Origin of the sequence: Citrobacter sp. S-77 (genome assembly GCF_963864895.1) — a bacterium.
In the GTDB taxonomy this organism is placed as follows: domain Bacteria; phylum Pseudomonadota; class Gammaproteobacteria; order Enterobacterales; family Enterobacteriaceae; genus Citrobacter; species Citrobacter murliniae.
In genome coordinates, this window is the sequence record NZ_CAWLWU010000002.1 from 3,438,096 (window position 1) to 3,495,766 (window position 57,671).

Sequence of the window (57,671 nt, forward strand, 5' to 3'; positions counted from 1 at the left end):
CGCCAAGTCCGAGACCCGCAATGCACGGTCCATTTTTGACGAAGATGCTGGTATCAATGGCGTTAGCCATACGGTTCATATTGTCGATATTGCGTGAGTGCATCGCCGCCGTATGGTGACAACCACCTTCAAGCGTTACCGCCAGTTCAATGGCCTCATCGACGTTGGCAACCCGCACCACCGGCAGCACCGGCATCATCAGTTCAGTTACGGCAAACGGATGGGTGGCGGAGGTTTCGACGAATAACAAGCGGGTCTGGTCTGGTACATTCAGACCAATTGACGCTGCGATTTTTCCCGCATCACGTCCAACCCAGTCACGGCTAACCGTGCCTTTGCCGCGCTCGTCGACATTTTTCAGCAGCACTGGCTGAAGTTGCTCGGCCTGGGCCGCAGTGAGTTTTACCGCATGCTGGCTTTCCATCAGACGCATCAGTTCGTCGGCAACGCTATCCACCACGATCAGCACTTTTTCGTCGGCGCAGATAATGTTGTTATCAAACGATGCACCTTTGACGATGGACTGCGCGGCGCGTACCAGATCGGCGGTTTCATCAACCACCACCGGCGGGTTACCCGCACCAGCAGCAATCAGGCGTTTATTGGTGTGTTTACGCGCAGCGTCAACCACCGCTTCGCCACCGGTAACGACCAGCAGGCCAATGCCTGGGTACTTGAACAGACGCTGAGCGGTTTCGATATCCGGATTGGCAACGGTAACCAGCAGGTTTGCCGGGCCGCCAGCGGCAACAACCGCCTGGTTAAGCAGAGTTATCGCGCGCTGAGAAACGCCTTTTGCCGCCGGATGTGGCGCAAATACCACGCTGTTGCCTGCGGCAATCAGGCTGATGGCATTATTAATTACGGTTGCTGCCGGGTTGGTGGACGGTGTTACCGAAGCCACCACGCCCCACGGCGCGTTTTCAATCAGCGTTAAACCATTATCGCCGGTCAATACCTGTGGAGAGAGGCATTCCACGCCCGGCGTGCCGCGTGCCTGCGCTACGTTTTTGGCAAATTTATCTTCAACGCGTCCCATGCCGGTTTCAGTGACGGCAAGTTCCGCTAATTCTCTGGCGTGTTTTTCGCCTGCTTCACGAATGGCGTGAATAGCTAACTGGCGCATAGCGACGCTTTTTAACCCCTGCTGGGCCAGTTTTGCTGCCGCCACTGCGTCATCCAGGGAGGCAAAGACGCCCATTTCTTGAACCGCGCTGACGGGCTGACTGCTGTCTTTCATTTTCAGCAGTACCGCTTTCACGACCTGTTCAATATCCTGTTGATTCATGATTTTCTGCCTTATTTATGGAAGATCACCTGACCACCGGCCACCACTTCATCGACAATGCCAATAACACACAGATCGACAGGCGATGATTCGTTGCGGTGCGCCTGACGGGCTGAGCTTCCGCTGACCAACAGCACCCACTCTCCGGTTCCCGCCCCGATGCTGTCGATAGCAACAGCACACTGCCCGTCGGGATTTCCGCAGGCGTCAATCATTTCCACCATCAGCAATTTGTCGTGCGCTAGCCCCTGATGGCGTACGGTACAAACAATTTGTCCTGTGACGATTGCCAGTTTCATACCCGCCTCCGTGGCATATTTCAGGTAAAACCTCCCCCTACCCTCCGCAGAAGGTAATGTGAAAAGGAGAGAGGGTGACGCCAGCTTTTATCAATCATGCAGTGGCGTCACATGGGCTACTTACATGTCGTTGCTGTCGCCTTTAAAGCTGATCGGGAACACTTCTTCCAGATCGCCATGCGGACGCGGGATAACATGTACAGAAACCAGTTCACCAATGCGCTGGGCAGCGGCAGCACCGGCATCCGTTGCGGCTTTACAGGCCGCCACATCGCCACGTACCATTGCGGTAACCAGGCCACCGCCAATCTGCTTCACGCCAACCAGTTTCACGCGTGCCGCTTTAACCATTGCGTCAGAAGCCTCAATCAGTGCAACCAGGCCCCGGGTTTCAATCATTCCTAATGCTTCCATTGTGCTTTCCTCTTAGTAGAAGGGGTCCAGAACGGGACCTAAACAACCAGTGTTTGTGAGGCGCGTTCACGACTCACGTCAGTCTGGCGCGGCACTGCTGCCACCAACGCCAGTTCGATAATTTCCTGTACGCTGCAGCCGCGGGAGAGATCATGGAGCGGTGCGGCAAGCCCCTGAATCAGAGGCCCTACTGCTCGATACCCTCCCAGACGCTGGGCGATTTTGTAACCAATATTGCCTGCCTCAAGCGATGGAAAAACCATCACATTGGCATTGCCCTGCAACGGGCTGGCCGGTGCTTTTTGCGCCGCAACATCCGGTACAAAAGCGGCATCAAACTGCAATTCACCATCAACGGTAAGCTCTGGTGCACGTTCACGAACAATGTCCGTAGCCTGCTGCACGTTAGCAACGTTGGGATGACGGGCACTGCCATTACTTGAAAACGAGAGCATTGCGACGCGCGGCTCTTCGCCGGTAATCGCTTGCCAGGTCTGCGCGCTGGCGATGGCAATATCTGCCAACTGGGCTGCAGTGGGTTGCGGCACGACACTGCAATCAGCAAATCCTAATGACGGTCCGAGATACTGCGGCAGCATCAGGAAAATTGACGACAGCGTTTTACAACCCGGCTGTAATCCGATAATGCGTAACCCCGCACGCAGCACGTTCGCTGTTGACGAGAGGTTGCCCGCAATACAGACGTCGGCTTTACCCGCGCTAACCATTGCGGCAGCGAACATCAGCGGATCGTTGAGTTTCTCAAGCGCATCCGGCGGCGTTTTTTCACCAGCACGCGCCAGCCAGCGCAGCGCAAATTCTTCACGCATTTGCAGGTTGCTTTGCGGGTCGATTACCTGAATGCCATCCATTGCCACGCGGTGGCTGAGAGCAAACTGGCGCAACGCAAACGGACTGGCGACGAGAATGGGATGTGCCAGACCGTGCTGATGCAGGTAATTCGCAGCTTTCAGCACCCGAACATCCAGCGCATCCGGGAACACCACCCGCGCAGGTGAGCGCAAGGCGAGCTGGCGAGCACGTTCAATGATCATTGCTTCTCCCCCAGTCGCTGTTGGATTTGGCTGATACTCAGCGGATGCTTCGCCACGCTCAGGATCATCATCACGTAGACCGTGCTCGACAGGCGGTTCAACGCTTGCAGAATGTCCGGTCGCAGTACTTCAAAACTGCGGGTGATAAATACCTGGGCCGCCACTGTTTCTGTTTCACGGACTTTGGTTCGCAGCAAATTGAGCAGCGCAGCATCACGACCGTGGCTGGCTTCAGGCACCAGATGGTCGTGGTCGAGATAGCGCAGCGGCTGATGCGAAAGCCGGTGCAAATCTTCATCGCTTAAACCAACAATGGCTTGTGCTGCCAGCGGCTCATCCATGGCGTCTGCGCGCATAATGTTGCCCAGACGCGAGCGAATATCCGCCAGCCACGGCTGCCACTGTTCAGACAGTTCAATCTGTAACCACACCGCCAGGCCGATGGTGCTGTCCAGCGCCGCGCGAAATCCCAGGCGCGGGTCACTTTTGGCGACCATCTTGTCCGCCGTCAGATGCGTCAGCGTGTCAGGTTTCTTCGCCACCGGTTGATGACACAGTTCACAACTCGCCAGTGAGTGCGTATCACTGCTGGTTAAACCATGCACCGGTTGCAGTTGCTGTTCTTCGCCATCAATAAACAGGCTTCCCTGCTCGTCGATAAACTTAATCCGCAGATGTCGGCCTTCCAGCAATTCCCGGGCAGATGGCGTCAGGCGAGCGTCAGCGGGGAGATGAATTTCTGCCCCTTCGCTGAGCGTATGATTTGCTCTGAGCCATGCTTCGGTAATGAAATCCTTCATACATCCGCCTTAGCAGGACTGCCAGTTCGCAGGCCATGCCACATACAGGAATTTCACCGTTGATGGCGTACCGAACTCAATGCTGGAGCCTTTCGGAATAAACATCACATCCCCAGCCCTGGCAATCATGGTTTCGCCTTCATGACGAACGTGCAGTTCGCCTTCCAGAATCATGTCGATTTCGTCGTAGTTCAGCGTCCATGGGAAAAAAGCGTTATCCCACTGCATGAAGCCAGCGGCCATGCTGCTTCCGTCCTTGTCGGTCACTAAGTCGGTTAAGCCGACGCAATGCGGCTGTGCGCCATCAAAACGACCAAACTTCACGCTGCTGCCATCAATGACTTTTACGCCGCCTTTGCCAGTAACCGAGGTAAAACTTGGCTGCATTCCGCCCTGCTCCAGCGACTGTTTTTCCTTCATGACTTTGTCCATCAACTGCGCGACCAGGCTTTCGGTAAACTGCCCTTCCGGCAGTTGCGCAATGATGGTCTCGCGAATGCGCTGGCTTTCCGTTTTGCCATCATCCACCGAAGCGGGTGCAGGCGAGGCTGCCGGAGCGGATTCGTCGCATTCAGTGATTGTGACGCCCAGCAGCTCCGCGACTTCGCGAGCCTCTGGGGTGATGATGCTGGCGCGCAGAACAACCGACATTTCCTGTTCGCCGCGTGCGTGGGCCGCACGAATATCATTAGCTGTGATGAGTTTTTTCACCTGCCCTTTCCTCCTTTTGGCTGAGCTCAGTCAGATAATCCACCAGGTGCTGCACGCTGCGCGGGTCATGGCTATTGAGTTCGAAAATCGGCTCCTGGAACCCTATCCCGCGAAGTAGCTGTCGCGTTGCGGCGACGTCGGCATCCGGCATGTCCGTTTTACTGATAACGGCGATTTGTCGTTTACTGGCGCCGATATCCAACAGCCCGGCAGGTAAGCGACTTTCTTGATCATTTGCCGCGTGTATATAAATCAACGTATCAACATCCTGCAGCGTGGTAATTAAGGCGTGATACCAGCGCGGATGGCTAAAATATTCTCCCGGCGTATCGATATCGCCGTTTTCATTAAACTCAACGGCCTGCGTTTTCCTGGCGAGAGAATAATTTCCCTGTAGCGCATTGAAGAGCGTTGTTTTCCCCGCCCCAACCGTACCGACAAAAGCAATACGTTTCATTGCCGCCTCTGATTAACTTTTTGTCAGGTTGCACAAAGTGAAATTTAATAACCGACCCAGACCACTCACCGTCTGCAATAATGCCTCTTCCACCGCGCCTACCGAGCCGTAGATCACCAGTGCGCCGCTAAATCTATCGAGAAAACCGATGTGTACATCTGCGGCCTTCATGGCTAAATCACCGGCAATCATTGCCGTTTCGCCTGGCGTTAAGGTCATAATGCCGATAGCGCCCGCTTCGGGAACGCCGATCTTTTTCGCCAGTTCTTCGCCTGGGTGCGCAATCAGATGCGCCAGCGTGACCTGTTTCCCCGGCACAAATTCCTGAATGATGCGTTCTTTTTCCATTGCTCACCGCCTCTGCTGAAACTGTCCTCATCGTGGCAATTTTTCGTCAGAGTAAATAACAAAATTCGGCAAGGTGGTTTAAAAGGTGAAGTAGATCACTAAGAGAAGAGAAATAAAAATGCCCGTCATACTTCAAATTACAGGTTCGGTGGCTTTCTTACTCATACCAGCCACTTACTTTAGTAAGTTCATGGTATTCGCTGCATCGTCGCCTTTCTGGAATTCGAATTATTTAGAGTATGAAGGCGCGGGAGAAACCCGCGCCGAAAATAATTAAAGTGAAATTACAACGGTTGTGTTTGAGCTTCGACTACTGCCAGCGCCACCATATTAACGATACGACGAACAGAGGCGATTGGAGTTAAAACATGTACCGGTTTAGCTACACCCATCAGCACCGGTCCTACCGTCACGCCTTCAGAGCTGGAAACACGCAGTAAGTTGTAACTAATACGCGCGGCTTCCATATTCGGCATCACCAGAATATTAGCGGAGCCTTTCAGCGGGCTGTCCGGCATCCGGTCATTACGAATACTTTCCACCAGTGCAGCATCGCCGTGCATTTCACCGTCAATCATCAGATCGGGTGCGCGCGATTTAATAAGCTCGAGCGCTTCACGCATTTTGTTGGCCGACGGACAGTTTGACGAACCAAAGTTGGAGTGCGACAGCAGCGCCACTTTCGGTTCAATGCCAAACCGACGCACTGTTTCTGCCGCCATAACTGCAATTTCCGCCAGTTGCTCCGGCGTCGGGTCATCGTTGACGTACGTATCAGCGATAAAGGTGTTACCGCTTGGCAACAGCAGCGCGTTCATTGCACCTGCCGTATGAACACCTTCACGGTGACCAAACACCGCTTTCACCACGCTGAAATGCTCGTGATAGTCGCCGATTGTTCCGCAAATCATCGCATCCGCTTCACCGCGTTGCACCATGATCGCGCCGATCACCGTAGTGTTGGCGATCACCGCACGTTGCGCCTGCTCCTGAGTAATTCCACGACGCTTCATGATCTGGTAATACTCACTCCAGTACTCTTTAAAGCGCGGATCGGATTCATTATTGACGATCTCAAAATCGACACCCGCTTTGATCTGCAGTCCTAACTTCTGGATACGCATTTCGATCACGCTCGGACGACCGATCAGGATCGGCTTCGCCAGACCTAAAGTGATCAGTTCTTGCGTTGCATGCAGAACACGAGCCTCTTCCCCTTCGGTCAGCACAACGCGCTTCGGCGCTTTGCGTGCCAGAGAGAAAATCGGCTTCATAAACAGGTTGGTTTTGTAGACAAACTCGGTCAGCTTATCGATATAAGCGTCAAAGTCGGCAATCGGGCGCGTTGCGACACCAGAATCCATCGCCGCCTTCGCCACCGCCGGTGCGATCTTGACGATCAAACGCGGGTCGAACGGTTTAGGAATAATGTATTCCGGGCCAAAGCTCAAATCCTGATCGCCATAGGCGGAAGCCACCACTTCGCTCTGCTCGGCATGCGCCAGTTCAGCAATGGCATGTACAGCGGCCAGCTTCATCTCTTCGTTGATGGCGGTAGCCCCGACGTCCAGCGCACCGCGGAAGATGAACGGGAAGCACAGTACGTTGTTGACCTGGTTCGGGTAGTCGGAGCGACCGGTGCAAATGATGGCGTCGGAACGCACCTCTTTTGCCAGTGGTGGCAGAATTTCCGGTTCCGGGTTTGCCAGCGCAAGGATCATTGGCGCACGCGCCATCTTCTTGACCATCTCCTGCGTCAGCACTTTCGGGCCGGAGCATCCGAGGAAAATGTCTGCGCCGTCAATCACATCATCAAGAGTACGCTTACCGTCATCCACCACCGCGTAAGCTGCTTTGGTTTCCGCCATATTCGGTTCGCGATCTTTATAAATCACACCTTTGGAGTCGCAGACCACGATGTTGTGCTTCTGCATACCCAGCGCAACCAACAGGTTCATACAGGCAATCGCCGCGGCACCTGCGCCAGACACCACCATGCGCACATCAGAGATATTCTTTTCCACCACCCGCAGGCCGTTCAGGATGGCTGCAGTGCTGATGATCGCCGTTCCGTGCTGATCGTCATGGAACACCGGAATATTCATGCGTTCACGCAACTTTTGCTCAATGTAAAAACACTCTGGTGCTTTGATGTCTTCGAGGTTGATGCCGCCAAACGTCGGTTCAAGGGCTGCCACCACGTTGATAAATTTGTCCGGGTCGAGTTCATCGACTTCAATGTCGAACACGTCAATTCCGGCAAATTTCTTAAAGAGAACGCCTTTACCTTCCATCACTGGTTTGCCAGCCAGCGCACCAATATTGCCCAGCCCCAGTACCGCAGTACCGTTGGAGATAACCGCGACCAGGTTGCCGCGCGCGGTATATTTGTAGGCCGCTAGCGGATCCTTTTCAATCTCCAGACACGGAGCTGCAACACCTGGCGAGTAGGCCAGCGCAAGATCACGTTGGGTGGCAAGAGGTTTGGTCGGAGAAACCTGAATTTTACCTGGTACTGGAAATTGGTGGAAATCGAGGGCGCTTTGTTTTAACTGGTCATCCATCTTGTTGTTCCTTTCACGTATCGATCAAAAAAGTGGCGCAGGTAACCCTTCTATACCCTAAATAATTCGAGTTGCATGAAGGCGGCAAGGGAGTGAATCCCCAGGAGCATAGCGAACTATGTGACTGGGGTAAGCGAGCGTAGCCAACGCACATGCAACTTGAAGTATGACGGGTATATTGAGCCGCACATTATCGCCTCAGTCAGCGGCATAAACTTTGAAGGTCGCCAAACTCTCACTACTCAAAGAAAGAATTTGTTATCAATTTATAACAACCATGTTACCTGCTTAAACCAGCAATACCATGCTTGTCTGCTATGCTTTTTGCGTATTCGCCCGCAATTTTCCCAAAAGTGTGAATTAACACACGCATCTAACGCTTTACTTTTCAAGGAGTATTTCCTATGACCCGTAAAGAGCTTGCCAATGCCATTCGTGCGCTGAGTATGGATGCCGTCCAAAAAGCTAACTCTGGCCATCCCGGCGCGCCGATGGGTATGGCCGATATTGCCGAAGTACTGTGGAACGATTTTCTCCGACATAACCCAACCGATCCCACCTGGTACGATCGTGACCGATTTATCCTGTCGAATGGCCACGCCTCAATGCTGCTTTACAGCCTGCTGCATCTTTCCGGCTATGACCTGCCGTTAGAGGAGTTGAAAAACTTCCGACAACTGCACTCAAAGACACCAGGGCACCCGGAAATTGGCTATACGCCGGGCGTGGAAACGACCACCGGACCGTTGGGTCAGGGATTAGCAAACGCGGTCGGGATGGCGATAGCCGAGCGTACGCTGGCGGCACAGTTTAATCAGCCGGATCATGAGATTGTCAGCCACTTCACCTGGGTTTTTATGGGTGACGGTTGCCTGATGGAGGGGATTTCTCATGAGGTGTGTTCACTGGCGGGAACGCTGGGACTTGGCAAGCTGATTGGCTTTTACGATCACAACGGTATTTCTATTGATGGTGAAACCAAAGGTTGGTTTACCGATGATACTGCAAAGCGCTTCGAAGCATATCACTGGCATGTCATACACGAGATAGACGGTCACGATCCTGAGGCGGTGAAGAAAGCCATTCAGGAAGCACAAAGCGTAACCGATAAGCCGTCACTAATAATCTGTCGGACTATCATTGGCTTTGGCTCACCGAATAAGGCCGGAAAAGAAGAAGCACACGGCGCAGCACTGGGGGAAGAAGAAGTTGCGCTGACCCGTCAGAAGCTGGGCTGGCATCATCCTGCTTTTGAGATCCCTAAAGAGATTTACCGGGCCTGGGACGCGCGCGAAAAAGGTGAAAAAGCACAGCAGAGCTGGAACGAGAAATTCGCCGCCTATCAACAAGCCCACCCGGAACTGGCCGCAGAGTTTACCCGCCGGATGAGTGGCGGGCTGCCAAAAGAGTGGGAAAAAACCACTCAGAAATACATCGCGGAATTGCAGGCTAACCCGGCCAAAATCGCAACCCGGAAGGCGTCGCAAAATACCCTGAATACTTACGGCCCGATGTTGCCTGAACTGCTTGGCGGTTCAGCAGATCTGGCCCCCAGCAATTTGACCATCTGGAAAGGTTCGACATCCCTGAAAGACGATCCAGCCGGGAACTACATTCACTACGGCGTGCGCGAATTTGGTATGACCGCCATTGCCAACGGTATTGCCCACCACGGTGGTTTTGTCCCATATACCGCGACCTTCCTGATGTTCGTTGAATATGCCCGTAATGCGGCACGAATGGCTGCGCTGATGAAAGCGCGGCAAATCATGGTCTATACCCATGACTCCATTGGGCTGGGGGAAGATGGTCCCACCCATCAGGCCGTCGAGCAGCTTGCCAGTCTGCGCCTGACGCCTAATTTCAGCACCTGGCGTCCATGCGATCAGGTTGAGGCGGCAGTCGGCTGGAAACTGGCGGTAGAGCGCCATGATGGCCCAACGGCGCTAATCCTCTCCAGGCAGAATCTGGCACAGGTTGAACGTACCCCGGAACAGGTAAAAGAAATTGCCCGCGGTGGCTACATACTGAAAGACAGCGGCGGTAAACCGGATGTGATCCTGATTGCCACCGGTTCAGAAATGGAAATTACGCTACTGGCAGCAGAAAAACTGACGGGAGAAGGCCGTAACGTTCGTGTCGTCTCCCTTCCCTCAACAGATATTTTCGACGCCCAGGATGAGGCGTACCGGGAATCAGTCCTGCCTGCAAGCGTGAGCGCGCGCGTGGCGGTGGAAGCAGGAATTGCGGATTACTGGTACAAGTATGTCGGTCTGAAAGGTGCGATTGTCGGCATGAGCGGCTACGGAGAATCTGCGCCGGCGGACAAGTTATTCCCCTTCTTCGGCTTTACGGTCGATAACATTGTCGAAAAGGCGCACCGCGTACTTAACGTGTGATCCACAGCGTGGGCCAGGCATCAGGTCCATGCCAGTTATCACAGCTGGGCTCCTGCGCATAGCGCACCAGACGAAAACGCTGGCCGTCAAAACGCCAGCGCGTCTGGATCCCACAGTCCGACATTCCACGTCCCTTAGCGAGAGTGACCAGTTCGCGCGATTTTTCATCAAAAACAGCGTTCGTCAGCTCCATATCGTTACTTTCAGCGTCCGTCCTGAAAGGCAAATTCAGACGTACCGCGCGCGAACTCAGCGGCTTTGTACGCGAAACAATCCATGCCAGATCGATAGTGTTATATGCACCCGCTTCACAGCCGATCATCAGCAGAGCTTTGTCATCGGTTAATGCCGAAACCCGCACTTCACGGCGCATAGGGTCGAGCGAACAGCGGATACCGTTTATCCGCCAGTTCCCGTAATCCAGCAGTTCACTGCGCTCTTGTTGAGAAAGCGGTGTTGGTGTTGGGTTGACGACGGCTACCCCTTTCAGGGCCGGAGCTGGAGGTACGCTAAGCGGCGGCTCGTTACCCTTTTCGATCCAGGCAGTTTCACTTCCAACGCGTTTTTGCTGGGCGTCAATAAACAACAGCGCGGCTTTCAGCCCTGCCAGCGAAATGGTTTGCACGCCTTTTTGCAGAGTAATCGCCTGGGCGTTCTGAACTGTCTGTAAAAAGGCGCTAATGGTGGCAGGATCATCGGTCATGAGTTGCCAGGGGGAAATGCGCCAGTGTTCGCCAGTCAGCGGTAGCGGTTGGCCGTCCATCAGCAGGCGTGGCGCAATATCAGCTTCTTTGGCATCAGGGGTATCCAGACCGCCCAGCTCAATACGCAAAACCGCATCGGTATGCGCTCCGGCACTCCGACTGAGGGTCATCACCAGGCCATGATGTTCACCGGTGTTTCGCGCCACGCAAAAATTCTGGTTATTGCAGGTTACCTGCCAGTCGGAAAATACCTGCTGTGCAGGTGCCGCCCACAGAAAGTGGGCCGGTAGCAGACCAAGCAGAAAGATGAAAATAACGCGATAGCGCATGGACGGTACAACCCCGAAATCAAAACAGACAGCCTAATCGGTATCTTCCTTGCGCTACTGATGAGGCTCAATAAGAATCGTCGGATTGGACTGTTATTTTGTAAAGAAATATAAACCCCGTAACCTAATCCATCAGATGCGACGATTGCAGATAGTTAAGCAATAGCACCGTTTTGCCGTCACGGATCTCCCCGGTTGTGATCATCTCTAGCGCTCGGGTGAATGGTAGTTCCAGGACTTCGATATCCTCGTCTTCAACGCCCCCGCCCGCATTGGCACGCTGGTTGTCACTGTACTGCGCGATAAAAAAGTGGATCAATTCCGTCAAGCCGCCTGGCGACATGTAGAGCTCAAAGAGTTTACGCACCTCACCAACTTCATATCCGGTCTCTTCGATCGCTTCTTTGCGAATACAGGCTTCAGGTTCATCGTTATCCAGCAGCCCGGCGCAGGTTTCGATCAGTTGTCCGCTTTCGTTACCGTTCACCCAGGTGGCGACGCGAAACTGACGAATCAGCACGACGGTTTTTTTCTCCGGGTTATACAGCAGAATAGTGGCGCCATTACCGCGATCATAAACCTCGCGTTTGTGACGAATCACCTCGCCATTGCTGCGGGTCAGATCGTAAGTAATATTGCGCAGGATGAAGTAGTTATCAGAAAGGACTTTATCTTTGATGAGGGTAATTTGTTGCGACATACCGGCTCCACGGCGAGAAGTGAGAAATAATACTACGCCGTGAAACCGGGTTTGTCTTGACCCCAGGCTAGTGAGATTTGACTGATTTTATATCCGTCATACTTCAAGCGACGGGTTTGTTGGCTGTACTCAGAAACCCCGGTCACATAGCTCTCTATGCATCTGGGGATTTCTTCTTTTGCCGCCTTCCTGCAACTCGAATTATTTAGGGTATATGCCCAGCCAGTCGACGATCCCCTGCGCTGCATGTCGCCCTTCTGCCATTGCAGTGACCACCAGGTCCGCACCACGTACCGCATCACCACCAGCAAAGATCTTCGGATGAGTCGTTTGATAACGATAAGCGCTCTCGACATCAGCAGCAATCCGGCCCCAGTCATCAACCTTCACACCATGAGCCTCCAGCCACGGCATACCATGCGGATGGAAACCAAACGCCATAATGACTGCATCAGCGGGCATCACAAATTCACTTCCCGCGATCGGTACCGGGCGACGACGTCCCTGCGCATCAGGCTCGCCGAGCTGTGTGCGTAAGAAACGTACGCCACTGACGCCCCCATCGGCATTCAGCATCAGCTCAACGGGCTGGACGTTAAATTCAAAGTTCGCCCCCTCTTCGCGTGCGTTTTTTACCTCTTTTTTCGAGCCAGGCATGTTGGCTTCATCACGACGATAAGCACAAGTCACCTGGCTTGCACCGTGGCGTAGCGCGGTACGTACGCAATCCATCGCCGTATCACCGCCTCCCAGCACCACAACGTTCAGCCCGGCGGTATCAATAAACGGCTCCTCCGGTAGTTCATCCAGCCCCATCACCTGCTTGGTATTAGCAATCAGAAACGGCAACGCATCATAAACGCCCGGCGCGTCTTCGTTCGGCAGATCCGCTTTCATAGAACGATAGGTCCCTACGCCCACAAACACGGCGTCATAATCGTCCAGTAGTGATGCCAGCGTTACGTCCTTACCCACTTCACAGTTAAGCTGGAAATTAATCCCCATAGCGCTGAAAATTTCACGACGACGCACCAGTAACGATTTATCCAGTTTGAAGGCCGGAATACCAAACGTCAGTAAGCCACCAATTTCAGGATGGCGATCGTACACGGTGACGCTGACGCCGTTGCGCACTAACACATCCGCACAAGCCAGACCGGCAGGCCCTGCGCCAATAATAGCGACGCGCTTATCCACTTTTTGCACATCGCCTAAATCAGGCCGCCATCCTTTACTCAGCGCCCGGTCAGAGATGTAACGTTCAATATTCCCGATAGTGACCGCACCATGCTCGTTACGCACCGTACATGCCCCTTCACAGAGCCGGTCCTGAGGACATACCCGCCCGGTAATTTCCGGCAGACAGTTGGTCTGGTGAGAAAGCTCCACTGCTGCATCAATATTTCCTGCTTTCACCAGCTCAATCCACTGGGGAATATGATTGTGCAGTGGACACGTCCATTCGCAGATGCTGTGTTCACCACACTTCAGGCAACGGGAGGCTTCCCGCTCGGCCTGTGCCGTACGAAATGGCAAATAGATTTCATCAAAACTGGTTTTACGTGCCTCAATCGCCAGCTTATCTGGCTCGCCGCGCGGCGGAGTAGCCTGCATCTGCTCGCGTTTGGTGATCATGTGGGAGGTAAAATCGGTCGCCCTGGCATGCCAGGGCTGGCTCTCCAGACTGGCCGTGCGCAGTCGACGTGCTTTTGACAGACCAGTGAGCGAAGTTTGCGTCACCAACTGTAGCGCCTGCGCCGGACAGTTTTCCACGCAGGCCGGTCCCTCTTCACGTCCCTGACACAGATCGCATTTATGCGCTGTCGCTTTCACCTTTCCTTTCGCAACGGGAGTAAGTACGATCTGCATCGTGCCAAAGGGACAGGCAACGACGCAGGATTTACAGCCGATACACTTTTGCGAATTTACCTGAATGCTGTCATTGTCATGGCTGATTGCACCGTTTGGACAGCTTCTGGCGCAAGGTGCATCCTCACAGTGGTGGCAGGTCACCGCGCTGCGTTGATGCTGATGTTTAATGACCGTAATTCGGGGCTGAAAATGCCGTTGGCTCAGGACATGCTGCTCACCATTATGGGCCATGACACAGGCGACTTCGCAGGCATAGCATCCCAAGCACTGTTGGCTATTGACCATAATAAAACGATTCATGGCTTCCTTCTTTTTTGGTTGCAAAAACCTTATTCTTTATATGACTGTTGTTATTAACCGACCCTGAAGAGGGCGGCAATGTTCATTTGCCCAGGAAGCACAACTATTTATCCAGAACCTGTGGCAGATCAATTTATTTCATCGCATATGAAATTGCGTTTCAGTTACCATCCTGTTTCAGGCGATTTTATTAACATTTATCAAATACATTGAATCGTTTTAGCTGTATCAAAGCGCTACATGTATTGTGTGAGGATGCGCAAGTGACGGTAAAACGTCCGGTATCGGCCAGCCTGGCCAAGGCTTTTTTCTACATTGTGCTGCTGTCAATTCTCTCAACGGGCATTGCACTGCTCACACTGACCAGCAGCTTGCGAGATGCGGAAGCCATCAATATTGCCGGTTCATTACGCATGCAAAGCTATCGGCTGGGTTACGATCTACAAAGCAACAGCCCGCAACTCAGTTCACACCGTGAGTTGTTCCAGCAGGCGCTAAACTCTCCAGCATTACAAAATCTGAACGCCTGGTATGTGCCGCAAACGGTAAAAAGCCGCTATGGACATCTGCATGCAAACTGGCTGGAAATGAACTCCCGACTGATAAGTGGCGATTTGAAATGGTATCAAACCAATATCAACAACTATGTTGATCAAATTGACCTCTTCGTGTTGGCGTTACAGCATTATGCCGAGCGTAAAGTGAAACTGGTTTTTGGGATTTCACTGGCGGGCGGGATCGGAATATTTACTCTGGTGTTCTTTACCCTACGGCGTATTCGCCAGCAGGTAGTTCGTCCACTCAATAAGCTGGTGATGGCCAGCCAGCACATTGAACACGGTCAGTTTGATATCCCGTCGCTGGACACTGATTTGCCTAACGAACTGGGATTGCTGGCTAAGACCTTTAGCCAGATGTCGAGTGAGTTGCATAAGCTGTATCGTTCGCTGGAAGCCTCTGTGGCTGAGAAAACGCACGATCTCCACGAAGCAAACCGCCGCCTGGAAGTGTTGTACCAGTGTTCTCAGGCGCTGAATACCAGCCAAATCGATGTACACTGCTTCCGGCATATTTTACAAATTGTCCGCGAACACGACGCTGCGTATTTCCTGGAACTCACCGTCGGTGATAACTGGCGTATCAGTGAGGGGACGGAAAGCCACGACCTGCCAATGCAGATCCTGCCGGTCATGATGCAGGATACCGTTTACGGTGAACTTCACTGGCAAAGCCCCAATGTGCATGCCTCCACACCGCTGTTGAACAGCGTTTCGACCATGCTGGGGCGCGGGCTGTACTTTAATCAGGCGCAGAAACATTTTCAGCAGTTATTGTTAATGGAAGAGCGAGCGACCATCGCACGCGAACTCCACGACTCGCTGGCGCAGGTACTCTCCTATTTACGCATTCAGCTCACGCTGCTGAAACGCTCGATCCCGGAAGATAACGCCCCGGCGCAGAGTATCATGGCGGACTTTTCTCAGGCGTTGAACGATGCTTACCGCCAACTGCGCGAGCTGCTCACGACCTTCCGTCTGACCTTGCAGCAGGCCGATCTGCCCTCCGCCCTGCATGAAATGCTGGAAACCCTGCAAAACCAGACTTCGGCTAAACTGACTCTCGATTGCCGATTACCAACGCTGGCGCTGGATGCGCAAATGCAGGTGCATCTGTTGCAGATCGTGCGTGAAGCTGTGCTTAACGCCATTAAACATGCCAGTGCGACCGAAATTGCCGTCAGTTGCGTGACTGCACCGGATGATAACCACACTGTGTATATCCGGGATAACGGCATCGGAATTGGTGAGCCTCATGAGCCTACAGGACACTACGGTTTGAATATTATGCGTGAGCGGGCAGAAAGACTTGGCGGCACGTTGACCTTCTCCCAGCCCTCCGGAGGCGGAACGCTGGTGAGCATCAGCTTTCGATCGGCATAAAGGGAAAGACAACTCATGTAAACAACGATAAAACGCCGGATAGTCCAGGTGCAGGCCAGACGGCGTTGGCACAAAAGGTACGCTGTAAACGCGCATGATAATTTACATTATCTTCTTTTTTTCTCCACGTTTGGCCCGTACCTTGCCGCTACAGTGAAGCAAGTCATACCCATTATTATATGCAGAAACACGAGGTCCCCTTTTAATGGCGAATTTTTTTATCGATCGCCCCATTTTTGCCTGGGTGTTAGCTATCCTGTTGTGCCTGACAGGAACCCTGGCTATTTTTTCGCTGCCCGTTGAGCAATATCCCGATCTCGCTCCGCCAAACGTGCGCGTGACTGCGAATTATCCTGGTGCATCAGCACAAACTCTGGAAAACACCGTGACCCAGGTTATCGAGCAGAACATGACCGGCCTCGATAATCTGATGTATATGTCATCACAAAGCAGCGGGACGGGTCAGGCGACGGTAATGCTTAGCTTTGTAGCAGGAACCGATCCTGATGAAGCCGTGCAGCAGGTACAAAACCAGCTGCAATCGGCAATGCGTAAGTTGCCGCAGGCGGTACAGGATCAGGGGGTAACCGTGCGTAAAACCGGGGATACCAATATTCTGACCATCGCTTTTGTCTCTACTGACGGCTCAATGGACAAGCAGGACATTGCAGACTACGTCGCCAGTAATATTCAGGATCCGCTCAGCCGAATTAACGGCGTGGGAGATATTGACGCCTACGGGTCACAATACTCCATGCGTATCTGGCTCGACCCGGCCAAACTTAACAGCTTCCAGATGACCGCCAAAGATGTGACCGATGCTATTGAGTCACAGAATGCTCAAATTGCCGTTGGCCAACTTGGTGGTACACCTTCAGTGGACAAGCAGGCGCTGAATGCGACGATTAATGCTCAGTCATTGCTACAAACGCCACAACAATTCCGTGATATTACGCTGCGCGTCAATCAGAACGGTTCAGAGGTTAAACTGAGTGATGTGGCAACGGTCGAAATGGGGGCCGAGAAGTATGACTACCTCAGCCGGTTTAACGGAAATCCCGCATCTGGTCTTGGCGTTAAACTCGCCTCTGGCGCCAATGAAATGGCAACGGCCGATCTGGTTATCAATCGCCTCAATGAGCTGTCTCAGTACTTCCCTCATGGTCTGGAATACAAGGTGGCATATGAAACCACCTCTTTTGTAAAAGCTTCGATTATTGACGTGGTGAAAACGCTGCTGGAAGCCATTGCGCTGGTATTCCTGGTGATGTACCTGTTTTTGCAAAACTTCCGTGCGACGCTTATTCCCACGATTGCTGTCCCCGTCGTCTTAATGGGCACCTTCTCTGTGCTCTATGCCTTTGGCTACAGTGTTAACACATTAACGATGTTTGCAATGGTGCTGGCAATTGGCCTGCTGGTTGATGACGCCATTGTGGTAGTGGAAAACGTCGAGCGAATCATGAGCGAGGAAGGTCTCTCGCCGCGTGAAGCAACACGAAAATCGATGGGGCAGATTCAGGGGGCGTTGGTTGGTATCGCCATGGTGTTGTCGGCAGTGTTTATCCCGATGGCCTTCTTCGGCGGCACGACCGGGGCAATTTACCGTCAGTTCTCGATTACGATTGTCTCAGCGATGGTGCTCTCGGTACTGGTGGCGATGATCCTGACTCCTGCTCTGTGCGCCACGCTACTCAAGCCGCTGCATAAGGGCGAACACCACGGACAAACCGGATTCTTCGGCTGGTTTAACCGCATGTTTAACCACAACGCCGAACGCTACGAGAAAGGTGTCGCCAGAATCTTACATCGCAGCCTGCGCTGGATACTGATCTACGTGTTGCTGCTCGGCGGAATGGTGTTCCTGTTCCTGCGGCTGCCAACCTCTTTCCTGCCGCTGGAAGACAGGGGTATGTTCACCACTTCAGTACAGTTGCCCAGCGGCTCCACCCAGCAGCAGACGTTAAAAGTGGTGGAAGAAGTGGAGAAGTATTACTTCACCCATGAAAAAGACAACATTATGTCAGTCTTCTCCACGGTCGGTTCCGGCCCTGGCGGAAATGGACAAAACGTAGCGCGAATGTTCGTCCGCTTAAAAGACTGGGATGAGCGTGGTACCACTACCGGAACCTCATTTGCCATTATCGAGCGCGCCACAAAAGCCTTTAACCAGATTAAAGAGGCCCGCGTCTTCGCCAGTAGCCCTCCGGCCATTAGCGGCCTCGGTAGCTCTGCCGGTTTCGATATGGAATTACAGGATCATGCCGGTGCGGGTCATGATGCGTTAATGGCGGCGCGCGACAAGCTGATTGAGCTTGCAGCTAAAGACACCTCCCTGACCCGCGTACGCCATAATGGTCTGGACGACAGCCCGCAGTTGCAAATTGATATCGACCAGCGTAAAGCCCAGGCGCTGGGGGTTTCGATTGATGATATCAACGATACATTGCAGACGGCCTGGGGCTCCAGTTACGTCAATGACTTTATGGACAGGGGGCGCGTGAAGAAGGTTTATGTACAGGCGGCAGCAAAATATCGCATGCTTCCTGATGACATCAATCTCTGGTACGTGCGCAATAATAGCGGCGGCATGGTGCCCTTCTCAGCATTTGCCACCTCGCGCTGGGAGACAGGTTCGCCGCGCCTGGAACGCTATAACGGTTACTCTGCCGTCGAGATCGTAGGGGAAGCCGCGCCCGGCGTCAGTACCGGTACAGCAATGGACGTAATGGAATCCCTGGTCCATCAGTTGCCGACTGGATTCGGCCTCGAATGGACGGCAATGTCATATCAGGAACGACTTTCTGGTTCCCAGGCCCCTGCTCTGTATGCCATTTCACTGCTGGTGGTATTCCTGTGCCTCGCCGCGCTGTATGAAAGCTGGTCTGTTCCATTCTCCGTCATGCTGGTCGTACCGTTGGGGGTGATTGGCGCCCTGCTGGCAACCTGGGCGCGGGGTCTGGAAAACGATGTGTATTTCCAGGTCGGGTTATTAACAGTTATCGGGCTTTCGGCCAAAAACGCGATCTTGATTGTTGAATTCGCCAATGAGATGAATGAAAAAGGGCACGATTTGCTCGACGCCACGCTGCATGCGTGTCGCCAGCGCCTGCGTCCGATTTTGATGACCTCTCTGGCGTTTATATTCGGGGTGTTACCGATGACCATCAGCAGCGGTGCAGGCTCCGGCGGTCAACATGCGGTTGGTACCGGCGTGATGGGCGGGATGATTTCAGCCACGATTCTGGCTATTTACTTCGTCCCACTGTTCTTTGTACTGGTGCGCAGGCGCTTCCCTCTGAAGCCAAAACCGGAATAACACACAAAAAAGGCGACTTACAATAAGTCGCCTTTTTTTATCCTTTTCAGGGTTGTCTGCCAGAAATTTATTTACGAAGCATCACTTCGATAAAGTCTTTCCAGTTCCCCAGTTCACGTTCAATCATAACAACCTCTCTTATTATTATGGATATTCTACAAAATCATTCTCTTTCAAAGAAGATAATTTAATCGATAGTTGTGATTACATTCTCCAGTGCTGGGGGTCATGTCATCACTATGCGCCATACCCATAAATTTTATGTGACTTACTGCAATATTTTGAAATATTCATACATCATCTACTACTCTGGCAATTCTGATGGAAAAACAGTCTGATGCAAAGAGGTAAAATCTTAATTCCAGTTCAGTGAGAGTTTCGGAACTTTCAGGAATCATTATTCACTGTTGTTCAACAATGTTATATTTTTCTATAACGATTGAATGACAATATGTATTATCTGGGATCACAAAGCACAAGAATAAATATTCAAATTACGTTAATAAGGATTCAAATGATCACCCTCTACGGCATTAAGAATTGCGATACCATTAAAAAAGCCAGGCGCTGGCTGGAAGCTCACGGGATCGACTATCGTTTCCATGATTATCGCGTCGATGGTCTCGACAACGCGCTACTACAATCCTTTATCAGCGAGTTAGGCTGGGAGTCACTGCTCAATACGCGTGGGACCACATGGCGTAAACTCGATGAAGCAACGCGTAATCAAATTACCGATGCGGATGCCGCCGCCTCGTTGATGATTGAAATGCCAGCAATTATCAAACGCCCATTGCTCTGCGCGCCGGGTAAGCCTATGCTGCTGGGTTTCAGTGAATCCAGTTATATGCAGTTTTTTAATGAGGTGTAGTCTATGTCGTGCCCGGTTATTGAGCTGACACAGCAGCTTATTCGCCGTCCTTCCCTGAGCCCGGATGATGCCGGGTGCCAGGCGTTAATGATTGAACGCCTGCGCGCGGTAGGTTTTACCGTTGAGCGTATGGATTTTGGTGACACACAGAATTTTTGGGCATGGCGCGGACAAGGTGAGACGCTGGCATTTGCCGGTCACACTGACGTAGTGCCCGCTGGCGATGTTGATCGCTGGATTAATCCGCCATTTGAACCGACGATCCGCGACGGTCTGCTGTTCGGGCGTGGCGCTGCTGATATGAAAGGCTCGCTGGCGGCGATGGTTGTCGCAGCCGAGCGCTTCGTCGCCCAACACCCTAACCACAGAGGCCGTCTGGCGTTTTTAATCACTTCAGACGAAGAAGCCAGCGCCAAAAATGGCACCGTTAAGGTTGTTGAAGCGCTGATGGCGCGCAACGAGCGGCTGGACTATTGTCTGGTCGGCGAGCCGTCCAGTACGGAAATCGTCGGTGACGTGGTTAAAAATGGGCGTCGGGGTTCACTGACCTGCAACCTGACCATTCACGGCGTGCAGGGTCACGTAGCCTACCCGCATCTGGCCGATAACCCGGTTCACCGCGCAGCGCCAATGCTGAATGAACTGGTGGCGATCGAGTGGGATCAGGGCAATGAATTCTTCCCGGCAACGAGCATGCAAATTGCCAATATTCAGGCAGGAACCGGCAGCAACAATGTTATCCCTGGTGAACTGTTTATCCAGTTCAACTTCCGTTTCAGCACTGAGTTAAATGACGAGATGATCAAATCCCGGGTGCTGGAATTGCTGGATAAGCACCAGTTGCGTTACACCGTTGACTGGTGGCTCTCCGGCCAGCCATTCCTGACCGAGCGTGGCAAACTGGTGGATGCAGTGGTGAACGCCATTGAGCACTATAATGAAATTAAACCGCAGTTACTGACTACAGGCGGAACGTCCGACGGGCGTTTTATTGCCCGCATGGGGGCGCAGGTGGTTGAACTTGGTCCGGTCAATGCCACCATTCATAAAATAAATGAATGCGTTAATGCCGCCGACCTGCAACTGCTTGCCCGAATGTATCAACGTATCATGGAGCAACTCGTCGCCTGATGAGTGGCCCTGTAAGAGGAAATGAGCATGGACTGGCTGGCTAAATATTGGTGGATTTTAGTGCTGGTGTTTCTGGTAGGCGTATTGCTGAATGTAATTAAAGATCTCAAGCGCGTCGACCACAAAAAATTTCTCGCGAATAAACCGGAGCTTCCCCCGCATCGTGACTTTAACGATAAATGGGACGACGACGACGATTGGCCGAACAAAGACCAACCGAAAAAATAACCCGTAGGCCGAATTATACGCGTAGCGTTGCCATCCGGCACCCGCGCCTGATGGCGCTACGCTTATCTGGCCTACAGGGTTACATCATCTCAATGACATCATCATCGTTTGGTTTCCCCCCACTTAACGCTTCATCGAAATAGTGCTTCGGCACAGTAAAGCGCAAATGGTCGAGAGCAAACTGCATGCTGCGATCGTCAATGGCGTGACCCAGGTTTTCAACGATATCCAGCGTCACATCACCGCCCGCGCGAATTAACGCGTCCTGAGCCGCAACGGCGTGAGATAACTCAATCACCCGGTCTTCACCACCGTGAATCAAATGTACTGTCGTGGCAGTCGTTGCCACTTCCGGCAAACTGGCGTAACGACCATTAAAGGCAATCACCCGTGATGCCAGTCCAGGCTCGGCTTTGATGCTTTCAAGCGACATAATAGCCCCCTGCGAAAAGCCTATCAGTGCAGTTGCCCCAGGTGCGACGCCGCTCTGTTTTTGCCAGTAGCGAACGGTTTCGATAAATACCGGCATGATAGCGTCAACACGTTCCTGACGGTTCTCTTCCGTTACGCCCTGAACGGAAAACCATTGACGCCCGGAGGTTGAAGCATATGGCTCAGCACCGCCTATACTCACTATCAGCGCATCCGGAAACAAAGGTGCAAACCAGGATCCTATCTCTCCCATGGCAACAGGGTTATCGCCTACGCCATGAAACAACAGCAGCAACTGTTGCGCGGGTTTATCGGGGCTTTGAACAACAAAATGGTCATGTTTCATGGCGATCTCCTTAACTGATGAGCGTCATTCTACGCCGCTTAATCGCAATGACCATGCCAGGAAATTGAAGAAGTTAGTGAAAAAATTACCATTGCATAATGCGATTATGTAGCCGTTGTTCGCGTTTATTATCCAGTTGCGCTAACGCCTGCGCCGCCTCTGCACGCTGAAGCAGTAACAATGCTTTACGACCAGAAACGTTCAGTCGCTCGCACAGTTGTGCGTCAGTGCATTGCTCTTGTAAACGTCCTCGCAGCGCCGGGAGAGGAAGCGTACTGTTCTGAAGCAGGCGACTCAGACAACCCAATGAGGTAAGTAGTGGCCGATGTGCAAAGGCAAATCCCGCCAGTTCTTCCCAGTCATCATCATTAAGCGTAGTTTCTTTCAGTGGGGATACCGGAATGGCCTCGTCATTCCACTGAGCCAGAATCACAGCGTCACGACGCAAGCGCAGGTTCTCCCTCTCAGCGAGACGCCTCCCCGCCTCACTGATGGGCAGTAAAGCCATTGCGGTGTAGCACCCGCTGCTGGCTTCCCGGTGGTTCCCCATACGAACCAACACAAAGCCACAACGCTGCCAGAAACGCCATAGCTCTTGCGTATAACCAAAACTGACGGAGAGGTAATCACACTGCGTGGAATAGCGATGGGCCTGCATAATCAGCTGTTGCCCTATACCTTCCCGCTGGCGCGCAGGGTGAACCGCGATACGGCTGACCCGACGTCCAGTGAGCGTCGCCGCCAGCGGATAACATCCGTGGGCAGCCAGAGACTGAGCCACCAGATTCCCTCTTGGTCGACGGTGCCCGGCAAAGACAGCCTGACTTAATTCTGCGGATAATCCTCCTTCGTCCACCAGCCAGACGGCACCAGCCACCGAGTCCGAGGCCGATGCCTGAAGAAAATGCTGACCTGGCGCATCCATCATCCGGCGAAGATCCAGCGGTGAGGTGCGATAATGCGCCCCGGAAAGCAACTGATATACCGCCAGCGGCAGATTCGGCCTGGTGCGCCAGGCATTCGCTTCAAACGTGGAAAAACGGATCTCTCCCCGAGGCGAATGCATAAAAGTTTCGTCATCGAATACCAGTGCATCGCTGACGACTTTTTCCAACGGACACCCCTGCGCCCACCGGACGGGCTGCTGTAACTCATATCGGCGCAGCGCCGGGAAACGGGCGCAGAATTTTAACAAGAACCCTCTGCCGGTTCCCTCATAACCCTGAACCGTAGTCGTTAACAACGTGCGGGGAAAACGCGAAACCAGTTGATGCAGCAACGGTGCGGGAATGGCAGCGGCCTCATCAACAATAAGCCAGTCTGCGGTTTCAGTCCCGGCTAACAGCGCATCCGGGGCCATAAAGCGGTAACGCTCACCGGCAAAGCGTGCCAGCACATCGGTTGCCGCTTTAGCGGGCGCAGTAACAATTGCCGTTCCCTTCATGCGTGAAATCAACTGCCCTGCTAAGGCTGATTTACCCCGACCACGTGCTGCAGTCACTGTTACCACACCACAGGGCATAGCCAACAGATGTTGTAAAATCGCCGCCTGCTCAGGCTGAGGTTCCCCATTCGCGGCTTGCCAGTCAGCGCGTTCAGGGAAATGCGGGCATGAAAATAACTGATTCTGCTGCCAGTGCAGAGCTTGTCTGTCGCGAGTGATGACCCGTTTGAAGTGTTCGACAAAGTGTGGCGTTGGGATGGGTTGCGCGCAGTCACTCCAGCGCAGCGAATCTACATCCGGATGTGTCTGCCAGCTGTTCCAGGGGGGCGTCAGCAACACCAGCCAGCTCCCGGCATACAGCGTACCACTTAATGCGGCAAACGCTGCGGCGTCAAACCCAGACCGCGCATCAAAGACTGCATGACGAAATTCACGTCCCAGTAACGTTTGCAACGCCTGTGGCGTACAGCCCGGCTCTGAGGGAGGCTCTGCACCAACCCACAGCCAGTCGCCGGGTAATGTATCGCGCAGCGCTAACGCCTGCTCCTGACACCAGAGTCCCTCGCCACTGATAATCAGCAAACGGCGGATCCCTTCCCGGGTCATTTGTTCAGTTAGCGCACGCAGCGCGATGTAGTCAGACATCCCTGCCTCAATATCTTACATGCCTTTACCAAAGGTATTGCATTGCGCCGGATCGCCGCTATCAAAGCCACGCTTAAACCAGGTAAGACGCTGTTCAGAGCTCCCGTGCGTAAAGCTGTCCGGCACCACCCGTCCTTGCCCCTGCTGCTGCAGGCGATCGTCGCCAATGGCCTGTGCGGCGTTCAACGCTTCTTCCAGATCACCTGATTCCAGCACACCTTGCTGTTGCATACTGTGCCCCCAGACGCCGGCAAAGCAATCCGCCTGCAGTTCCATACGCACGGAAAGTCGATTCACTTCAGCCTGTGAGGCGTTCTGTTGCATCTGGCGAATCTTTGGCTCGATACCCAGCAGTTTCTGCACATGGTGACCCACTTCATGCGCAATGACATAGCCCTGAGCAAAATCACCATCAGCGCCCAGCTTATTTTTCATGTCGTCATAGAATGAGAGGTCGATATAAACAGTACCGTCAGCCGGGCAATAAAACGGTCCCATAATGGACTGACCCACTCCGCAACCGGTACGCATGGAACCACGATACATCACCAGCCTGGGTTGCTGATAGGTACGGCCCATTTTTTCAAACTGCTGCCCCCAGGTATCTTCCGTTGTCGCCAGAATCACCGAGGTAAATTTGGCTGCTTCATCATCGTTGGGACTGATGGAGCGCGTTGATTGTTCTTGTGAAACGGGTTGGCCTGTCATTAATCCGGTGAGATCCACGCCGTAATACCCTGCCACGAGCACCACAATCAGCAGGATGATGCCGCCTTTACCACTTGGCAAACGAAAACCTGGCCCGCCCATAGAAGGACCGCCACCAGAGCTATTACGTCTGTCTTCTACATTGTCACTTTCACGACGCCCTTGCCAGCGCATAATCACCTCAACTTTTTATTCATTATGATGATGATCGTAGGCGGTTCGGAACAGGATTACCATAAGAAACAGTAATCAAATAGGTATGATTGATGAGCCGGTGAGCGATCGCCGGCTCGAAGGAGGGATCAGTCTAACTTCACGCCCAGGCGATGCGCGACGGCTTCATAGGCTTCGATCAGGCCGCCCAGACTCTGGCGGAAGCGATCTTTATCCATTTTATCCAGGGTTTCTTTATCCCACAGGCGGCTACCATCCGGAGAGAATTCATCACCCAGAACGACTTCGCCTTTATACAAGCCAAACTCAAGTTTGAAGTCGACCAGAATCAGGCCTGCGTCATCAAACATTTTCTTCAGCACGTCATTGGCCTTGTAGGTCAGCTCTTTCATACGTGCCAGATTCTCTTTGCTCACCCAACCAAAAGTTTCGCAGTAAGAATCGTTAATCATCGGGTCGTGCATTGCATCATTTTTCAGGAACAGATCAAACAGAGGCGGATTCAGTTCAATACCTTCCTCAACGCCTAAACGCTTCACCAGAGAACCTGCCGCACGGTTACGCACCACGCACTCAACCGGTACCATCTCCAGTTTTTTCACCAGACATTCGGTATCAGAAAGCAGTCGCTCCATTTGGGTAGGAATACCCGCTTCTTCCAGCTTAGTCATAATGAAATGGTTGAATTTATTGTTCACCATACCTTTACGATCAAACTGTTCAATGCGCGCGCCATCCCCTGCTGACGTATCATTGCGGAATTCGAGCACCAACAGGTCCGGGTTTTCCGTGCTGTATACGGTCTTCGCTTTACCACGATACAACTCAGCTTGCTTTTGCATCTTTATTACTCCTGGGTGTGAATTAACGATAAATATTGCGCTTTTCTGCTGACGCACACGTTTGCGTATCATATCAGAAAAAAAGGCTGGATTACTCCAGCCCTTTATTTTTACTTACTGAAAGCTGCCTGGAAGACGGCAACCAGCGCGTCGTTCTGGCTTTGCGTCAGGGTGTGTCCCTTCGGATCGATAAACTGCATACTGCTGCGGTTGTCTAAATCACCGACCTGCAGTTTGTAGTCACCGGATACCAGACCCGGATCGGTTGCGCCCAGTTCCTGCCAACCGCTGTCAGACAGTGGTTTGTAGGTCACGGCGAAACTGCCCTGAGAACGGGTGCTGTCGGTCACTTTCATGCCCACTTTCTCAAGAGCCGCCGGCAGACGTTGCCACACCACGTTGAACGGTCCACGAACGACCAACATCGGTAAACCGGTGTCATCGGCAGCACTCTGAACATCCATAGTTGCTGCAGAGCGGTTCTGCGCGGCATTCGCAGCATCGGTGGCGTTCTTATCCAGACCCGCAGAGATGACGTTCATCATCTCAGCGCTATAGCGCTGCATTGACGCCGCATCTGCGACTGGCTTACCGGCCTGTTCGAGGTTAACCAGTTTCACCGTCACCGCTTGCTGATAGCCCTGCGGTTTAACCGAGATTTGATAACGTCCACGGTACTGTTCGTCTTCATCCAGACGGTTCCAGTCAACCCAATCGGTAGTCAGCGTCTGGCTGGCATCATCGCGTTTGGTGATAGTGTAATTTTTAGACTGAATCACGCTGACAACCTGCGGCCACAGAGTGTTGGCACGGCCATTTTCCACCAGCAATGTTGCCGTATCACCCGCAATCTGGGTACGTGCGCCACTGACTAATGCTAACGGCTGAGCCGGTGGGCGAATATCCAGCGCTTTACCTACGGCACCACTGCCGTTAGTAACCGGGATATTATAGTCACCTGCGGTTATCGGCAGAATCATCCCAGCTGGCGCGTGAAGCTCAGCAAGCGGTGCAGCCTCCAGATAGGATTCGTCACCGCTCACCTGGCGCTTATAGCGCGAATCAGAACTACAGGCCGCGAGCAACATAACAAGCGAAACACCCGCAACCTTGGCCAGGCGCGACTTTTGTACTGAGTAAGCCATCAAATCTCCCTAAACTTTACAGCAAACCGGCATGCTTAAGCGCCGCTTTGACGATATCACGAGCATTGTCCGTGATTGGCGTCATCGGCAGACGCAGTGTATCGGTCGCCACAAGTCCCAACTCCTTACATGCCCATTTCACCGGGATAGGATTGGGTTCGACAAATAGTTTGTTGTGTAACGGCATCAGACGCTGATTGATCACCCGCGCCTCGGCAAAGTGCCCTTCTGCCGCCAGTTTGCACATTTCAGCCATATCACGTGCAGCTACGTTAGACGTAACAGAAATCACGCCATGACCACCAAGCTGAATAAAGTCCAGCCCGGTCGCGTCATCACCGCTGAGCAGAATAAAATCGTCTGAAACCAGCTCTTTGATCTGGTGAACACGACTTAAGTTCCCTGTGGCCTCTTTGATAGCGACAATATTTTTTACTTTCGCCAGACGACCAACGGTTTCCGGCAGCATATCGCAGCCAGTACGGGACGGCACATTATACAGAATTTGCGGCAGGTCAGTATGTTCAGCGATGGCTTTGAAATGCTGGAACAGGCCTTCCTGGGTTGGGCGGTTGTAGTAAGGCGTCACCGTCAGGCAGCCGACAATACCACTGTCGTTGAAACGCTGCGTCAGACTAATGGCTTCTGCGGTCGCATTGGCGCCGGTTCCGGCAATCACCGGAATACGCCCGTCGGCCAGCTCCAGCGTCATCATTACCACGTCGCCATGCTCATCATGACTCAACGTGGCGGACTCACCGGTGGTGCCAACCGAAACGATCGCCGAGGTGCCGCTGGCGACATGATAATCAATCAGTTTTTTCAGGCTCGACCGGCAGACTTTACCTTTCTCATCCATCGGCGTAATAAGCGCGACAATACTTCCCGTGAACATGGGCCATCCTCTGTGCAAACAAGTGTCTCAATGGTACGTTTGGTACGACAATAAAAGCAAGCGACCATAGCCCTTCTGATTGTTGTATGCATGTTTTTTTTATGCTTTCCTTATGATTACCTCACCTCTCAAAGGAAGAACAGGTTTGACACCGTCATCGCAACACTATCTGGTCATTACTGCGCTGGGTGCTGATCGCCCGGGAATTGTGAACACCATCACTCGTCATGTCAGCAGTTGTGGCTGTAATATTGAAGACAGCCGACTGGCCATGCTGGGTGACGAGTTTACTTTTATTATGCTGTTATCCGGTACCTGGAATGCCATAACCCTGATTGAATCAACCTTGCCGTTGAAAGGTGCAGAGCTGGATTTATTGATTGTGATGAAGCGAACGACTGCTCGCCCCCGTCCGGCGATGCCCGCCACGGTATGGGTGCAGGTCGATGTCCCCGACTCTCCCCATCTGATAGAACGCTTTACCGCACTTTTTGACAGTCACCAAATGAATATCGCGGAACTGGTTTCTCGCACACAACCGGCTGAAAACGGAAAGTCTGCACAACTGTTTATCCAAATCACGGCACATAGTCCCGCGTCACACGATTCGGCAAATATTGAGGATGCCTTTAAAGCACTCTGTACAGAACTCAATGCGCAAGGCAGTATTAACGTCGTCAATTACTCACAGCATGATGAACAGGATGGAGTTAAGTAATGAACCCACTGAAAGCCGGTGATATCGCACCGAAATTTAGCTTGCCGGACCAAGACGGAGAACAAGTAAATTTAACCGACTTCCAGGGACAGCGTGTTCTGGTTTATTTCTACCCGAAAGCCATGACGCCGGGCTGTACCGTGCAAGCCTGCGGCTTACGCGATAACATGGATCAGTTAAAAAAAGCAGGTGTTGAAGTCCTGGGGATCAGCACCGATAAACCTGAAAAGCTTTCCCGATTTGCTGAAAAAGAAGTGCTTAACTTCACGCTCCTGTCCGATGAAGATCATCAGGTATGCGAGCAGTTCGGTGTCTGGGGTGAGAAATCGTTTATGGGAAAAACCTACGATGGCATCCATCGCATCAGCTTCCTGATTGATGCCGAGGGTAAAATCGAACACGTGTTTGATGATTTCAAAACCAGCAATCACCACGATGTGGTCATGAACTGGTTGAAAGAAAACGCCTGATGTACATTGTGCCGGATTAGGCTTTTACACCGCCATCCGGCACAACCGCTATCTACTCAAATGTACCTTTAACGCACGCTTTCTTCTCTCTCACTACCGCAACCCCCTTCGCCCAGAGGTGATAAACTTCCAGCTCGTCGTTTAGTACCAGAATATCCGCATCACATCCGACCGCCAGACGTCCTTTATGCTCAAACCCAAGGAACTCCGCTACTGTGCGTGTCAGCGGACGTAGCGCCAGCTCCAACGGTATGGCATGAACCTTCACCAATTGGCGCACCGTATCAGCAAGTGATTCGAATCCGGCTACACCAATCCCCGTCAGATTACCGTATTCATCAAATTCCGGCTGGCTGCCATTACCATCCGAACTCAGGGTAATACGCGACAGTGGAACTTCATGGCGCAGCGCGGTAGCAATAGCCATTGCCGGGGAGACAGGCTCATCAATACTGCTGGTGATGTCGATATAACCGCCTTTGCGGGCATACTCTAACGCGGCCTGAAACAGCGGCTCCGCACGGTTAACATGCGTTGGCAACAGCTTGGTGACAGGTACATCACTGCTGTTCAGAATGTCATACAACGGCTCCAGCATGCGCGGACTGTCACCCATATGGAATACGCTGATCCCTGGTTTTTGTCCCAGCAATCCGCCTACGCGCGACTGAGCCGCCATATTCGCCAGCACTGCTGTATTTGGGGCAGATGATCGATGGTCGGAAACTGCACATTTCACCCCAATCACTTTATCGATCAATGCCACATCGCGTTCAATACTGCCGGTAATAGTCGGCGAAGGTAAAGAGTAAGCGCCGGTTAGCATCCAGGCACTGATGCCTTCATACTCCAGAGCTCGGGTTTTAGCCAACAGCGACTCCGGGTGGCGGGTGATGCCGTCAGTTCCCAGTAATCCCACAACCGAAGTAATACCTGCTTCAACCAGGCGCGACAGACGCACCTCCGGCGTGCGGGTATGTGGCCCAGCTTCCCCGCCGCCACCGATCAGATGGACGTGCTGATCGATAAACCCCGGACAAACAATAGCACCATCAAGATTGATACACTGGCAGCCAGGAAAATCTTCTGCAGCGATTGTGGGCGCAACAGCAACAATTTTGCCATCAGAAACCAGTATATCCTGTAGTCCCAGATCTTCAGGTGCGTAAACGTGTCCACGTTGGAACAGCGTCAGATTAAGAATTGAACAGTTCATAACCTTCCTTGTCATGCAGCAACCTGCATAATTCAAATAGAGAATATGGATACCCGGCGGCATTGCGCCGCCACAGCATCCTGATTAGGATTCGTCAATCGTCTGACCATCCGGCCAAGCATGAACTACCGCTTTAATTAGCGTCGCCAGCGGAATAGCAAAGAATACGCCCCAAAAGCCCCACAGACCGCCGAAAATAACCACTGACAGAATAATCACCAACGGATGCAGATTTACAGCCTCGGAGAAAAGTACAGGGACCAGCAGATTGCCATCCAGCGCCTGGATTATCAGGTACACGGCAAAACAGCTCCAGAATTCGGTCCCGAGACCAAACTGGAACAGTGCCACACCAACCACCGGAATCGTCACCACAAAGGCGCCGATATACGGGATCAGGACTGAGAACCCGACCAGCACCGCCAATAGCAGAGAATAGTTGAGGCCAAACAGCAGGAAGCCAAGCCAGGTCGCAACCCCCACCACCACCATTTCGAGCACTTTGCCACGAATGTAGTTAGTGATTTGCTGATTCATCTCTTTCCAGACCTGCCCCGCCAGCCCGCGATTACGCGGCAACACCCGACGCACAGCATTCAGCATCTGCCCTTTGTCTTTCACCAGGAAGAACACCATCAACGGCACGAGAACCAGATACACCGCCAGTGTCAGTAATCCGACCAGGGAGGCCACAGAATATTTCACCACCGAGTCGCCCATCGTTAGCATCCGCGAGCGCATATTCTCCGCCATCGCATCAATAATGCCAGCGTCCATCAGCGCCGGATAACGTCGTGGTAAGGTTGCGGCAAAGTCAGAAAGCTTATTCAGCATGCCGGGCATATCACGTATCAGATAAATCCCCTGCTGCCACGCGACAGGCATCACCACGAACGCCATCAGTAGCAAGATACCGACAAACACCACCAGCACAATGGATGTCGCCCAGGGTCGGGAACAGCCGATATTTTCCAGACGCACTGTCGGCCATTCAAGCAGGTAAGCCAGCACAATCGCGACCAGCAGCGGTGCTAACAGACCGCTAAAGAAAAAAAGAATACCAAAACCGGCAACCAGGATAACCAACAAGGCAATAGCCTCTGGGTCGCTAAAGCGGCGGCGATACCATTGCATCAGCATTTCGAGCATAAAACCCTTCCATGAACCTCAATAGCGGGATTGCGATCCCGAATTGTATCGAAATGTCACAAAAAAGACTTCGCTTTTTATGACTCATTCCGCAAAGTGAAAAGACATTCTTCCTGGGTGTTCATCGCAGGATTTCGCAGTTACACTCCGAATGCTGCCGGAGTGTGAACGATACTTCGCAGCACGGGTCAAAATGGCTATCTCCATGAATACAGGACAGAGGTTATGTTCAGGCAGTTGAAAAAAAACCTGGTTGCTACCCTCATTGCTGCACTAACTATCGGTCAGGTCGCGCCCGCATTTGCTGATACTGCGGACACGTTACCCGATATGGGGACCTCAGCAGGGAGCACACTCTCCATCGGTCAGGAAATGCAGATGGGCGACTATTACGTGCGCCAACTGCGCGGCAGTGCGCCGTTAATTAACGACCCGCTGCTGACCCAATATATTAATACTCTGGGGATGCGCCTGGTATCCCACGCAGACTCAGTAAAAACCCCGTTCCATTTCTTTTTGATTAATAACGACGAAATTAACGCCTTTGCTTTTTTTGGCGGCAACGTTGTTCTGCACTCCGCACTCTTTCGCTATTCCGATAACGAAAGCCAACTGGCCTCGGTAATGGCGCACGAAATCTCTCACGTCACGCAGCGCCACCTGGCGCGCGCCATGGAAGATCAAAAACGTACCGCCCCGCTGACATGGGTAGGCGCACTGGGTTCAATTTTATTAGCAATGGCCAGTCCGCAGGCGGGGATGGCAGCCCTTACCGGCACCCTGGCGGGAACGCGTCAGGGGATGATCAGCTTCACCCAACAGAATGAACAGGAAGCGGATCGTATTGGTATTCAGGTACTGCAGCGCTCAGGTTTTGATCCGCAGGCAATGCCAACGTTCCTGGAGAAACTGCTCGACCAGGCTCGTTACTCCACACGTCCACCTGAAATTCTGCTGACTCACCCCCTGCCAGAAAGTCGTCTGGCGGATGCACGTAACCGAGCTAACCAGATGCGTCCAGCCGTGGTGCAATCGTCTGAAGAATTTTATCTGGCAAAAGCACGAACCCTGGGGATGTATAATTCTGGCCGCAACCAGCTAACCAGCGACCTGCTGGACAACTGGTCGAAAGGCAATGTCCGTGAACAACGGGCTGCACAATATGGTCGGGCGCTACAGGCGATGGAAGCCAGTAAATATGACGAGGCGCGTAAAGCGCTGCAGCCTCTGCTGGCTGCAGACCCTAACAATTCCTGGTATCTCGACCTGGCTACGGATATCGATCTCGGCCAGAAGAAAACCAGCGATGCCATTAATCGCCTGAAAAATGCGCGCGACCTGCGCGTAAATCCGGTATTGCAACTCAACCTGGCGAATGCGTATTTACAGGGCGGACAAGCCAAAGAGGCCGCAACCATCCTCAATCGTTATACGTTTAACAATAAAGATGACGCTAACGGCTGGGATTTATTAGCACAAACGGAAGCTACCTTGAATAACCGCGATCAGGAGCTGGCGGCACGTGCGGAAGGCTATGCCCTGGCGGGGCGTCTTGACCAGGCCATCTCTATGCTCAGCAGTGCAAGCTCGCAGGTGAAACTGGGAAGCCAGCAACAGGCCAGATACGACGCCCGTATCGACCAGCTACGCCAGTTGCAAGAGCGTTTTAAACCGTATACGAAGATGTAACAGGAAAACACAATGTCAGACGCGATTAAAATCTACCATAACCCACGCTGCTCAAAGAGCCGCGAAACGCTGGAGTTACTGAAGTCCAACGGTGTAGAACCGGAAGTGGTGCTTTATCTGGAGACACCTGCTGACGCAGCAACCCTGCGTGAACTGCTGCAGATGCTGGGAATGTCCAGCGCTCGCGAATTAATGCGCCAGAAAGAAGATCTCTACAAATCACTTAACCTGGCGGACAGTAGTCTGAGTGAAGATGTGTTGATTGAGGCGATGGTGAAAAACCCGAAATTGATGGAGCGCCCGATTGTGGTGGCAAACGGTCAGGCGAGAATTGGTCGTCCGCCGGAACAAGTACTGGAAATCATCGATTAACATCAAATAACACCGCAGCTTTTCCGGTTGCGGTGCTTACAGTTTTAAAATCTCTTTGACGAACGGAATAGTTAGTTTGCGCTGAGCGGTGATCGATGCGTGGTCGAGTTGATCCAGTGTCATAAACAAAGTGCGCATTTCCCGATCCAGTCGTTTTAACAGAAAGCGCCCCACATCTTCCGGAAGTTCGAACCCGCGTAATCTGGCACGTAGTTGCAAAGCCTGAAGCTTGTCTTCATCCGAGAGCGGCTGCAGCTTATAGATTTGCCCCCAGTCCAGGCGCGAAGCAAGATCCGGTAGTCCCAGATTCAGCTGTCTTGGCGGGCGATCGCCGGTGATCAGCAGCCGGGTTTTCCCTGACTCAAGAATACGGTTGTAGAGATCAAAAATAGCCATTTCCCACAGGGAATCCCCGGCAACGCATTCGATGTTATCAATACACACCAGTGACAGATGTTCCATACCGTCAAGCACTTCCGGTACGAACCAAGTACGTTTGTCCAGTGGTACATAACCTACCGCATCGCCGCGCTGAGACAACTCGGCGCATGCTGCATGCAGCAAATGGCTACGGCCCGCGCCTTCGCGCGACCAGAGATAGATATACCCGCTATGTTCCTGACGCAGCACGTTTTGCAGTGCAGCCAGTAGAGAGGAGTTATCCCCCGGCCAGAAACTCGCGAAAGTTTCATCGTCAGGAAGATAAAGTGGCAGAGAGAGCTGTGCCGGTGTGTTCAGAGATACCTCAACCCAGGATTTCATAAAATCGCGTTGAGTTTACCACAGAAATGCGTCGTGATAGAACCGGGCAGCGTCGCTGCCCGGTCAAAGACTTAGTGTTGCGGGGTGTCTTCTGCATCTTTGGCGTCGAGGACAACTTCCTCCGGACGCAGCAAGCTAATCGCTTTGAAGATCAGGCTCAGGCATACGCCGACAATAGTCGCCAGTGCCATCCCTTTCAGTTCAGCGGCACCAATGTGAACCTTTGCACCACTCACACCGATAATCAAAATAACCGACGTCAGGATCAGGTTTTGCGCTTTGTTGTAATCAACTTTCGATTCGATCAACACGCGAATACCAGATGCGCCGATAACTCCGTACAGCAGCAGCGACACACCGCCCATCACCGGTAGCGGGATAATCTGAATCGCGGCAGCCAGTTTACCGACGCAGGAGAGCAGAATGGCAAAAATAGCCGCACCGCCAATAACCCAGGTACTGTATACACGGGTAATGGCCATCACGCCGATGTTTTCGCCGTAAGTGGTGTTAGGCGTGGATCCAAAGAAGCCAGAGATCACCGTCGACAGACCGTTGGCGAACATCGAGCGATGCAGTCCAGGATCGCGAATCAAATCTTTTTTCACGATATTCGCCGTTACCACCAAATGCCCTACGTGTTCAGCAATAACTACCAGTGCCGCAGGCAGGATGGTCAGAATGGCAACCCATTCAAAGCGTGGTGTGTAGAAGGTCGGCAGAGCAAACCAGTGAGCCTGAGCAATCGGCGTGGTATCCACAACGCCCATCACAAAGGAGAGCGCATAACCCGCCAGTACACCAATCAGAATGGGGATAATGGCCATAAAGCCACGGAACAGTACTGAACCAAAAACCGTTACCGCCAGCGTTACCATAGAGATGATAATTGTTTTGGAATCTGGCATTTGCCCCTCTGCAGGAAGCAAACCAGCCATACCAGCTGCAACGCCAGCCAGTTCCAGACCGATAACGGCAACGATTGCGCCCATGGCCGCAGGCGGGAACATCACATCCAGCCAGCCGGTCCCTGCTTTCTTAACGATGAAAGAAACCAGGCAGAACAGAACGCCGCACATAATAAAACCACCGAGCGCCACTTCATACCCAAGCGGTAGCAACAGCAATACCGGAGAAATAAACGCGAAGCTGGACCCCAGATAGGCAGGAATTTTGCCTTTACAAATGAAGAGATACAGCAGTGTACCAATACCGTTAAACAGCAGGACAGTTGCCGGGTTGATATGAAACAGGACAGGCACCAGTACCGTTGCACCAAACATGGCGAACAGGTGCTGCAAACTAAGCGGGATCGTCTGTAAAAGCGGCGGTCTTTCACTCACCCCGATAGCACGGCGCGTCATAGTGTTTTCCTCTGAGTGTTGTTTGTTATTAGTGATTAGGTTGTTTTATTCAAAAAAAAGCCGACTATTAAAGTCGGCTTCTTTTTATTTATTCATTTACTTAGTACCAAAAATCTTATCGCCGGCATCGCCGAGCCCCGGAATAATGTATCCTTGCTCGTTCAGCCCCTGGTCGATAGATGCGGTATATAGCTCAACATCCGGGTGCGCTTTTTCCAGTGCCGCGATACCTTCCGGTGCGGCTACCAGCACCAGTACTTTAATGCTGCTGCAGCCCGCATTTTTCAGCAGGTCGATGGTGGCGATAACGGAACCGCCAGTGGCCAGCATCGGGTCGACGATCAGCGCCATACGCTCATCAATATTAGAAACCAGCTTCTGGAAGTACGGTACCGGCTCCAGAGTCTCTTCGTTACGGTACATGCCAACTACGCTGATACGCGCACTCGGAACGTTTTCCAGTACGCCTTCCATCATACCCAGGCCCGCACGCAGGATTGGTACAACAGTGATTTTTTTACCTTTAATTTGGTCTACTTCAACCGGGCCATTCCAGCCTTCGATGGTTACCTTTTCGGTTTCCAGACCAGCGGTTGCTTCATAGGTCAGCAGGCTGCCAACTTCCGAGGCGAGTTCACGAAAGCGTTTAGTGCTGATGTCATTTTCACGCATCAGTCCCAGCTTGTGTTTGACGAGTGGGTGTTTGACTTCCACGATCTTCATACTCTTCTCCTTTCCTCAGACGAGTGGCAACCACAAAAAAAATCGCCGGATTATACCGCTTTTCCTCTCTGGCGCAACACTGCATACGCTTGATATGGATCAACCAAAGTCATTTGCGTTCGGGAGATGAGTATAAAACAAGGCCACAGTCTTGACGGAAAATAGTATCAATATATTGAATTATATAAGCATTATCTTCTGGTCTGTATGACGTATTGAAGCCACAAAAAAGATTTTCTGAATATTGTTCATCAGACTCACACCCGTTAACACATATCCAGCATCGTCGGGTTGCGGTTTATTGTGCTATTGAAAAGGTCAAACGCTGAAAAAAACAGCAGAAAAAAGTCGTTGCAGAGCAGGCTCGCAAACGTTTGCTTTCCCTGTTAGAATTGCGCCGAATTTAATTGCTACCGCAAGTTAACGCGTGGGGACCCAAGCAGTGACCGATAAAACCTCTCTTAGCTATAAAGATGCCGGTGTTGATATTGACGCAGGTAATGCTCTGGTTGATCGAATCAAAGGCGTAGTGAAGAAAACTCGTCGCCCGGAAGTTATGGGTGGATTGGGTGGCTTCGGCGCGCTGTGCGCATTGCCGCAAAAATATCGTGAACCTGTACTGGTTTCCGGCACTGATGGCGTAGGTACAAAACTGCGTCTGGCAATGGATCTAAAACGCCATGACACCATTGGTATTGACCTGGTGGCGATGTGCGTTAACGACCTCGTGGTTCAGGGCGCTGAACCGCTGTTTTTCCTCGATTACTACGCTACCGGCAAACTGGATGTGGATACCGCTGCCAGCGTGATTAACGGTATTGCTGAGGGATGTCTGCAGTCTGGTTGTGCGCTGGTCGGCGGGGAAACCGCTGAAATGCCGGGGATGTATCACGGCGAAGATTACGACGTGGCCGGCTTCTGCGTTGGGGTAGTAGAGAAATCAGAAATTATCGACGGTTCAAAAGTAGCTGATGGCGATGTGCTGATTGCACTCGGCTCCAGCGGCCCACACTCCAACGGTTATTCCCTGGTGCGTAAAATCGTGGAAGTCAGCGGTTGTGACCCGGAAACGACCGAACTGGAAGGAAAACCACTGGCCGACCACTTACTGGCGCCGACACGCATCTATGTGAAATCCATTCTGGAACTGATCGAGAAGGTCGATGTGCATGCTATCGCACACCTGACCGGCGGCGGTTTCTGGGAAAATATTCCGCGCGTACTGCCAGATAACACGCAGGCGGTCATCGACGAATCCTCATGGCAATGGCCAGCCGTCTTCAACTGGCTGCAAACCGCAGGTAACGTCAGCCAGCACGAGATGTATCGTACCTTCAACTGCGGCGTAGGTATGGTCATTGCCTTGCCGGAAACTGAAGTGGAAAAAGCACTCGCCCTGCTGAATGAGAAAGGTGAAAACGCTTGGAGAATCGGTATCATCAAAGCTTCTGATTCCGAACAGCGTGTGGTTATTGAATGAAAAACATCGTGGTGCTCATTTCCGGCAACGGAAGCAATTTGCAGGCGATAATTGACGCCTGCAAACAGAAAAAAATCAATGGCACCATACGTGCAGTATTTAGTAACAAGGCCGACGCGTTCGGCCTTGAACGTGCACGAGAGGCAACTATTCCGGCACATTCGCTGGAAGCAGGCCAGTTTGCCAGCCGAGAAGCATTCGATCGGGAACTGATAAAAGAGATAGATGCTTATGCACCGGATGTGGTGGTGCTGGCCGGATATATGCGCATCCTCAGCCCGGCATTTGTCGACCACTATGCCGGACGCTTACTCAATATCCACCCTTCCCTGTTACCTAAATATCCCGGCCTGCATACCCACCGTCAGGTGCTGGAAAACGGGGATGAAGAACATGGAACCTCCGTTCATTTCGTGACCGATGAACTCGACGGTGGCCCGGTTATTCTGCAAGCGAAGGTTCCGGTTTTTGACGGTGACAGCGAAGATGATGTTACTGCCCGCGTTCAGGCGCAGGAACACGCCATTTATCCGCTGGTGGTGAGCTGGTTTACCGACGGTCGCCTGAAAATGCGCGATAACGCGGCCTGGCTGGACGGCAATCGCCTTTCACCACAAGGCTATGCCGCTGACGAATAAAAGTCCCTCACATGGCCGGATAGGACGCAATGATGTCACCATCCGGCCATGAAGCCCCAGCTTGCCCGATGGCGCATCTACTCTTCCCCTTTCTCTTTGCTACCAGACGGTTTATTGTCATACTTTTCTGGCACAGTTGGACATCTGAGAGCAAAGCTCGCCATAATAAATCGGTAGTGTCCCGTGAATGAAACGGAGTAAAAGTGGTAATGGGTCAGGAAAAGCTATACATCGAGAAAGAACTCAGCTGGTTAGCGTTCAATGAACGTGTACTCCAGGAAGCTGCTGATAAATCAAACCCGTTGATTGAACGGATGCGTTTCTTAGGCATCTATTCCAATAATCTTGACGAGTTTTACAAAGTTCGTTTTGCCGAACTGAAGCGCCGTATCATTATTAGCGAAGAACAGGGTTCAAACTCCCACTCCCGCCATCTGTTAGGCAAAATCCAGGCCCGCGTATTGAAAGCCGATCAGGAATTTGACGGCCTGTACAATGAATTACTGCTGGAGATGGCGCGCAACCAGATCTTCTTAATCAATGAACGCCAGTTATCAGTGAATCAACAGAGCTGGTTACGCCATTACTTCAAGCAATACCTTCGCCAGCACATCACGCCGATCCTGATTAACCGCGAGACAGATTTAGTTCAGTTTTTGAAAGACGACTATACCTATCTGGCCGTGGAGATTATTCGCGGCGATACCATTCGTTATGCTCTGCTGGAAATTCCGTCCGACAAGGTTCCCCGCTTTGTGAATTTGCCGCCGGAAACGCCGCGCCGCCGCAAACCAATGATTTTGCTGGATAACATCTTACGTTATTGCTTGGATGATATTTTCAAAGGGTTCTTTGATTACGATGCGCTGAATGCCTATTCGATGAAAATGACCCGCGATGCCGAATACGATTTGGTGCACGAGATGGAATCCAGCCTGATGGAACTCATGTCATCCAGTCTGAAGCAGCGTCTGACCGCAGAACCCGTGCGCTTTGTGTATCAACGCGATATGCCGAATGCGCTGGTTGAGGTTCTGCGTGAAAAACTGACCATTTCTCGCTATGACTCGATAGTTCCCGGTGGTCGTTACCATAACTTCAAAGACTTTATTAACTTCCCTAACGTTGGCAAAGCCAATCTGGTGAACAAACCGCTGCCCCGGCTGCGCCATATCTGGTTTGATAACGAGAAATTTCGTAACGGCTTTGACGCGATCCGTGAACGCGATGTTCTGCTTTATTATCCGTACCACACTTTTGAGCACGTACTTGAATTACTGCGACAGGCCTCCTTCGACCCGAGCGTGCTGGCGATAAAAATTAACATCTATCGCGTGGCAAAAGACTCTCGCATCATCGACGCGATGATTCATGCCGCTCACAACAGTAAAAAAGTCACCGTGGTGGTGGAATTGCAGGCGCGTTTTGATGAAGAAGCTAACATTCACTGGGCCAAGCGTCTTACCGAAGCAGGCGTACATGTTATCTTCTCCGCGCCAGGGCTGAAAATTCACGCCAAGCTATTCCTGATCTCACGTAAAGAAGGCGATGAAGTCGTGCGCTACGCGCATATCGGGACGGGTAACTTCAACGAAAAAACGGCACGATTGTATACCGACTACTCTTTACTGACTGCCGATTCGCGCATTACCAACGAAGTCCGCCGGGTATTTAACTTTATTGAAAATCCGTATCGTCCGGTAACTTTCGATTACCTGCTGGTTTCCCCGCAAAACTCACGACGTCTGCTGTACGGAATGATCGATAAAGAGATTGCCAATGCACAGCAAGGTAAGCCTTCCGGCATCACGTTAAAACTGAATAACCTGGTTGATAAAGGCCTGGTTGACCGCCTCTATGCGGCATCAGGCTCAGGTGTGCAGGTCAATTTGTTGATCCGCGGTATGTGCTCCCTGATCCCGAATCTGGAAGGTATCAGTGACAATATTCGCGTCATCAGTATCGTTGACCGCTACCTTGAACACGACCGGGTCTATATATTCGAAAACGGCGGTGATAAACAGGTTTACCTCTCCTCCGCAGACTGGATGACGAGAAACATCGATTATCGTATCGAAGTTGCCACACCGCTTCTCGATCCACGCCTTAAGCAACGCGTGCTGGATATTATAGAGATCCTGTTCAGCGATACGGTGAAAGCCCGTTACATTGATAAAGAACTGAGTAATCGCTACGTGCCACGTGGAAACCGCCGTAAGGTTCAGTCACAATTGGCGATTTATGACTACATCAAATCACTCGAGCAACCTGACACTAGCCTAAATAATTCAAGTTGTGGGAAGGCGGCAAATGAGAGAGTCCCCGGGAGCTTACGCCGGTAAGTGACTGAGGTGTACGAAAGCAGCCAACACAAACACAACTTGAAGTATGACGGATAAACGCTATGCCAATACACGACAAGTCACCACGACCGCAGGAGTTTGCTGCGGTCGACCTTGGTTCAAATAGTTTTCATATGGTCATTGCCCGGGTAGTCGATGGCGCGATGCAAATTATCGGACGCCTGAAACAACGCGTACATCTGGCGGATGGGCTCGGCGAAGACAACAAGCTGAGCGAAGAGGCGATGGAGCGCGGATTAAGCTGTCTGTCATTATTCGCGGAACGTCTGCAGGGCTTTCCACCATCAAGCGTATGCATTGTGGGAACTCACACTTTGCGCCAGGCGCTGAATGCGACTGATTTTCTGAAGCGAGCAGAAAAGGTCATCCCCTACCCGATTGAAATTATCTCCGGTAACGAAGAAGCCCGACTGATATTTATGGGCGTTGAGCACACACAGCCGGAGAAAGGTCGCAAGCTGGTTATCGACATCGGCGGCGGTTCGACTGAACTGGTTATTGGGGAAGACTTCGAGCCGAAACTGGTCGAAAGCCGCCGTATGGGCTGCGTCAGTTTTGCTCAAATGTATTTCCCTGGCGGCACAATCAGCCGGGAAAATTTCCAGCGCGCGCGCATGGCGGCCGCGCAAAAACTTGAAACGTTAACCTGGCAGTTTCGTATTCAGGGCTGGAACGTGGCGCTGGGAGCCTCAGGCACGATCAAAGCGGCGCACGAAGTACTGCTGGAAATGGGTGAAAAAGATGGTTTTATCACCCCCGAACGTCTGGACATGCTGACCAGCGAAGTGCTGAGACATTCCTCATTCGAAGCGCTCAGTATGCCTGGGTTATCCGAGGACAGAAAAGCTGTTTTTGTACCGGGCCTGGCTATCCTGTGTGGCGTTTTTGATGCGCTGGGTATCCGTGAACTTCGACTTTCTGATGGCGCACTGCGTGAAGGCGTGTTGTATGAGATGGAAGGACGTTTTCGCCATCAGGATGTACGTAGCCGCACCGCCAGCAGCCTGGCGAACCAGTACAATATCGACAGCGAACAAGCTCGTCGCGTGCTGGAAACCACCATGCAGATGTACGACCAGTGGCATGCACAGCAGCCCAAACTGGCCCATCCGCAACTGGAAGCATTGCTCAGATGGGCAGCCATGCTGCACGAGGTTGGGCTGAACATCAATCACAGCGGCCTGCACCGTCACTCGGCTTACATTCTGCAAAACAGCGACTTGCCAGGTTTCAACCAGGAACAGCAATTGATGATGGCGACGTTAGTTCGCTACCATCGTAAAGCCGTAAAGCTGGATGATTTACCACGCTTTACGTTGTTCAAGAAGAAACAGTTTCTGCCGTTGATCCAACTATTACGACTGGGTGTATTGCTGAATAATCAGCGTCAGGCGACCACAACGCCGCCGACACTTACGCTGGTAACTGACGAAAATCACTGGACATTACGCTTCCCGCACGACTGGTTCAGCCAGAACGCGCTCGTCCTGCTAGATCTGGAAAAGGAGCAGCAGTACTGGGAAGCCGTAACAGGCTGGCGTCTTAAGATCGAGGAAGAAAGCTCACCCGATATCGCAGCGTGAATTTTCAGCAGGTGTCAGCGCGTCTGACACCTGTTCCTCCAGAATCTCATTCAGCGGCAACGGTTTGCCAATCAGATAGCCCTGCATGTAATCAATGCCCAGAGAAATCACAGCGCTGCGAAGCTCTTCGGTTTCGACATACTCCGCAACCACCATCATTCTTTTCATCCGCGCCAGATGACAAATCGAAGCAACAATTTGGTAATCAAGGCTGTTCGAGACAATATTACGAATGAAGCTGCCGTCAATCTTCAGGATATCGGCACTCACGTCTTTAAGCCGCGCATAGCTGGCATAACCAGTACCAAAGTCATCAATCGCAATCTGACACCCCAATACCTGTAATTGCAGCAATGTTGCCTGGGCCTGTTCCGCATTGGTTAGGGCGTTACTTTCCGTTATCTCAAAAACCAGTTGCCACGCTTCAATCTGATATTTCTCCAGCAATTTAGCGATATCGGATGGAAGGCGGGCACGACACACTGATGTTGGAGACAAATTGATAGCAAAACGACGGGCTGGAATGCTTTCCCGATTTTGAGCCATAAATTTCAGTGTGTTTTCAATTACCCAAAGGTCAATACTGGATGACAGCCCAAACTCATGAGCTGCGGGTAAAAAACAATCAGGAGGAATGGTTTCCCCCTCCTCCCCCTTAAGCCGTAGCAAGATTTCATGATACATATCACCGCGTACACCCAAAATCGGCTGCGCCATCAGGAAAAAGTGATCATGCTCCAGCGCCTGCTGAAGTCGGTTCATCATTGCTACTTTATCTTTCAGGTCTCGCTGCAAATTCATGGCACCACGTCGCTGCAAATTTTCAGGCGCATTGGTGACAAGGGAGAAATCGGCAATGGTACTCAGTTCGCCTAATAGCAGGTAGATATGACTGACCGGAGAGCGTACATAACAGTAGCTCATCCCGACCTGCGGCTGTAGAGCCATACCATCCCAGATAAAGCGGAATTGCTTAATATGCTTATCAAGTGCCTCAATACGTCGCTGGTGTGATTCGGTAGTAAGACGCAAAACAAGGTCGTGTCCGGACATCTGGTATACACATTCATCGGGTGCCAGTTGTTCGGTGATCCAGTGAGAAAGCTTCTGCTTGTACTGGATGCGGAGCATAACGCCATAGTTTTTCCCGAGTAGCTCTAACCCCGGCACGCGCAAATAGCAGAGTGCTGACCATGGCGTACTCTTTAACGCCCGATTTAAAGCTCGAAGATTAGGGATATGTACTACAGGATCCAGATAAGCAAGGCGGCGGGCCCGAGCGCTGACAATTCGCTGACGTGTCGCCAGCACTGCCATGTAACATACCATAAAAGAAAAAACCAGGTAGCTCGAGGAGGTGATCGCAAGCTGTGTATCGTAGCCGGGATACCAAGGCATATAGCGCTGATAATAATGAATTGCGGCAATCAGTATTACAGCCCAAGCTAACGAAATAAATCTATAACCGTAACGCATTGCCCCCCACAACATAACAGGCAATAAGAGCGACAGGGTATAATTCGTGCTAAATATTGAGCTATTATCATTTAATGGCATACACAACAATACCATTAACGCAGCCAATATTATCAACCAGATAGCGAACTCTTTTTTTGATACTTTAGTATCAAATTGCAGCTTTAACTGAGAAAAATAGCTACGCAAATACAGTGGATTACGCGCAGTTCGGATAATAAAATAACACATTGGAACACCGATGAGATTCCCCACCAGCAATGCCTGATAGTTAATGAGTGTCGTAATATTAAAAGGCATAACTCCCATCATGCCGGATTTACTTTCATACACGCCAACAAACGCAGCAAACTGAAAGAGTATCAGGAATAACGTAGCCGGGCAGAAAACCTGCCAAAACATGCGCGGGAGCATCAGATGAGAGTCACCATGAGCAACATTGTTGCGTCGTGGGGAAAACACCCGATACCCACCCCAACTGAGTACAACTGTGATTATAAAGTGCGTGATAATTGAAAACGTTTCAGACAGACCTAACTGTGAATATTTAGACCAGAAAATAGCAATGATAATTCCCGGCAATGCTGCCAGGCCAAAAAATAGCATCAGACTAATCATCAGTGCTAGAGGCAGATAAAAAAGGACAATATTACCGGTACTAATATGTGCGTAAGTATTTGCTGAGCTCAATAAAGGCAGCAGCAAGGAAGGTAAGATGAGAGGTAATGCCCACCATTTATCTCTAATGCGAATATAGTTTTTATTGAGTTTCATAGATGCTCAGTAGGATCCTTCACATCCTGAAGGAGTTTCAGACAGGTATCCCACCTGACTTTAAAAAATGATGTTTAGTTCATCACAGCGGCCCTCAATTTTAGTTATCGCTTACGGAGGGCATTTGATATGTATCAAAAAAAATATCCCTCATTAATCATTTATTACTTTTTTTCTTTTTTATTTTCGTTAATTCATTATTAATGCAAATAATAAAATTATGTTCCATAACATAAAAAGATAAAACAACCGATGCGTTTTTACATTTTACATAATGATGAATTGACCATTCCCTCACAGTGTGCCTTAATGTAAGTATCGCCCACACTGTTGGGTACATTTGAAGGAACCTTTTGTGAGTCAGGCTACCAGTATGCGAAAACGACATCGATTTAACAGTCGCATGATCCGTATCATATTGCTTATCAGTTTTCTCTTCTTCTTCGGACGCTTCGTCTACTCTGCCATCGGTGCCTGGCATCATCACCAGGATAAAAAAGAAGCGCAACAGTCTTCACTCTCCGTAGAAACGCCTGCTCAACGCTAACTTTTGTTGACTGCCCCCCGTGAGAAAATTGGCGGCTTAATACCGCCTGAACACTTTTTTGTTACGCCTTTCAGCCTCAACCAGCACCAGACGCCAGCGTTACTAAATGCTCACCCCCTGTGAATCTACTCCTCATATTTCGATGTGGTGTTGCTATTACGACGGCAACGAAGGCGCGCTGAAATTAAAAAGCCCTCTGTAAAAACAGAGGGCTTTAAGCGTGTTACTACCTGTTCAGAATCAGGTAAAAGTAGGTGTTATTCCCACTCAATCGTAGCTGGCGGCTTACCGCTAATGTCATACACTACGCGAGAAATACCGTTCACTTCGTTGATGATACGGTTGGAAACACGGCCTAAGAAATCATACGGCAGGTGTGCCCAGTGAGCGGTCATAAAGTCGATAGTTTCAACAGCACGCAGGGAAACAACCCAGTCGTACTTACGGCCATCGCCCATAACGCCAACCGAACGAACCGGCAGGAACACAGTGAACGCCTGGCTTACCTTGTTGTACAGGTCAGCTTTGTGCAGCTCTTCAATGAAGATAGCATCCGCACGACGCAGCAGGTCGCAGTACTCTTTCTTCACTTCGCCCAGTACGCGCACGCCCAGACCTGGCCCCGGGAACGGGTGACGGTACAGCATGTCGTACGGCAGACCCAGCTCCAGACCAATCTTACGCACTTCGTCTTTGAACAGCTCTTTCAGCGGTTCAACGAGGCCCATTTTCATCTCTTTCGGCAAACCGCCCACGTTGTGGTGAGATTTGATAACGTGTGCTTTACCGGTTGCAGAAGCGGCAGATTCAATCACGTCAGGGTAGATTGTCCCCTGCGCCAGCCACTTCACGTCTTCCAGACGCAGGGCTTCTTCGTCAAACACTTCGACGAATACGCGACCGATGATTTTACGTTTAGCTTCTGGATCGTTCTCGCCTTTCAGCGCGCTCAGGAAGCGTTCTTCTGCCGGGACGTGAACGATATTCAGACCAAAGTGGTCACCAAACATGTCCATCACCTGCTCAGCTTCATTCAGGCGCAGCAGGCCGTTATCAACAAATACGCAGGTCAGGTTCTTACCGATTGCACGGTGCAACAGCATTGCGGTAACGGAGGAGTCAACACCGCCGGACAGGCCGAGGATCACTTTATCGTCGCCAACCTGCTCACGAATACGGGCAACGGCGTCATCAATGATTTTTGCCGGCGTCCACAGAGCTTCACACTGGCAGATGTCGCGAACAAAACGCTCCAGCATACGCAGGCCTTGACGAGTGTGGGTAACTTCCGGGTGGAACTGCACGCCGTAAAAACGTTTTTCTTCGTTTGCCATAATAGCGAACGGACAGGTTTCAGTGCTGGCAACGGTGACGAAGTCAGAAGGAATTGCCGTCACTTTATCGCCGTGGCTCATCCACACGTCCAGCAGCGGTTTGCCGTCTGCTGTCAGGGAGTCTTCGATGCCGTGGATCAGGGCACTGTCGGTCTTCACTTCCACCTGCGCATAGCCGAACTCACGCTCGGTTGAGCTTTCTACATGACCGCCAAGCTGCATCGCCATGGTCTGCATACCGTAACAGACACCAAATACCGGTACACCAGCTTCGAACACGTACTGCGGCGCGCGCGGACTGTTGTCTTCGGTGGTGCTCTCAGGCCCACCAGAAAGAATAATACCGCTTGGGTTGAATTCGCGAATTTGTGCTTCCGTAACATCCCATGCCCACAGTTCACAGTAGACGCCCAGTTCACGTACGCGACGAGCCACCAACTGAGTGTATTGCGATCCGAAATCCAGGATGAGAATGCGATGTTTATGAATATTGTCTGTCATTGACGCTAATTCCGAGGCAAGTGAAACAAATTCGCCTGGCATATAGCCAGGCGCGGAAACATATCAGGAGCCCATGCGGTAGTTAGGGGACTCTTTGGTGATGGTCACATCGTGAACGTGACTTTCCTGAATACCGGCACCACTGATGCGTACAAATTCTGCTTTAGTGCGCAGCTCGTCGATAGTACCACAACCGGTCAGGCCCATACAGGAGCGCAGGCCGCCCATCTGCTGGTGGATGATCTCTTTCAGGCGGCCTTTATAGGCTACGCGACCTTCGATACCTTCCGGAACCAGTTTGTCAGCGGCGTTATCGCTCTGGAAATAACGGTCGGAAGACCCTTTGGACATCGCCCCCAGAGAACCCATACCACGGTAAGATTTGTAAGAACGGCCCTGGTACAGTTCAATCTCGCCCGGGGATTCTTCAGTACCTGCCAGCATGGAGCCAACCATGACAGCAGCAGCACCAGCGGCGATAGCTTTGGCGATATCGCCAGAGAAACGGATACCACCGTCGGCGATAACCGGAATACCAGTGCCTTCCAGCGCTTCAACTGCGTCAGAAACCGCAGTAATCTGCGGAACACCTACGCCGGTAACAATACGAGTAGTACAGATAGAGCCAGGACCGATCCCTACCTTCACTGCGCTTACTCCAGCCTCTGCCAGGGCGCGTGCACCTGCGCCAGTCGCTACGTTACCGCCGATGATTTGCAGATTCGGGTATTTGGCACGCGTTTCGCGAATACGCTGCAACACACCTTCAGAATGGCCGTGAGAGGAGTCAATCAGCAGAACGTCAACGCCCGCGGCAACCAGCGCGTCAACACGCTCTTCGTTACCTGCGCCAGCACCTACTGCAGCACCTACACGCAGACGACCATGCTCATCTTTACAGGCGTTAGGTTTACGCTCAGCTTTCTGGAAATCTTTTACGGTGATCATGCCAATCAGGTGGAAACCATCGTCAACAACCAACGCTTTCTCAACGCGTTTTTCGTGCATTTTGGCAAATACAACATCACGCGCTTCACCTTCGCGCACAGTCACCAGACGCTCTTTCGGCGTCATGTAAACACTAACTGGCTGGTTGAGGTCGGTTACAAAACGCACGTCGCGACCGGTGATGATACCGACAAGTTCGTTATCTTCAGTCACAACCGGGTAGCCCGCAAAACCGTTACGCTCAGTCAGTTCTTTCACTTCGCGCAGAGTTGTGGTTGGCAATACAGTCTGAGGATCAGTCACTACGCCTGATTCATGTTTCTTCACACGGCGAACTTCTTCCGCCTGGCGCTCAATGGACATGTTTTTGTGGATAAAACCGATGCCGCCTTCCTGTGCCAGTGCAATTGCAAGGCGCGCTTCAGTCACGGTATCCATGGCTGCGGAGAGCATAGGAATATTCAGACGAATGGTTTTCGTCAGCTGCGTGCTGAGATCAGCAGTATTCGGCAGAACGGTGGAATGAGCGGGAACGAGGAGGACGTCGTCAAACGTCAGGGCTTCTTTGGCAATACGTAGCATGGGCAATATCTCGACCAGAGTGGTTAATAAATATTGCCGTGGCATTATACAGAGCGTAACCGATTGCATCCACACTTTTTTGCAAAAAAACCTTGCGATCCCCTGTGGGCGGGTTACTATCGATTGAATAACCTGCTGATTTAGAATTTGATCCCGCTCACATGTTATCCTCCCAGACCTCTTCAATTTTTACCGTAAGTCGCCTTAACCAGACGGTGCGTCTGCTGCTCGAGCAAGAAATGGGGCAGGTATGGATCAGCGGCGAAATATCTAACTTTACCCAGCCCTCATCAGGTCACTGGTACTTCACCTTAAAAGACGATGGTGCCCAGGTACGCTGTGCGATGTTCCGCAACAGCAACCGCCGTGTAACCTTTCGCCCGCAGCACGGACAGCAGGTGCTGGTTCGCGCCAACATTACGTTGTATGAACCGCGCGGCGACTATCAGATTATTGTTGAAAGCATGCAGCCTGCGGGTGAAGGCTTGTTACAGCAAAAATATGAGCAACTCAAAGCCAAACTTCAGGCTGAAGGGCTGTTCGATCAGCAGCATAAGCAACCTCTGCCCTCTCCGGCCCATTGCGTCGGCGTGATCACCTCGAAAACCGGGGCCGCATTGCACGATATTCTCCACGTGTTGAAACGACGCGATCCTTCCCTGCCCGTTATCATCTATCCGACTGCCGTTCAGGGTGATGAAGCGCCTGCTCAAATCGTTCGCGCCATTGAACTGGCGAATGCGCGTAGCGAGTGCGACGTATTGATCGTTGGCCGGGGCGGCGGTTCGCTGGAAGATTTATGGAGCTTTAACGACGAACGTGTAGCACGGGCAATTTTTGCCAGCCGCATTCCGGTAGTTAGCGCCGTCGGCCATGAAACCGATGTAACCATCGCCGATTTTGTTGGTGACCTGCGTGCGCCAACGCCGTCAGCCGCCGCCGAAGTGGTAAGCCGCAACCAGCAGGAATTACTACGCCAGGTGCAGTCCGCACAGCAGCGTCTGGAAATGGCAATGGATTATTTTCTCGCTAATCGCAGTCGTCGCTTTACCCAGATTCATCACCGCTTACAGCAACAACACCCTCAGCTACGCCTGGCACGTCAGCAAACCGCGCTGGAGCGCCTGCAAAAACGCATGAGTTTTGCGCTGGAAAACCAACTCAAACGCGCCGGTCAGCAACAGCTGCGACTGGCACAGCGACTGAACCAGCAAAACCCGCAGCCGCGTATTCATCGCGGGCAGACGCGTATCCAACAGCTCGAGTATCGTCTGGCAGAGCTCGTCCGCGCACAAATGAGTGCAACACGCGAACGTTTTGGCAATGCGGTAACACATCTGGAAGCCGTCAGCCCACTGGCAACGCTGGCGCGAGGATACAGTGTCACTACCGCAACGGACGGAAAGGCTCTGACAAAAGCGAAGCAGGTAAAACCCGGCGAAACGCTCACAACACGCCTTAGCGATGGCTGGGTGGAAAGCGAGGTGAAAAAAATCACCCCGCTCAAAAAACCACGTTCGCGCAAAGTAAGCTAAATTCACTGACCGTAAACGTTACTGTATGCAGGTGGCGAAACCTTTGTCCGTTGCCGGATGAACAATGCAGTTCTCCGTCCCGTTGGATTCATTGTATCCACAGAAGTAACTCGAACTCGTCGTATTAGATAAATAGAGATAGCTCGGCGTTGTTGGCCAGCCAGTGCTACTCATCTGGTTGTGCAAGGCGTTCAAGTCGTTGATATCAGGTGCATCGCTCAAGCTGCCACATTGCGCAGCCAAATCGTACTGACCGGTATTGTGGGTATAGGCCAGCACCCAGTGCTCATTATCCAGATTCAGGCTGAGCGGTGCGGTAAAGCCTGAGCGCATTTCAGAGGTCAGTAATGGCCGATGCAACTGTTTGCCATTTACTGTAACCGTATCCGGCATGTGTCCCCAGAAATTTGCCGACGCTACGTTCGGGCTGGTGACCACGGTAAAAATGGCGTCCAGCGTCGCGTTAATACTGGCGTTATTATCGAGCGTAACTTTCAGCGTCGTTTTATACCCCGGCGTATTGTTCTGCTTAATCGTAAAGGTCGCCGTACCGTCTGCTCCGGTAGTACCTTTTACTGAGTTACCGCTGTCGGCAAGTGTAACCGCAGCACCGGATGGCGGCTGAACGGTGAGATCGTCCATCGCATCTACGTCGCCGTACAGCGTTTCTCCCACATTTCGGGGCAAGGCATCACCACGCGTCAGAGTAAAGGCGACATTTGGCACCGTTTTCCCGGCACTATCTTTCACCGTCACGGTGACAGGCAGAGCGTCTCCTTTTTTCGCTTTCGCAGCCTGAGTACCTGTATCAAACGCCGTCGAGGTCAGTTCAATCATTTCCGCTTTAGGATGTGGATCCACCAGACAAAGAATCAGGTTTGTGATTGTCGTACTGATATCCCGCCGCCACTTACCGTCAATGAAACTGATAGACTGGTTATCCCATTTACTTCCCGATTGCATCTGGTCATACGCCCACCAGTTAGCGCCTGTGAAAAGCGGTAACCCCAGGTCAGTTTCTATCTTCGAGTTCGGGTGATCGTTATACAAAACCTGTAGTTCACTGCGCAGCGGCTGATACTCCTCGCTACACCCTGACTGGCTGCTGTCTGATTTATCGACTCCCGACGGCTTCGCCCAATCCTCACGATTAATAGTGATAAAGGATGCCCCCGACAGTTCAGCTTTAAGCTGCGGACGTCGGAACTTCACGCCAGCGCTACTGGTGAACGTTTCCGGCATATGACCCCAGAAGTTCGCTTTTGGGGTGTCCGGGCTTGTGAGCGTGGTAAAAACGGCGCTTAGTGTTTGCGATGCAGCACTTCCATCATCCAGTGTCGCCTGCAGTGGTATTCTGACACCCTGCCCCCTGCCAGTCTGGTAAACGTCCAGCATGACGGTACCGTCGGGGCCGGAAACACCGTAAAAATTATCGTCGGTCAACAATCCAACGATCTGACTGGCATTATCTGTGACCCAGATAAGCACTGACTGATAATCATGCCATTCAACGCCCTGGCGGTTTACCGCTACGCCATGATTAATCATGAAGGGCGCATTTCCCAAAAGGTTGCCCTTACTGTCACGCGTGGTCACCTTAAAGACTGCGCGCTCATGGTTGTCTGGTTCATCGGTTTTGACTTTAACCACATCGTAGCCGTCAATTTTAACCGCATCACTCGAAGTCAGCTCAACCTTTGCCACCATCAAATTAGCGGTGGTCTGGCAGGTCATATACCTCATGTCACTTGCAGACAGGACGGTACTGGTTGCATTACTGAGCTGGACACTTTTGTATCGACGATCCCCTGAATTTGCGGGATTCGCCGAGCTGGAGCCATAGCTTTTCAGGACAGGCCAGCCATCAACCTCATGCCCTCTCCAGCTACCTGATAAACCTGACAGCGAATCCACATTGGGAATATATGCCGCCCCGCAGCCACCATTGCTGCTCTTCTCCGCCTGCGCTTCGGTAAACAGCGCCCAGATTTCGTTATCTTCCTCCGGCCCTTTACGTTTATTGCCGGGATTACCCGTAAGTTCAGCAAATAAGATTGGGCGCTTAAAAGTTATACCGTCTGCCACTAACGTTTGCGGCATATGGCCCCACATTTTCGCTTTACTGGTATCCGGGCTGGTGGGCACGGTGAAAATAGTATCTATGGAGGCTTTTTTGGTCGGATCAGAGTAAAGCGTAGCAGTGATAGCCGTTTTGGTGCCGTGGGTGTCTGGCCGGGTAATAGTAAGAATTTTGCTGCCATCATTGCCAGTTATGCTGGTGTAGAGCGTTGCAACATCGTTCAGCGAAGTTCCTTCCACCACCACCGGAGCAACAATGCCGTCACCGCTACCGGCAATGTGTTTTTCATTGGATCGGGTATATCCATCGCCACGATTAAGGGTAAATGGCATATCCGGCATCGGATTGCCTGCCGCATCTTTTATCGTCACCTTCACCTGTAACGTTTCGCCCTTTTTAAGCTTCGCGGCGTTCAGTGAACTACTCCACTGCGCCTGATCCACCACCTCCAGGGTGATGTTCTGAGCAGAGGGATTCGCGGTGGTCAGACAGCTCATATAGACGGGTGAGCTGTTGTTATTTACCAGCGTGCCGTTGTTCAGCCAGGTGGCGTAGAGATGCGGTACTTTATCGGCTGGTGTGCTACTCCAGTATTCCTCGCGTTGGGTCGGCCAGCCGTGTACGGCCTGAATGGCGTTATTGCTGTTGGCATCGTATAGCGCGGCCAGCTGCGTTCTGCCCGGTACCTTATTCGGTTCGCAACCGCCTGCAGAGATATCGTCGATATCTGCCTGCGCAACACGCGCCCAGATTTCATTATTTTCGGTTAGCGAACTCTGCTCGCCTGCCACTTCTGAGGCTAATTTCGGGCGTTCAAAGGTCAGGGAGCCGACATGAATGGTGTCATCCATATGCCCCCACATTTGCGCGCCGGAAACATCCGGGCTGGTTGGGACGGTAAAAACGACGGAGTAATTAACGGTATTCGGCAGGGAGGAATTGACCGGCATAACGGTAAGCGGTGTTCTTAAACCCACCCCCTGCGGCTGTTCAATTTCTATCGTAGCGATCCCCTGCGCATCTGTGGAGCCGGAATAGACTGTTGATGTCTCCCCGGTACCGTACTGTGTGCCGTTCACGGTGATAACACCACTGGTCGGATCGGTGTAGCCTGACGCCTGACCAGCCCGATCAAGCCCCATTCCTTTGGTAATCGTAAAAGCAGCATTAGGGACTGGCGCATTATTGGCAGCATTGACGGTATGCACCGTCATAGTGATTTTTTCACCGACCTTCGCTTTGGCAAGTTTTGAGTCCGGCGCAGTGTCTTTGTCGGTATCGACGACCACTTTCGCTATCAGCTCGTCGGCAGAACAGGTGAGGTAGTTTGGCTTAAGCCCTGAATAGGAATCGACCGCCCCGCTCCCCAGGTCAACGGAGACATGCGTGTCAGGTTGCGCCACGGCCGTCAGATAATCCTGCTTTGCCGTCGGCCAGCCGTGTTCGGTACTGATGGTGTTTTCCTGGTGATCTGCATATAAGCTTTCCAGAGAGCGTTGTTCAGGAATATGTCCGGCACCGCATTCTGTCTCCATGCTGGTGCCTTGATCAAACAGCGCCCAGTCCTCGTTATTTTCACGCACCGAACCGACTTCGTTAGTCGTTTCATCCACCAAACGTGGGCGTTTGTAGAGATGACCCGCTTCCATAATCCCATTGCTCATATGTCCCCACATTCGGGCATATGAGCTGTCCGGGCTGGTGACGACGGTGAAGATCACGTCTTTTACGTCCGTGGCGGTAAAGTTGCTGCGCATCTTCGCCGTGATATGCGTTTTTACCCCAGCGCCACCGGCGTTCGTCAGCAGCACAGTCGCCTGGCCATTGACGTCGGTCATCCCCTCATAGTTGTGCTCGTCCATCTTCCGCAAATTACTGTCGCCCGTGAGCTGTACCGGGTGAATCTCCCAGTCCGGACTGGTTTCGCCCTTGCGGTTGACGCCATCATCCAGATGCAGCGAGAAGTAGTAGTATGACAGCGGCTGATTATTATCTTTCTTATCGGTAATGGACAGACGCATGGCAACCTGTTCGCCCACCTGCACTTTCGTCGCCTGTAAACTCTTATCATATTGTTCCAGCGTCAGCGTAAGCTCCGGCTCGACATCAGGCTCTGTTTTATCCACGCAGCTCACGATGAACTTTGTGCTGTCCGGCTTTTGCGCTTCGCTGCGGTCAGACACGTCTGCCGCATGATGCTGCCCGGTCATACCAGCCAGAGATGACCAGTAGTAGTTACCCTGCATCGGCCAGCCTGCGACTTCCTGAATGGAGGTCGGAACCACCGTTGCCAGCGCGCCGAACTGGCGCATCCCTGGCAGAATAGCGCAGTGTTTATCAGCCCCGCTCCAGATAAATGTCGACCAGGTTTCGTTGTGATCCTCAACCGTACCGTCTTCATTGCTCACTTCAGCCGCCAGTTTCGGGCGGGTAAAGGTGTACTGCTGCGCCGTCAATGTGTCTTCCATATGGCCCCACATGTTAGCCTGCGATACATCGGGGCTGGTAAGGACGGTGAAGATCACTGCTGTTTCGCTGGTCTGTGCGATCCCCGGCAAATGGACAGTCAGAGATGTTTTAACCCCCGGACCATTCTGCTGCGTCACCTTCACCATCGCCACACCACTGGCATTGGTAGTGCCATGATATTCCGTCGCGGAGGTGGTCAGCTCCGTGGTCTCCAGCATTACCGGCCCGGCATTGTTCACCACACCCTGACGGTTTTTTGCATCACCGCGCTTGATGATAAATGGAATATTGCCCGCGGGATTTCCCTGGCAATCTTTCGTGGTGACGATCAACGTAATGGCATCACCGACTTTGGCTTTCGCAGCGTTAAGCGTGTCGTCATAGCCAGCAACGTTCACGGTAACCAGATCGCCCTGCGCTGGCGCAATATTCAACGTCACCAGCTTTTCGCTGAGTACAACCGGACCTTGATTTGGTGTACCGGTCAACGTGAACAGATCCAGCGAGGGTAAGCTTTCATTCGGATCAAACTGTGGGATCGCTGCCAGTTTATGTCCTGCCAGATTTTGTGCGCAGAAGGAACGATCCGGCCGGGGTTGCGGGTTGAGCGGTACATCCGGCGTAGCGGCTTCAGTCCAGACCAGTGAAACAGCGGGCAGAGTCTGATTTGCCCAACGTAGTATGGGTGGACTACCGAAGATGTCGCCCTCCGTATCGCGCGGGTTAATAAGCACCATACTGGTAGCTGTTGCATCCACGCTAAAGTCCCTGGGCATTGCATCAAAAGCGACCGCGTGCTCTGTGGTGGGATCAAGTTGGACGCTGCCCTGATAGACCGGCACGCTGGCACTATCGGCAAAGGGGCTGGTGCCGTTGATCACCCCGGTTGAAATCCCTGGTTGTATCCATTGCCCTCCTTTTAACGCCGCCTGTGCAGGGAATATCACCGCAGGAGTAAGCAACAAAAAAATCATCCATTTAGCAAGCTTCTGATACCCATCCATGAGTAAAAACCACCTTTTCATCATCTTTTTTCAATACGTTTTGATTAGAGGCTTTCGCTAAGCAAAACGTATGGAAAATGCCATCCCATAAGGGATGACATTTATTGATGTTACTTGCGCTGGAAATCGATAGACAAACCGTAGCCCTGAACACCGTCGTTGCCAATGGTGATGCCATCTCCGGTATAATCGAAAGCTGCCTTCGCTTCGGCATTGGTAAGCGGAATAACCAGATCCTGGTTGTTGTTGCCAGGATTGACCAACCCACCCGCTGTACCCAACTGCAAGCTGGTGCCGGTGAACCGCCAGCGATAGTTATACTGGTTGGTAACCTCTTCGCCCGTATCGTATTTATCAGGTGTTCCCCCCGCTTTATCTTTCCACAGCAGGACCTTATAGGTGGTATTGGTTTTAAGTTTGGTGGTTGTGCCAAGCAGGTTGGTGGTTGAGCCGGTTTCATAGATAACAGCATGCACTGCATCATCAAATACCGGGCCCTCTGGGATATCATCGCTGTCCGATCCCCCCCCCGTATTGGCTGACAAATCGTTCAGCAAAATCTCCTGTGCCACATTAGGATCGCCGGTGGTTGTTGTCGGTGTTATTTTGATACCGATATAGCGATCTGCATCCGCGTCTACAATCGTGTAGCTATCGCTGCCTTTCGAACCGATCTCCTGAGGATCTGCACCAGACTGATCGCTGTAACTCATCCACTGCACGGTTGCTTTTGTCGCCGTGTTATTGTTATCCAGGTCACCCTGCTCATCGCCAATGGCCCAGTTTATCGTCACTTTGTCGCCGACATGGAACTGCCTGTCACCTTCAGAGCTGACTGTACGACTGCCGCGATCAACAGTAACAGTGACATGCGCTTTATCAGTATCGGCAATATCTGTCGCGCTTCGGGTGATCCACGGCACCGTCCCTTGAATGCTCCCGGTATTCTCTGTTACTGACTGCCATTGCCCGGCTTTCAGTTGCCCATCTGCCGCTATCGCTGGCACTGCACAATAACCCGCTAAAGCCAATGCCAGCGCGACTTTGGTCAAATGCTGTTTTGTTTCCTGCTGCATATTTACTCTCCTTAGTTAAACTTCAGCTGCTGGCCGATCGGCCATTACGCCCATTTCATCTCTTGCGATACATGACGCGCAGCCCATAGCCTTGCACCCCATCACCGGCCTCCGCACCAAACATCTGTGCTGCCTCTCGATTGCTGGCAGGAATAACCATATCTTTATTATCGGTATTAGCCTGGGCTCCCGTTTCACCATGCGCGCTCTGTCCGGTGAATTGCCAACGGTAGTCATATTGCGCCATTTCGTTGTCGCTTAATTTTTCTGACTGCTGGAAGTGACTATCTTTGTTGGCATCGCGCCAAAGAATAAAACGGTAGGTACTATCGAGAAGAAGAGGCTCTTTACTGCCGATTAAATTCACAGGTTTAGCCGCGCCAATCCGATAAATAAGCGCATTTAATTCCCCTGAGCCGGCATCAAAAAACGTCACATTGATATAGTTACTGTCGTTG

General features: G+C 52.0%; 45 protein-coding genes and 1 pseudogene (2 of these 46 cut by a window edge). 16 read left to right on the forward strand and 30 right to left on the reverse strand.

Annotated features, from left to right (window positions below):
* From AACS05_RS17070 to maeB, 9 genes are all read right to left on the reverse strand, one after another.
* A protein-coding gene (locus AACS05_RS17070) for an aldehyde dehydrogenase family protein (protein WP_045445990.1) crosses the window boundary here: on the reverse strand, positions 1-1,288 show its 5' portion. Its footprint begins 116 nt before the window's first position; 1,288 of the gene's 1,404 nt are visible here — the first part of the coding sequence; the start codon lies at positions 1,286-1,288; its stop codon lies off the left edge, out of view.
* Between the two features lie 11 nt (positions 1,289-1,299).
* Positions 1,300-1,587 carry an ethanolamine utilization microcompartment protein EutN gene (gene eutN, locus AACS05_RS17075; protein ID WP_016153954.1) on the reverse strand — a complete coding sequence of 96 codons (288 nt, stop codon included), beginning with the start codon at positions 1,585-1,587 and terminating at the stop codon, positions 1,300-1,302.
* 120 nt (positions 1,588-1,707) lie between these two features.
* A complete protein-coding gene (gene eutM, locus AACS05_RS17080) occupies positions 1,708-2,001 on the reverse strand; it encodes an ethanolamine utilization microcompartment protein EutM (RefSeq protein ID WP_003835054.1) in 294 nt (97 codons plus the stop codon).
* A 38-nt stretch (positions 2,002-2,039) separates the two neighbouring features.
* A complete protein-coding gene (pta, locus tag AACS05_RS17085) occupies positions 2,040-3,056 on the reverse strand; it encodes a phosphate acetyltransferase (RefSeq protein ID WP_045445998.1) in 1,017 nt (338 codons plus the stop codon).
* Entirely contained in the window at positions 3,053-3,856 is an 804-nt protein-coding gene (eutT, locus tag AACS05_RS17090) for an ethanolamine utilization cob(I)yrinic acid a,c-diamide adenosyltransferase EutT (protein WP_045446002.1), read from the reverse strand. The genes pta and eutT overlap by 4 nt, the downstream gene beginning before the upstream one ends.
* A 9-nt stretch (positions 3,857-3,865) precedes the next feature.
* Positions 3,866-4,567 carry an ethanolamine utilization acetate kinase EutQ gene (gene eutQ, locus AACS05_RS17095; protein ID WP_045446004.1) on the reverse strand — a complete coding sequence of 234 codons (702 nt, stop codon included), beginning with the start codon at positions 4,565-4,567 and terminating at the stop codon, positions 3,866-3,868.
* On the reverse strand, positions 4,545-5,024 hold the full coding sequence (eutP, locus tag AACS05_RS17100) for an ethanolamine utilization acetate kinase EutP (RefSeq protein ID WP_045446006.1): 480 nt from the start codon (positions 5,022-5,024) through the stop codon (positions 4,545-4,547). The genes eutQ and eutP overlap by 23 nt, the downstream gene beginning before the upstream one ends.
* Before the next feature lie 12 nt (positions 5,025-5,036).
* The gene (gene eutS, locus AACS05_RS17105) at positions 5,037-5,372 is read right to left on the reverse strand and encodes an ethanolamine utilization microcompartment protein EutS (protein ID WP_003037995.1); all 336 of its coding nucleotides are present in this window, start codon (positions 5,370-5,372) and stop codon (positions 5,037-5,039) included.
* 284 nt (positions 5,373-5,656) lie between these two features.
* Positions 5,657-7,936, reverse strand: a complete 2,280-nt coding sequence (gene maeB, locus AACS05_RS17110) for an NADP-dependent oxaloacetate-decarboxylating malate dehydrogenase (RefSeq protein ID WP_045446009.1) — start codon at positions 7,934-7,936, stop codon at positions 5,657-5,659.
* A gap of 404 nt (positions 7,937-8,340) precedes the next feature.
* Here maeB and tkt point away from each other — a divergent pair, with 404 nt between their 5' ends.
* Positions 8,341-10,335: a transketolase gene (gene tkt, locus AACS05_RS17115; RefSeq protein ID WP_045446011.1), complete on the forward strand. Its 1,995-nt coding sequence runs from the start codon at positions 8,341-8,343 to the stop codon at positions 10,333-10,335.
* On the opposite strand, the gene AACS05_RS17120 is transcribed toward tkt, so the two are convergent.
* The 3 genes from AACS05_RS17120 to aegA form a co-directional block, all read right to left on the reverse strand.
* Positions 10,325-11,368 (reverse strand): DUF1176 domain-containing protein, encoded by a 1,044-nt coding sequence (locus AACS05_RS17120; RefSeq protein WP_045446013.1) that lies wholly within the window; start codon positions 11,366-11,368, stop codon positions 10,325-10,327. The genes tkt and AACS05_RS17120 overlap by 11 nt on opposite strands.
* Positions 11,369-11,492: 124 nt before the next feature.
* The gene (gene nudK, locus AACS05_RS17125; RefSeq protein ID WP_045446016.1) at positions 11,493-12,068 is read right to left on the reverse strand and encodes a GDP-mannose pyrophosphatase NudK; all 576 of its coding nucleotides are present in this window, start codon (positions 12,066-12,068) and stop codon (positions 11,493-11,495) included.
* A 201-nt stretch (positions 12,069-12,269) separates the two neighbouring features.
* Entirely contained in the window at positions 12,270-14,240 is a 1,971-nt protein-coding gene (aegA, locus tag AACS05_RS17130) for a formate-dependent uric acid utilization protein AegA (RefSeq protein WP_045446019.1), read from the reverse strand.
* A gap of 263 nt (positions 14,241-14,503) precedes the next feature.
* On the opposite strand from aegA, the gene narQ reads away from it, so the two are divergent.
* Together narQ and acrD are read left to right on the forward strand one after the other, a co-directional pair.
* On the forward strand, positions 14,504-16,180 hold the full coding sequence (gene narQ / locus AACS05_RS17135; protein ID WP_045446024.1) for a nitrate/nitrite two-component system sensor histidine kinase NarQ: 1,677 nt from the start codon (positions 14,504-14,506) through the stop codon (positions 16,178-16,180).
* Between the two features lie 205 nt (positions 16,181-16,385).
* Positions 16,386-19,499 carry a multidrug efflux RND transporter permease AcrD gene (gene acrD, locus AACS05_RS17140; RefSeq protein WP_045446027.1) on the forward strand — a complete coding sequence of 1,038 codons (3,114 nt, stop codon included), beginning with the start codon at positions 16,386-16,388 and terminating at the stop codon, positions 19,497-19,499.
* Between the two features lie 67 nt (positions 19,500-19,566).
* Here acrD and ypfM read toward each other — a convergent pair whose 3' ends face one another.
* Positions 19,567-19,626, reverse strand: coding sequence for a protein YpfM (gene ypfM / locus AACS05_RS17145; protein ID WP_001386977.1), 60 nt, complete (start codon positions 19,624-19,626; stop codon positions 19,567-19,569).
* Positions 19,627-20,013: 387 nt separating this feature from the next.
* On the opposite strand from ypfM, the gene AACS05_RS17150 reads away from it, so the two are divergent.
* The 3 genes from AACS05_RS17150 to AACS05_RS17160 are packed head-to-tail and all read left to right on the forward strand — an operon-like array spanning position 20,014 to position 21,729.
* A complete protein-coding gene (locus tag AACS05_RS17150; protein WP_045446030.1) occupies positions 20,014-20,370 on the forward strand; it encodes an ArsC family reductase in 357 nt (118 codons plus the stop codon).
* A gap of 3 nt (positions 20,371-20,373) precedes the next feature.
* Positions 20,374-21,501: a succinyl-diaminopimelate desuccinylase gene (dapE, locus tag AACS05_RS17155; protein ID WP_045446033.1), complete on the forward strand. Its 1,128-nt coding sequence runs from the start codon at positions 20,374-20,376 to the stop codon at positions 21,499-21,501.
* A gap of 27 nt (positions 21,502-21,528) precedes the next feature.
* On the forward strand, positions 21,529-21,729 hold the full coding sequence (locus AACS05_RS17160; protein WP_003835080.1) for a YpfN family protein: 201 nt from the start codon (positions 21,529-21,531) through the stop codon (positions 21,727-21,729).
* A 79-nt stretch (positions 21,730-21,808) separates the two neighbouring features.
* Here AACS05_RS17160 and ypfH read toward each other — a convergent pair whose 3' ends face one another.
* The 6 genes from ypfH to dapA form a co-directional block, all read right to left on the reverse strand.
* Entirely contained in the window at positions 21,809-22,507 is a 699-nt protein-coding gene (gene ypfH / locus AACS05_RS17165; protein WP_045446036.1) for an esterase, read from the reverse strand.
* An 85-nt stretch (positions 22,508-22,592) separates the two neighbouring features.
* Entirely contained in the window at positions 22,593-24,596 is a 2,004-nt protein-coding gene (locus AACS05_RS17170) for a tRNA(Met) cytidine acetyltransferase TmcA (RefSeq protein ID WP_045446044.1), read from the reverse strand.
* Between the two features lie 15 nt (positions 24,597-24,611).
* Positions 24,612-25,478 carry a KPN_02809 family neutral zinc metallopeptidase gene (ypfJ, locus tag AACS05_RS17175; protein ID WP_045446047.1) on the reverse strand — a complete coding sequence of 289 codons (867 nt, stop codon included), beginning with the start codon at positions 25,476-25,478 and terminating at the stop codon, positions 24,612-24,614.
* Positions 25,479-25,606: 128 nt separating this feature from the next.
* Positions 25,607-26,320 (reverse strand): phosphoribosylaminoimidazolesuccinocarboxamide synthase, encoded by a 714-nt coding sequence (gene purC / locus AACS05_RS17180; RefSeq protein ID WP_045446050.1) that lies wholly within the window; start codon positions 26,318-26,320, stop codon positions 25,607-25,609.
* Positions 26,321-26,430: 110 nt separating this feature from the next.
* Positions 26,431-27,465: an outer membrane protein assembly factor BamC gene (bamC, locus tag AACS05_RS17185; protein ID WP_045446053.1), complete on the reverse strand. Its 1,035-nt coding sequence runs from the start codon at positions 27,463-27,465 to the stop codon at positions 26,431-26,433.
* A gap of 16 nt (positions 27,466-27,481) precedes the next feature.
* Entirely contained in the window at positions 27,482-28,360 is an 879-nt protein-coding gene (dapA, locus tag AACS05_RS17190) for a 4-hydroxy-tetrahydrodipicolinate synthase (RefSeq protein WP_045446056.1), read from the reverse strand.
* A gap of 145 nt (positions 28,361-28,505) precedes the next feature.
* Between dapA and AACS05_RS17195 the strand changes: the two genes are divergently transcribed.
* Both AACS05_RS17195 and bcp read left to right on the forward strand, forming a co-directional pair.
* Complete coding sequence (locus AACS05_RS17195; RefSeq protein WP_197086121.1) at positions 28,506-29,078, forward strand: glycine cleavage system transcriptional repressor; 573 nt, start codon at positions 28,506-28,508, stop codon at positions 29,076-29,078.
* On the forward strand, positions 29,078-29,548 hold the full coding sequence (gene bcp, locus AACS05_RS17200) for a thioredoxin-dependent thiol peroxidase (RefSeq protein ID WP_006683508.1): 471 nt from the start codon (positions 29,078-29,080) through the stop codon (positions 29,546-29,548). The genes AACS05_RS17195 and bcp overlap by 1 nt, the downstream gene beginning before the upstream one ends.
* Positions 29,549-29,600: 52 nt before the next feature.
* Here bcp and iadA read toward each other — a convergent pair whose 3' ends face one another.
* On the reverse strand, positions 29,601-30,764 hold the full coding sequence (gene iadA / locus AACS05_RS17205) for a beta-aspartyl-peptidase (protein ID WP_045446063.1): 1,164 nt from the start codon (positions 30,762-30,764) through the stop codon (positions 29,601-29,603).
* Between the two features lie 84 nt (positions 30,765-30,848).
* Positions 30,849-31,913: an AI-2E family transporter gene (locus tag AACS05_RS17210; protein WP_045446065.1), complete on the reverse strand. Its 1,065-nt coding sequence runs from the start codon at positions 31,911-31,913 to the stop codon at positions 30,849-30,851.
* Positions 31,914-32,138: 225 nt separating this feature from the next.
* On the opposite strand from AACS05_RS17210, the gene bepA reads away from it, so the two are divergent.
* Both bepA and arsC read left to right on the forward strand, forming a co-directional pair.
* Positions 32,139-33,602 (forward strand): beta-barrel assembly-enhancing protease, encoded by a 1,464-nt coding sequence (gene bepA, locus AACS05_RS17215; RefSeq protein ID WP_045446068.1) that lies wholly within the window; start codon positions 32,139-32,141, stop codon positions 33,600-33,602.
* A gap of 12 nt (positions 33,603-33,614) precedes the next feature.
* On the forward strand, positions 33,615-33,974 hold the full coding sequence (gene arsC / locus AACS05_RS17220; RefSeq protein ID WP_045446071.1) for an arsenate reductase (glutaredoxin): 360 nt from the start codon (positions 33,615-33,617) through the stop codon (positions 33,972-33,974).
* Between the two features lie 36 nt (positions 33,975-34,010).
* Here the strand turns inward: arsC and AACS05_RS17225 are convergent, their stop codons facing one another.
* The 3 genes from AACS05_RS17225 to upp all read right to left on the reverse strand — a co-directional run bounded on the left by AACS05_RS17225 (position 34,011) and on the right by upp (position 36,823).
* Positions 34,011-34,712, reverse strand: coding sequence for a DnaA inactivator Hda (locus AACS05_RS17225; protein ID WP_223307030.1), 702 nt, complete (start codon positions 34,710-34,712; stop codon positions 34,011-34,013).
* A 95-nt stretch (positions 34,713-34,807) separates the two neighbouring features.
* A complete protein-coding gene (gene uraA, locus AACS05_RS17230) occupies positions 34,808-36,100 on the reverse strand; it encodes a uracil permease (RefSeq protein WP_045446077.1) in 1,293 nt (430 codons plus the stop codon).
* Positions 36,101-36,196: 96 nt separating this feature from the next.
* The gene (upp, locus tag AACS05_RS17235; RefSeq protein ID WP_045446080.1) at positions 36,197-36,823 is read right to left on the reverse strand and encodes a uracil phosphoribosyltransferase; all 627 of its coding nucleotides are present in this window, start codon (positions 36,821-36,823) and stop codon (positions 36,197-36,199) included.
* Between the two features lie 442 nt (positions 36,824-37,265).
* Here upp and purM point away from each other — a divergent pair, with 442 nt between their 5' ends.
* The 4 genes and pseudogenes from purM to ppx all read left to right on the forward strand — a co-directional run bounded on the left by purM (position 37,266) and on the right by ppx (position 42,887).
* Positions 37,266-38,303, forward strand: coding sequence for a phosphoribosylformylglycinamidine cyclo-ligase (gene purM, locus AACS05_RS17240; protein ID WP_045446083.1), 1,038 nt, complete (start codon positions 37,266-37,268; stop codon positions 38,301-38,303).
* The gene (gene purN, locus AACS05_RS17245) at positions 38,300-38,941 is read left to right on the forward strand and encodes a phosphoribosylglycinamide formyltransferase (protein WP_045446086.1); all 642 of its coding nucleotides are present in this window, start codon (positions 38,300-38,302) and stop codon (positions 38,939-38,941) included. Before purM ends, purN begins: the two co-directional genes overlap by 4 nt.
* Before the next feature lie 209 nt (positions 38,942-39,150).
* Positions 39,151-41,214: pseudogene (ppk1, locus tag AACS05_RS17250) on the forward strand (polyphosphate kinase 1); the annotation flags it as partial.
* Between the two features lie 131 nt (positions 41,215-41,345).
* A complete protein-coding gene (ppx, locus tag AACS05_RS17255) occupies positions 41,346-42,887 on the forward strand; it encodes an exopolyphosphatase (RefSeq protein ID WP_045446089.1) in 1,542 nt (513 codons plus the stop codon).
* Here ppx and AACS05_RS17260 read toward each other — a convergent pair.
* Complete coding sequence (locus AACS05_RS17260; RefSeq protein ID WP_045446092.1) at positions 42,867-45,137, reverse strand: bifunctional diguanylate cyclase/phosphodiesterase; 2,271 nt, start codon at positions 45,135-45,137, stop codon at positions 42,867-42,869. The genes ppx and AACS05_RS17260 overlap by 21 nt on opposite strands.
* A gap of 355 nt (positions 45,138-45,492) precedes the next feature.
* On the opposite strand from AACS05_RS17260, the gene AACS05_RS17265 reads away from it, so the two are divergent.
* Positions 45,493-45,684 carry a YfgG family protein gene (locus AACS05_RS17265; RefSeq protein ID WP_048220835.1) on the forward strand — a complete coding sequence of 64 codons (192 nt, stop codon included), beginning with the start codon at positions 45,493-45,495 and terminating at the stop codon, positions 45,682-45,684.
* 257 nt (positions 45,685-45,941) lie between these two features.
* Here the strand turns inward: AACS05_RS17265 and guaA are convergent, their stop codons facing one another.
* Together guaA and guaB are read right to left on the reverse strand one after the other, a co-directional pair.
* The gene (guaA, locus tag AACS05_RS17270; protein ID WP_045446095.1) at positions 45,942-47,519 is read right to left on the reverse strand and encodes a glutamine-hydrolyzing GMP synthase; all 1,578 of its coding nucleotides are present in this window, start codon (positions 47,517-47,519) and stop codon (positions 45,942-45,944) included.
* A 63-nt stretch (positions 47,520-47,582) separates the two neighbouring features.
* Positions 47,583-49,049, reverse strand: a complete 1,467-nt coding sequence (guaB, locus tag AACS05_RS17275; RefSeq protein WP_045446098.1) for an IMP dehydrogenase — start codon at positions 49,047-49,049, stop codon at positions 47,583-47,585.
* A 161-nt stretch (positions 49,050-49,210) separates the two neighbouring features.
* Between guaB and xseA the strand changes: the two genes are divergently transcribed.
* Positions 49,211-50,584, forward strand: a complete 1,374-nt coding sequence (xseA, locus tag AACS05_RS17280; protein WP_045446101.1) for an exodeoxyribonuclease VII large subunit — start codon at positions 49,211-49,213, stop codon at positions 50,582-50,584.
* Between the two features lie 18 nt (positions 50,585-50,602).
* Here xseA and AACS05_RS17285 read toward each other — a convergent pair whose 3' ends face one another.
* From AACS05_RS17285 to sinH, 3 genes are all read right to left on the reverse strand, one after another.
* Entirely contained in the window at positions 50,603-56,137 is a 5,535-nt protein-coding gene (locus AACS05_RS17285) for an adhesion domain-containing protein (protein WP_045446105.1), read from the reverse strand.
* Positions 56,138-56,247: 110 nt separating this feature from the next.
* Entirely contained in the window at positions 56,248-57,213 is a 966-nt protein-coding gene (locus AACS05_RS17290) for a SinI family autotransporter-associated protein (RefSeq protein ID WP_045446108.1), read from the reverse strand.
* Positions 57,214-57,268: 55 nt separating this feature from the next.
* A protein-coding gene (gene sinH, locus AACS05_RS17295; RefSeq protein ID WP_045446111.1) for an intimin-like inverse autotransporter SinH crosses the window boundary here: on the reverse strand, positions 57,269-57,671 show its 3' end. It continues 1,784 nt past the right edge of the window; 403 of the gene's 2,187 nt are visible here — the last part of the coding sequence; the start codon falls outside the window, past its right edge — the gene reads right to left on this strand; it ends in the stop codon at positions 57,269-57,271.

What these genes read in the sequence shown, in the direction of transcription:
- eutN (WP_016153954.1), bottom strand. Translation starts at nt 1,587, where the DNA reads ATGAAACTGGCAATCGTCACAGGACAAATTGTTTGTACCGTACGCCAT.
- eutM (WP_003835054.1), bottom strand. Translation starts at nt 2,001, where the DNA reads ATGGAAGCATTAGGAATGATTGAAACCCGGGGCCTGGTTGCACTGATT.
- pta (WP_045445998.1), bottom strand. Translation starts at nt 3,056, where the DNA reads ATGATCATTGAACGTGCTCGCCAGCTCGCCTTGCGCTCACCTGCGCGG.
- eutT (WP_045446002.1), bottom strand. Translation starts at nt 3,856, where the DNA reads ATGAAGGATTTCATTACCGAAGCATGGCTCAGAGCAAATCATACGCTC.
- eutP (WP_045446006.1), bottom strand. Translation starts at nt 5,024, where the DNA reads ATGAAACGTATTGCTTTTGTCGGTACGGTTGGGGCGGGGAAAACAACG.
- eutS (WP_003037995.1), bottom strand. Translation starts at nt 5,372, where the DNA reads ATGGAAAAAGAACGCATCATTCAGGAATTTGTGCCGGGGAAACAGGTC.
- maeB (WP_045446009.1), bottom strand. Translation starts at nt 7,936, where the DNA reads ATGGATGACCAGTTAAAACAAAGCGCCCTCGATTTCCACCAATTTCCA.
- tkt (WP_045446011.1), top strand. Translation starts at nt 8,341, where the DNA reads ATGACCCGTAAAGAGCTTGCCAATGCCATTCGTGCGCTGAGTATGGAT.
- AACS05_RS17120 (WP_045446013.1), bottom strand. Translation starts at nt 11,368, where the DNA reads ATGCGCTATCGCGTTATTTTCATCTTTCTGCTTGGTCTGCTACCGGCC.
- nudK (WP_045446016.1), bottom strand. Translation starts at nt 12,068, where the DNA reads ATGTCGCAACAAATTACCCTCATCAAAGATAAAGTCCTTTCTGATAAC.
- aegA (WP_045446019.1), bottom strand. Translation starts at nt 14,240, where the DNA reads ATGAATCGTTTTATTATGGTCAATAGCCAACAGTGCTTGGGATGCTAT.
- acrD (WP_045446027.1), top strand. Translation starts at nt 16,386, where the DNA reads ATGGCGAATTTTTTTATCGATCGCCCCATTTTTGCCTGGGTGTTAGCT.
- AACS05_RS17150 (WP_045446030.1), top strand. Translation starts at nt 20,014, where the DNA reads ATGATCACCCTCTACGGCATTAAGAATTGCGATACCATTAAAAAAGCC.
- dapE (WP_045446033.1), top strand. Translation starts at nt 20,374, where the DNA reads ATGTCGTGCCCGGTTATTGAGCTGACACAGCAGCTTATTCGCCGTCCT.
- AACS05_RS17160 (WP_003835080.1), top strand. Translation starts at nt 21,529, where the DNA reads ATGGACTGGCTGGCTAAATATTGGTGGATTTTAGTGCTGGTGTTTCTG.
- ypfH (WP_045446036.1), bottom strand. Translation starts at nt 22,507, where the DNA reads ATGAAACATGACCATTTTGTTGTTCAAAGCCCCGATAAACCCGCGCAA.
- AACS05_RS17170 (WP_045446044.1), bottom strand. Translation starts at nt 24,596, where the DNA reads ATGTCTGACTACATCGCGCTGCGTGCGCTAACTGAACAAATGACCCGG.
- ypfJ (WP_045446047.1), bottom strand. Translation starts at nt 25,478, where the DNA reads ATGCGCTGGCAAGGGCGTCGTGAAAGTGACAATGTAGAAGACAGACGT.
- purC (WP_045446050.1), bottom strand. Translation starts at nt 26,320, where the DNA reads ATGCAAAAGCAAGCTGAGTTGTATCGTGGTAAAGCGAAGACCGTATAC.
- bamC (WP_045446053.1), bottom strand. Translation starts at nt 27,465, where the DNA reads ATGGCTTACTCAGTACAAAAGTCGCGCCTGGCCAAGGTTGCGGGTGTT.
- dapA (WP_045446056.1), bottom strand. Translation starts at nt 28,360, where the DNA reads ATGTTCACGGGAAGTATTGTCGCGCTTATTACGCCGATGGATGAGAAA.
- bcp (WP_006683508.1), top strand. Translation starts at nt 29,078, where the DNA reads ATGAACCCACTGAAAGCCGGTGATATCGCACCGAAATTTAGCTTGCCG.
- iadA (WP_045446063.1), bottom strand. Translation starts at nt 30,764, where the DNA reads ATGAACTGTTCAATTCTTAATCTGACGCTGTTCCAACGTGGACACGTT.
- AACS05_RS17210 (WP_045446065.1), bottom strand. Translation starts at nt 31,913, where the DNA reads ATGCTCGAAATGCTGATGCAATGGTATCGCCGCCGCTTTAGCGACCCA.
- bepA (WP_045446068.1), top strand. Translation starts at nt 32,139, where the DNA reads ATGTTCAGGCAGTTGAAAAAAAACCTGGTTGCTACCCTCATTGCTGCA.
- arsC (WP_045446071.1), top strand. Translation starts at nt 33,615, where the DNA reads ATGTCAGACGCGATTAAAATCTACCATAACCCACGCTGCTCAAAGAGC.
- uraA (WP_045446077.1), bottom strand. Translation starts at nt 36,100, where the DNA reads ATGACGCGCCGTGCTATCGGGGTGAGTGAAAGACCGCCGCTTTTACAG.
- upp (WP_045446080.1), bottom strand. Translation starts at nt 36,823, where the DNA reads ATGAAGATCGTGGAAGTCAAACACCCACTCGTCAAACACAAGCTGGGA.
- purN (WP_045446086.1), top strand. Translation starts at nt 38,300, where the DNA reads ATGAAAAACATCGTGGTGCTCATTTCCGGCAACGGAAGCAATTTGCAG.
- ppx (WP_045446089.1), top strand. Translation starts at nt 41,346, where the DNA reads ATGCCAATACACGACAAGTCACCACGACCGCAGGAGTTTGCTGCGGTC.
- AACS05_RS17260 (WP_045446092.1), bottom strand. Translation starts at nt 45,137, where the DNA reads ATGAAACTCAATAAAAACTATATTCGCATTAGAGATAAATGGTGGGCA.
- guaA (WP_045446095.1), bottom strand. Translation starts at nt 47,519, where the DNA reads ATGACAGACAATATTCATAAACATCGCATTCTCATCCTGGATTTCGGA.
- guaB (WP_045446098.1), bottom strand. Translation starts at nt 49,049, where the DNA reads ATGCTACGTATTGCCAAAGAAGCCCTGACGTTTGACGACGTCCTCCTC.
- xseA (WP_045446101.1), top strand. Translation starts at nt 49,211, where the DNA reads ATGTTATCCTCCCAGACCTCTTCAATTTTTACCGTAAGTCGCCTTAAC.
- AACS05_RS17285 (WP_045446105.1), bottom strand. Translation starts at nt 56,137, where the DNA reads ATGGATGGGTATCAGAAGCTTGCTAAATGGATGATTTTTTTGTTGCTT.
- AACS05_RS17290 (WP_045446108.1), bottom strand. Translation starts at nt 57,213, where the DNA reads ATGCAGCAGGAAACAAAACAGCATTTGACCAAAGTCGCGCTGGCATTG.